This window comes from Saccharothrix ecbatanensis (assembly GCF_014205015.1).
In the GTDB taxonomy this organism is placed as follows: Bacteria; Actinomycetota; Actinomycetes; order Mycobacteriales; family Pseudonocardiaceae; genus Actinosynnema; species Actinosynnema ecbatanense.
Window position 1 is genome coordinate 3,390,106 of record NZ_JACHMO010000001.1, and the last position, 57,671, is coordinate 3,447,776.

Here is a 57,671-nt window from a genome sequence, read left to right on the forward strand (position 1 = left end):
CAGCTCCACCTCGGTGCCGTGACCGGGACTGCTGCGGATGCGGACGCCGCCGGCCATGCGGTGCACCCTGGCCAGTACCGACAGCTTCAGGCCGAGCCCGCCTGTGTCCTGGTCGGGCGGGAACCCGACACCGTCGTCGCGGACGGTCACCGTGATGTCGCCGCCGTCGGGCAGCACGGTGAGCCAGACCTGGTGCGCCTGCGCGTGTTTGACCACGTTGGTGAGCAGCTCGGCGACCGCGGACGCGATCTCGGTGGCCATGCCCGTCGGCAGCGGGAACGGGCCCGCGGTGATGAGGCGGACTGGGACGTCGTCGTAGCGCTCAGCGAGTTCGGCCAGTCGGGCGCGCAGCGACACGACGCCGGGTGGCGGTGGGTCCGGCTCGGCGTCGCCCAGGCCCCGTAGGGCTGACTCCTGCCGGGCGATCCCCTCCGCGACGGCATCCAACGCCGGCCCGGCGGACAGCTCCCTGACGCTCGCTCGCAGCCGGCCGAGCTGCTGCAACACGTCGTCGTGGATCTGGGCGACGATCCGCTGCCGCTCGGCCATCCGCGCGGCCCGCTGCCCGTCGCGGGTGGCCCGCTCGTGCAACGCGTCGAGCTGGCGGGCAGCCGCCCCGATCGTGCCGCCGAGCAGCACGTAGGACAGCCCTCCGCCGATCATGGTCAGCACCTGGAGGAAGGACAGCCCGTCCAGCGCGATCTCGTTGGCCGCGTAGGCGAAGGGCAGGGACGAGCCGAGGATCAGCCCGGCCGCACAGCCGCCGCGCAGCCGGTAGACGACTCCGCAGGCTGCGATCGCCGCAGCCGGGTAGGCGCCCATGAAGGACGGGTGATTGGTCAGCATCGCGTGCGGAGGGTAGATGTGGCCGTACACCACGGTCAGCGCGATGGCCACCGCCACGTCCGTCGTGAGCACCAGCCTCATCCGCCGGACCGCGGTCATCGTGAGCCAGGTCGTCCAGCAGCCGGTTGCGAGCAGCGCGATTCCTGCCTCGACGGGTCGCTGGATCTGCCCGCTGATCAACGCCACGACCAGCATCCAGCCGAACGCCAGCCAGCGCAGGGCGAGCACCAGCAGTATCGGCGCCGGATGTCTTGGGCCCTCCGACATCTACGGCACTCTGACGATCACTGGGGGCGAGAACCTCGTGCAGGTCGAGCGGCGCACGAAATGCTTCTCGCACGCCTGAACCTGCACCATGTAGGTGGTCGCCGGGCTCAGGTCGCGCACGGTGAGCTCGTAGCCGGCGACCTCGCGCTCCACGCGTGACCGTGCCGGGCCGCTCTCCGGCCACCAGGCCACGTTGAACGCGTCCGCGGCCTGGTACCGCCAGCTCAGGCGAATACCTGCCGCGTCGGAGTACGCCGTGGTGATGCAGGGCCAATCGAGGACTTCGCAGGGGCCGCCGGGTTCGCGGGCGACGGAGTGGCGCCGTCCCATGTGGACTTGTGGTGTTCCACCACTGTGCAGCACGATCGCGCCGCCGCGGAAATTCACGTAGCCCACCGTGTGATCCGCCGACTCCTCGATCGGTTCGCCGAGCCGCCCGGACGGTCCGCCCTCGGCGGCCCACGCGGCGAAGATGACCAACGGCATCACCATGAGGCGGTCGGACCGCGAGCCGTACATCACGTAGTCCGGCCCGAATCGGGTGCCTCGGTTCGGTGCGTTCCAAGGCGTGTAGCGCACGCCGCCGGCACCACTGCGGGTGTCACCGGCGGGACAGCCCGCCCCGGTTTGTCCATCGTTGTGCCGCAACCAATCGCGGACGGGCGCATCGACGACGAACGGAGGGCAGAAGCGGCCGGCCGGGTGCTGGTGGGCGAGGGCCACGACGACCACGCCGGCCGCCAGCCCGACCGAAAGCAGCAGGCCCGATGTGCGAATCGCCAGCGCCCGCGCGGATGGCCGGTCGGGCCGCGGGCCAGGGGCCAACGCGACAAGCATCCTGGCGACGCGTGCCTGCCTGGCGGCCCAACCCACGGCCAGCGGCAGGCACACGGTGAGCGCGCCGCTGAACGCGACGAACGGGTCGGCCCCCACCCACTCGCTGGCCAGCGCCAAGAGGTACATGACCGCGAGGACGGTCGCGCCCGAGAGCCGCACCCAGCGCCACCAGAGTGGCGCGGTCAGCCAATGACGCGCCCAACCCAGCGCGACGCCCCAGATCTCCGGATCAGGGAATCGGTTCCCACTTCGCGCCTGCCGGACCACGGCCCGGCGTGTCCGGAAACCGAGCTGCCACCACGCGACCTGCGCCCCCACGATCTCGGCGAGAGCGCGATGCCCTGCGTTGGCCCCGCCGATCGACCCCACAAAGCCAAGTCTGCTGGTTCGCGAGTCCGACCACACTCGTCCGCATGGGTGCAGAGCGGATGGGCATCCTCACCCACGGTCACGTGGGTGACAGTGGAACTTACCCGCCCTGCCGTACCAGGTCAGGATCGGTGCGGGACCGGACTTTCAGGCACACCTGCCCGCGAGTCCAGCCGGCCCGCGTTTCGGCTGAATCCGATTCACGTCACCCAGTTGATTCCCCAGGAGCTACTCGACATGATACGCAAACTCGTTTTTATCGCGGTGGCGGTGGTCACGCTCGGGATGGTGACGGGAGTATCGCCCGCGCATGCCGCGCAGGACTGGCGGTGCACCATGACCGGCAGCTTCAGCGACCTCAATCCGCCGTACTCGACCCATTGGCGGGTCGGTTCCCGCACCGTCGGCTCGTCGAGCAGGGCTGTGTACTGGCTGCACGAGAAAGCCGTGAGCGGCGGGTACGTCTTCGACAAGGCCGATCGTGCCCACTGCGATCCCCCTTCACCGTTGCTCTTCCCGGTGATCGGCATGCAGCCACAATTGTTGGTCGGGCAGCCGGCCTGCACGTCGCCGGGAACGTTCTCGGAGGTCAAAGACGGGAAAATCGTGACGAATCACTTCGTCGGCCAGGTCCGCAGCTACTTCAGCGGCACCTTGTACCCGTTCCCGTACACGTTCCGGGTCTGGCACGTCGAAGTTCAGCACCAGCCGGGCGTGTGGACATGGGAAGGTGGCCTCCTCGCCCGGTGCTGAAACAAGACACACTGGCCGAAGCGGCCGGGTACGAGTTCACCCCGCGCGACCTGCGGCCCGGCACCTCCTACGTGCTCGAGGTCGCGGCGTGCGACAAGCGCTTCCTGCTCCGGTCCGCCTGCGCCCGGCCGTCCTCCCGGGTGCAGGCGGACCGGCTGGATGGCTGTAGTCGGGACGTCCCGAATCAATGCTGCTTGCGCCGGCTCGCGTTCGGGTGGATGTTGGTCGTGGCCGGCCCACCGTCCCGGAACCGAGGTGGAAGCCCGTCCCGGCGGGCGACGCCCCGGATGCGCGACTGCGGAGGGTATGACCTTGGAGGACGTGGTTCGGGTGCTGGTCGTGGACGACCACCCGATCACCCGTGACGGTGTCCGGGCCGGGCTTGAGCGCAGCGGCCGTGCGGTTGTCGTGGCGGAGGCGGCGGACGCGCCGACCGCTTGCCTGCTCGCCGACCAGGTGCCGATCGACGTAGCCCTGGTCGACCTGCGACTGGCACGCGACAGCGGTCTCGACGTGATCCACCACCTGCGCTCGCACTGGCCCGCCGTGCGGATACTCGTGCTGTCCCAAGCACTTCCCCGGGAGGTGCTCACCGCGATCCGGGCCGGTGCGCACGGCTGGATCACCAAGGCTGCCACCTCGATCGAACTGGGCGAAGCGGTCACGGCGGTGCTGACCACGTCGGTGATCCCCGCAGAGCTCGCCGCCCACCTCGTCGGCGAGCTCCACCGGCAGACCCCACCGCTCACCGGCCGCGAGCAGGACGTGCTGCGCTGCCTGGCCAAGGGCTACGACAACCGTGAAATCGCCGAAGACCTCGGGATCGCCCTGCGCACCGTCAACCGGCACCTGGAGAACATCCGCGCCAAGTTCGGCCGCCACCGCCGTTCGGAGCTGATCCGCATCGCCCGCGACCTGAACGGCTGACGGGCCCCTGCGCGCGCCGCGTCCGGACGCCTGGAGCCCTTGTCCACAGCGTGTGTATGGCCCCGCGCGGGTGCGTGAGGCCATACCCCGTGCGAGGAACGTTATCGCGGTGGTTGTTGGCCGCTCAGGCTGCAGCCCGCAGGTGAGCAGGGTGGCCGGACCCGTGGGTTGTTGTCACGGACCGGAGGCTCCCGGCCGACGTACACGGCCGCCGCGGCCGCCGAGCCGAGTACCGCCACGTCCAGAACGCATGAGTCCCGCCAGGCCGGCGGGACCCCGGCGTTCTGGCAGACGCGGTCCGCCGACGCCCACGTCCAGTAGTCGAGGCTGTCGATGTGGAACGGCGCCGACGGAATGCCCGACGCCACCGCGTTGCAGGGCTGGAGCAGTGATGCGATGGGAGCGACCCGCCAGCTCGGGCCGAAGACGTTGTAGAGGTCGTTGAAGGAGACCGGGACGTAGAACACGTGCCCGTCCTTGCCTTGCAGCGCGGCGGGGTTGTTGTCCGGGTGGCCGAGCAGACCGCGCACCGTCGTAGGCCAGGTCGCGAGACCGACGTCCAGGTTGACGTGATGCGGGGTCGCGGTCCGGTTCGGGGTGACCCGGATGCTGTTGCCGGCCTGGTCTTTGACGTGATAGGCGCCTTCGACGTTCCGGATCTGCACCCCGCTCGGCAGCGACAACGTGTCACCGGGGACCAGCGTGGTGGTGCGTCCGTCCACCACCAGGCGCGTCCCTTCGCAGATCGCCACCCGGGTCGAGCCCATCCTCGTCGCGACCGATTGGTTGACGGACGTGTTCGGCCAGCGCTGGCCACCGGACGTCTTGCGGGTCTGCACCTCGAACGCGGTGCCGACCTGCGCCTCGACGAAGTCGCCCGTCGCCTGGAAGTCGTAGAGCAGACCGCCGAACGTGACCTGGTGGGTGTCCCCGATGGTCGTGGCCGCGTTGCAGGCCCCGGTCAGCCGGTTTTCGGGATCGTCCAGATTGATCATCTTCTCGTGGAAGAGGATGGCGGGCCCCGGCTGGATCCTGGGCGGTTTCGGCAGGACGAAGTTGAGGTTGTTGCTCTCGGAGCTGAAGCCCGCGGCCACGCACTTGGGCTCGACTGTCGTGCCGTTGACGATGTCCGTGCGGACACGGAAATCCGCGCCCAGGTTGAACTCGGCAACCGAACCGTCGCCGTAGCCGAACACGTTGTACTCGACCATGGTCCACGCTGGTTTGGGACCGAAGACGTTAGGGCCCGGCGCCAAGTAGAGCCGTGTTCCGTTCATGAAGGTGGCAACGTTCTGCACGATGTCGCCGACCAGCCGGTAGTTCGACATGGCGTCCCTCATGAGCGGCATGTTCGGAACTGGAGCCGCCGCACTCTTCAAATAGCAGGAGAGTTTGCCGCCGATCGTGACGCTCTCCCAGTTCAAACCCATGCCCGGCGAGTCCGGGCAGGTCCCCAGTGGATCATCCTTGTACGACAGCAGCCAGTACTCGATGAAGACCTTGCCGCCGGTGGTGCCGTCATTGGCGAACACGAACTGCTGCCAGCCTCGACACAGTTCCGGTCCAAGCGCGCACAGCGAGGTTTTGAAGAACTCGGTGTTGAGCTGAAGCGTGTACGCGTTGGTCACCACACCATGCCCGGGCACGGGCGACTTCACGCTGATCGGGCCGGTGCTGCCGTTCATGTCGAACGAGCCGGTCGCCTGGGTGATGGGCTGCGCGGCCGGCATTTCCGCGACGACGCCGGCGCCCTCCCCGATGTTCAGCGGAGTCGGGTCAGGCGCTTTCGGCGCCATCGGAACCGATGGCGGGGCCACGCATTCGATCTTCTCCCACGCCATCGAGGGGTAGTCGGCGGTAGCGCACCCCTCGGTCAAGGAGTTCACGTTCTTGGCCATCATCGCCTGCCAGGCTTGCAGGTTCTCCGCGGTCGCCGGCACGTTTGCCGTCGCGCCGACCTGGGTTCCCGCCACCAACATGACCGCCATCATGGCGATACCCACAGACCGGCGTCTTGTTCCACGTTTCCGCGGCAAATGCGTCATCGATTTCCTTTCCTGGGTCGACGGTCGGGCCGTCTTGCCTTAGGACATCGATCCTAAACTCAGGCCGACCACGGAGGCAGCCGTCCGCCTTACCCATGACCAATGGGCAAACTTGCCCATGCGCACCTCGGCATTTCGTCCAGCGGAATTGATGCGACCGACCGAATCGGCGCGGCAAATTCAGGCCGTCGTGGCACTTGATCTCAACCCTGATGTTTCGCCTACGCCCGGGCGCGACCACAAGAAAGGACACCGGTTCCGGTGGGGTGGACCGGCAGGGCGACGTCAGGACGGTTTGCGCGATCCTGGCGGGCGTTGGGTGGTCCAGCGACTGGTCAGGGCGCGACCGGGCCGGGCTTGTGGTGCAGGTAGGGGCCGATCCAGTCGACCGCGTCACGGGTGGGACGAGCCGGTGGGGCGGGCCGGAAGTTCGCCGCGTCGTCGATGCTGCCGGTGCCGTCGTAGCGGGCGGTCAGCGGGTACGGGAACACCGGTCGGGTGCGCACCACCTCGCCCTCTGCGTCACGGCCGGCGGCGATGATCCGGTCGGGGGCGGTCCCGTGCTCGACCCACGCCAGCAGCGCGCGAATCGGGTCGAATTCCGTCAGGCCGGTCCCGCCGAAGCAGTGCTGGAGGCCGGGCACCATGAACACCCGCGCCCAGCGGCGGATGTCCCGGTCGTCGTGCCGCGCCAGCCGTTCGTAGTAGTCGAGCAGGCCGCGTGGCGGGATGCCCTGGTCGCTCCAGCCGTGCCAGAGGATCAACTTGCCGCCCGCACGGCGGAATTCGCCCAGGTCGAGGCTCATCGCGTTGCCGCGGGCGCCTTCCACGCCCAGCCGGGCGAACTCGCGGGTGGTGAACTCGACGTCGGCCAACGACGAGTGCGGCGTGCCGATCGGGTAGCCCATGTACTTGAGGTAGTTGTCCGCGAGCAGTGCGGCCAGCGAGGCGTCGCCGAACTCGGGGACGGGGATGACCCAGCCGGCCCAGGCCAGTTCGGAGCCGCGTTCCTGCCCGGCCGGGTAGAGCCGCCTACCGTGCGCGTCGGTGGGTCCGGCGTACAACCGGCGGACCGCGTCGACCTGGGCCGGGGTGAGGCACGTCGGCCGGTCGGCACCTGGCGGGCAGACCAGCGCGGCCGGGTCGTGGTCGCACCGGCGCGGGTCGTCGATCTGGCCGTCCACCAGGCCGTCGATGTGGTCGCAGTGCCGCATGACGGCGTCGTGCAGGGCGGGCAGCCGGTCGGCGGTGAGCACCGGTCGGCCATCCGCGCCGGTGTTGGCGCGGGCCAGCCAGGCCTGGTAGACGAGCAGCGGGGACAGGTAGTTGGCGGGTGCGCCGGCGATGATGCCGTCGAAGTCGTGCGGGTACCGCTGGGCCAGTAGCAACCCTTCCCGACCGCCGGTGGAGCAGCCGCTGAAGTAGGAGAACGACGGCGGCTCGCCGTAGAAGTCCTCGATGATCCGCTTGGCGGCCATCGACACCACGTGCGGCGCGCGGAACGCGAGGTCGTCGCGGGCAGGCTGGTCGTCGGCGGCCCACGTGCCGTCCGTGGACGGCACCGGGCCGTGGCCCACATGCCCGTCGTCGGTGGTGGCGACCGCGAGGCCGCCGACCTCCGCGCCGCAGTCGGGGAACGACGGCGGCACAAGCGCACCGCAGTACCCGCCGCAGCCGTGCTGGAGGTAGCGGCCCGTGTAGGTGGTGATGGGCAGCTTCAAGTGGAATCGCACCTGCGGCTCGACGTACCCGAGCACCGCGCAGTGCGCGGCCTCGACGCCCGCATGCACCGGCTCCGCCCGCGTCACGTGTGCGCGCGTACCCGGTATCGCGAAGTCGCGGACCAGGTTCGCGCACTCGACCACGGGACGGACCGTGCTGCTCCGAGCCGTGCTGCTCCGAGCGGCCGACGCGACGGAACCGGAGGTCAGCAGAGAAGCCATCAAACCGACGACCACCAGCAAGCGGATCACGCTCACCTCATTCTGGGTCAGGGACGACCACGGACTCCGATCCGACCGTAACCCCACCCGCCGACCACCGGCAGGTCTTCACAGCCGAACGCGCGGATCACCGCACTCCCCCAGCACGACGAACACCCGAACCGCCGGCCGTTCCGGACGAGCCTGCCGTGCCGTCCTCTCAGGCGATGGGCGCCTGCCTTCCGACCTCGCCGCGGCAAGGCCAGACCGACTCGACGTCACCGAAACGCCTGGTCGGGCGGCGACCACCTGGGCCCTCCCTCGCAGTGGGCCTGGTGATCGCCTCCTCGACATCGCTCACAGGAACGGCCGCACCTCGACCTTCCGATCGCAGACCTTCGACGCCTCGGTGGCGAGCTTGAGCGCCACGTCCAAATCAGGTGGTTCGGTGGTCAGGGACTTCAGGCCTTTGCATACTGCGGACGCCCGGCCGGCCGGTAGACCTGGATCGTCACGCCCTTTGAGTCGACGCGCGACTCGACCAGGTCGAGCGCGAGATCCGGGCCGGTCTCCGGGAACAATCGCGCGCCCTGGCCGAGAATCACCGGGACCACGATCAGAGTCATCTCGTCGACCAGATCGTTCTCCAGCAGCCACCGGGTCAGGGCGGCACTGCCGTGCACCTGCAGCTCACCCCCCGACTTGGCCTTCAGGTCCGCGATGGCGGCCGCGACGTCTCCGGACAGGACGGTGGTGCCAGACCATGCCGGATCGGCGAGGGTGGTCGACGCGACGTACTTGGGCCGTGTGTTCAATGCCAGCATGACGGGCTCCCAGCCAGGGACGTCCTGGACCGTCAACGATCCCCAGGAGTCGGCGAACAGCTCGTAGGTCCGCCGGCCGAGCAGGAACGCGTCGGCGCGCTGGTAGGTCTGGTTGATGAACGCGTGGGTCTCGTCGTCACCCTTCCCCCGCGCCCATCCGCCGCGCTCGAACCCGTTCCTGCGGTCCTCGTCCGACGTGTGGCCGTTTCCCTGCATCACTCCATCGAGGGTGATCTGAGTCATGGTCGTCAGCTTCATGATCGCTGTTCCTCACCTGGGCGTCGCCGCCCCTCGTGGGCGGCCTCACCCCTGCTACGAACACCACCACCCCGATCCGACAACGCCCCCCGGATTTCTTTGAAGAACTTTCCGGGACGCCAGGCCGTCAGCGATCCAGCGACGCAACGGGTTCGCGGCGACCGCGCTCCACTTCCTCGAGCGCGCCCAGCGCGAACAAGCGCTGGGACCAGTGGTGGCCGGCGTCGAATACCTCGGGCCCGACGTCAGGGCCGGTGTCGGGCAAGAGCCGCGTCCCTTGGCCGACCACCGGCGAAGATCTCGTAGGTCCGCCGACCGAGCAGGAAAGCGTCTGCGAGACGCGACGAACTCATCGTCAACCCACCGGGGCGTGCGCCGTCATCCCGGACCACCGGGATGGGCGAGGTCGTAGGCGCGGGAGACCTTCTGGGGTACCACCATCCGCCACGCGTCCACGACGAGCTCGCGGGCCTCGGTCGGGTCCAGCGCGGCGAGCTCCGCGTCGACCCAGTTGAACCGCATGTCCGACTCCGACGGCAGCCGAAACTTCTCCGGCTCGCCGGCGACGAGCGGGGCGCGCTCCTCCTTGGGGAACGCGAACCCCATCACCACCTCGTCGAGGGAGAACGCGACGTAGACGATCTGTTTGACCCGGAACTTCAACCGGCCGCGCACGTAGACCGGGTAGGAGCGCTCGAGCTCCGAGCCCAGTGCGCGAACATCCTCGATCACCGCCATGACGCCTCCTCATCCGAGGACGAGGGCCGCCAGGTCGCGCACGGTGCGCGCAGGTTGCCGGTCGTCCGGGGTCGTTACCATCATCAGGGTGCCCTCGATCAGCCGGTGCACCTGGTCGGCCGCGCGCTCCGGGGCTGCGTGGTCCATCTCCTACAGCTCCCGCATCAGGCGCTCACGAAGCCGCCGGCAGAACCCCTCGGTCTGGGCATGGAATCGGACCACCACGGACCACGACGACAGCGTGATGGTGACCGGGGCGGGCCCCATCTCCCAGGTCGTGTCGGTGCGCCCGCGGTCGCGCCTGATGGACGGACGCCCCAGCCGGGCCGCCCCTTCGCGCACCGCCGGCGTGAAGAGGTCGCCGAGGAAGGCCCTCGTCGCCGGTGTCTCCTCCGTGACCACGTCCGCGATCCGGAAGCGCACGAACGACACGGTGTCGATGCCGGACATCGTCACCCCCGGTGGTGTGAAGGCCGGGTTGACCAGGAACCCCAGCCCGTCCTCGACCTCGATCGCCCAGCCGAGGCGGTCGACCGCCATCCGCTGGGCATCGGCGCGGGACACCGGCCAGGGGACACCGGCCCAGAAGTCGACGGCCTCCCAGACGCGCGACCAGGCGTCGATGCCACGCAGGACGTTCCCCTGCAGCTCATAGTGCGCGATCACCGCGGCTCAACGCCTCGATGCAGAGTTCTGGAACCCCACGGGGTGTTCACCTCACCTCACCCCACCGCGAGCCGCCAGAGCGAGGTGACTTCGACGCCTCTCGCCGCGTGCAACGGATCGTCAGGATCGGACGCGCGCGGGTGGCACGGCCGGGTGTCGAGCCGATCGACGATGGACAACCCCGCCGCGTCGAACGCGCCGAGCAGCTCGTCACGCGACCGCAGCCCGAGGTGCTCGGCGAGATCGGACAGCACCAACCATCCTTCCCCGCCGGGCGCGAGGTGCTTGCCGAGCCGGTCGAGGAACGCCTTGAGCATCCGGTTCCCCGGGTCGTACACGGCGTGCTCGATCGGCGAGGTCGGCTTGGCGGGCAGCCACGGCGGGTTGCACACCACCAGCGGCGCGCGCCCGGTCGGGAACACGTCGGTCCGCTCCAGCCGGACGCGGTCGCCGAACCCGAGCCGGTCGAGGTTGTCGCGCGCGCAGTCCAGCGCCCTGGGGTCCAGGTCGGTCGCGACGACCGACTCGACACCGCGAGCGGCCAACACCGCTGCGAGCACGCCGGTGCCGATGTCGAAGGCGAGTTCCCTTGACGGCAGCGGCGCCCGCGCGACCAGCTCGACGTACTCCCCACGCACGGGCGCGAAAACTCCGTAGTGCGGGTGGATGCGGCCGTCGAGGCCCGGCACCTCGACACCGTTGATCCGCCACTCGTGCGCGCCGATCACGCCGAGCATCTCCCGCAGCGACACCACGGTCGGCTCGCTGTCCGGACCGTACGCCGCGAGGCACGCCTCGCGAACGTCGGGCGCTCGGCGCAGCGGGACGACGTAGCCGGTTTCCATGGGCACCAACAGCTTCCCGAGCAACCGTGCGCGCCGGGCTTGGCGCTGCCGGTGCAGGTAGAACGCCTCGACGGGCGACTTCGGAGCGTGCCGGCGGCCGGAGCGGTCCGCCCGCCGGGTAACGGCTTTGATCAGTTGCCGTGCGTTCTGGAAGTCCCCGCGCCACAGCATCGCCTTGTCGGCGTTGGCCAGCCGGTGTGCCTCGTCGGCCGTGAGACCGTCGTCGACCACGACGATCTCGGCCGGCGGCGGCGCGCCGCTCTCCGAACGCCAGCGGGCGCTGAACTTCTCGCCACCCTCTACCCAGCGGACGTGCATGACTTTTCCCGTCCTGTCGTCCACGCCGCTCAGTGCCCGGCGAGCACGGGAGTGGACCCGGGGCGGGACTCGTCTGATGCGACAGCCCTGCGCGGCAACAGGAACGCGGGAACCAGGCACACGACCATCAGCACCAGCGCCCACAGCAACGTCGAGGCAAACGACTCGGCGACGGCCCGGGCGGCGGTATCGTGCGTGCCGGGATCAGCCGGCGCCGTCGTGGCCGCCAACGGGCCCTGGCTCGTCGGCACGCCGAACTGCTTGGCCGGCAACGCAGCCAGCACGATCGACATGACCGCCGCGCCGATCGCGCCGAACAGCTGCTGGATGGTGTTCGTCGCCGTCGAGGCTCGCGCGACCTGGTCGTGCCACAGCTTCTGGAGCGCGGCGACCATGATCGGCATCATGGCCGAGGCCGAACAGACGACCGCTGCAACCTTGAGCACATCGCGATCGAGTTTGTCGGTGGCCGGTACGGCGTCACCGGAGGTGGGAGGTCCAGCGGGGTTCATGAAGTCCGTTCCGTTGAGCACGCGAAAGCCCGTGGACCCAAGCAGGGACGGCACAAACGTCCGGGGGATCGACACAGGGCACGACGAGTCGGCGTTCCGGCGAGGGACCGCGCACGGACCTCGGACCGGAACTCACACGGACTTCGTCAGCGTATGACCGCTGCGTGCACAGGAGTCGTCACGAACAGTGACGTTAGCAGGGCCGACACCGCTATCTCAAGAAAGGGCCAACACCGCAGGTGGCGCGGCGGGAGCAGGCGTTTCCTGACCGGCCCTCCAACATGCCATGACGAACTGATGTCGCGAACCGCTCCGCTCTGACGGTAGACACCCCGGCAGCGGAGGCGTGGCAGCGCAGGGCGCGTGGTGGTCAACCCACCAAGAATCGACGGCGGGCGTAAAGCGGGCAATCCTCCTCGAAGTTTGTACGTATACGTAATTATTCATACCGGCGATCCGGGCCTGTGCAGGACAGACCGAGCGACCAGCGAGGCCAGGGCATCGGAAGCACACTTCGGAGAAGTATGCCAGCGTTTCGCAAACTATTCGAAATAGTTGACCGACTCCGACGCGGCCCCAACAATCCTGGTAGCGAATTGCGTCTCAACAAGCGGCCTGATCCCTACGCCTCGATGCCACGTCTCCTTCCCAGCCGGCCAGGAGGTCCCTGTGACCCACAAATCAGGGCGGGGCTCACTCCTCCGCCTCGTCCTCGCCTCCGCCCTTGTGGCCGCGGTCGCGGTTGCCATGCCGTTGGCCGCGCGGCCTTCCTACGCGGCCACGCTGCTGACCACCGTGCAGGCGGAGTCCATGACCAACGGGGGCGGCTGCACAGCCCTCCAACAGGACCGCGCGGTCTACTACTGCAACAACGACAGCACGTACACCTCGTACGCGTTCAGCCAGGTCGGGCGCTACAGCATCAAGGTCCGAGGTGCGTCCAGCGCTGCCAACGCGGCCGGCATCAGCGTGCTCGTCGGTGGCGCCAAGGTCGCCGGGCTCACGTTCACCGGGACGGCGTTCACCACGCAGTCGGCGATCTTCGACGTCACGTCCGGAGGCTCCAAGGAGATCCGACTCAAGCTGGAGACCGACAACGGCCAGAACGACACCTACGTCGACTACATCGAGGTGCACCACGAAGGTGCGATCCCGCCGCCGCCACCGGCGCCGAACCCGCCGTCGACCGGCGCGTTCGCCAGCGGGGTGTACCGCGACCTGTTCCGGGAGTGGGACCCGTCGCTGACCGACGCGGCCGTCACCGCCAAGCTCAACACCTACTGGGACCACTTCTTCACCAGCACGGACGACGCCAAGCGCCTGTACTACCCGGCCGGCTCCAACGCCAACGGCGCGCTGGCGTACATCAAGGACACCGGCAACAACGACGTGCGCTCCGAAGGCGTCAGCTACGGCATGATGATCGCCGTCCAGATGAACAAGAACGCGGAGTTCAACGCCCTGTGGAACTGGGCGAAGACCTACATGCGGCACAAGACCGGGCCCCGCTCGGGCTACTTCTGCTGGCAGGCCGACTTCAACGGGTCGTGCCGGGACGACAACCCCGCCTCCGACGGCGAGGAGTACTTCGCCACCGCCCTGTTCTTCGCCGGCCACCGCTGGGGCAACGGATCGGGCATCTACGACTACACCACCGAGGCCAACAGCATCCTCAACGACATGCTGCACAAGGAGGACATCAACGGCGGCGTCGTGGACAGCGTCACGAACATGTTCAACCGCAACCAGAAGATGGTCGTGTTCGTGCCGTACGCCACCGCCGCCACGTTCTCCGACCCGTCCTACCACCTGCCCGCGTTCTACGAACTCTGGGCCCGGTGGGCCACCGGATGGAACGGCAACCAGGCCGCGGACCGCCAGTTCTGGCGCGACGCCGCCGCCCGCAGCAGGCAGTTCTTCGCCCAGGCGACGCACTCCACGACCGGTCTCAACCCGGACTACGCCGAGTTCACCGGCGCGCCGAACAACACCGGCAACCACGGCGACTTCCGCTTCGACGCCTGGCGCACCTCGGTCAACTGGGCCGTGGACCACGCCTGGTGGGCCGCCGACGCCAACGCCAAGACCCTCACCGACCGACTGCAGACCTTCTTCGAAGCCCAAGGTGTCAACGCCTACGTCAACCAGTACTCCCTGGCCGGCAAGCCCCTGTCCGCAGAACGCTCCCCCGGCCTCATCGCCTCCAACGGCGCCGCCTCCCTGTCAGCCACCAACGCCCGCGCGTGGAAGTTCGTCGAGGCCCTGTGGAACCTCCAGCCACCCACCGGTCAGTACCGCTACTACGACGGTCTGTTGACCTTCATGGCCATGCTGCACGCCAGTGGCGACTTCCGCATCCACAAGCCGGGCGGTGACGTCGTCGACACCCAGCCGCCGACCGCGCCGGGCAACCTGACGTCCCCGTCCAAGTCGTCCACCAGTGCGACGCTGTCCTGGTTGCCGTCTTCCGACAACGTCGGCGTCACCGGGTACACCGCCTACTCGGGCACCGGCACAACGGGCGCTCCGGGCTGCACCGACGTCACCACCACCACGTGCACAGTCACCGGCCTCTCACCGAACACCACGTATGTCTTCACGATCAAAGCGCGCGACGCCGCCGGCAACACCAGCACGGCCTCCACGAGCCTCTCGGTGACGACCAACCCACCGTCGACCACCGCTCCGGCCGCGCCTTCGAACCTCACCGCCACCGCGTCACCCGGCTCCATCGCCCTGGGCTGGCGCGACAACGCAGGCGACGAGACCGGTTTCCTCGTCGAGCGGAGCGTCGGCAGCGGAACGGGCTGGAGCCGACTCGCGTCAGTGGGCGCCGGCGTCACCGAGTACCACGACAGTTCGGTGACCGCCGGCACGCGGTACACCTACCGCGTGCGAGCCGGCAACCAGGCCGGCGACTCGGGCTGGTCGAACGAGGCGACCGCCACCGCCGTGGGCGCCGGCACCGGCAACCCCTACCAGCAGATCGAAGCCGAGTTGTACGACACCGGCTCCGGAGTCACCGAGGAGTCATCAGACGGCGGAACCGCGGTCACCTTCGCCGGCGCCGGCAGCTACATCGCGTTCAACAACGTGGACTTCGGCACCACAGGGGCGAGCCGCGTGCAGTTCCGCGTGGCCGGCGCTTCCCCCGGGATGAACGTCCAGGTCCGCGTCGGCAGCACCTCCGCCTCACCCGCCTGCACGGTGTACCCGGACGGCAACGGCACCTGGCACGTCAAGTCGAACTCCTGCTACCCGAAGGTGACAGGACTGCGGGACATCTACATCACCGTCACCGCACCCGCCCGGATCAACCACTTCACCTTCGCGTCCTGACCCGGACACACGACGGGCTGCTCGTCCTGCGAGCGGCCCTCCCCATCGGGTGCGCCGGGGTGCGACCACCACAGGTTGCACCCCGGCGCGGCAATCGGTTCCCCGCCTGGAAATCGACCGTTCGTGGGGACTGGTTGACGGTGACCGAAAATTCCGATGTTGCTCGCTGGTGACGAGGTCGCCAGAACGCAGCGCGGCAACAACAACGTCTACTGCCAGGACAACGAGCTGGCGTCGTTCGACTGGTCGCTGACCGAAGCCAACGCCGACCTGCTCGACTTCGTCCGCAACGTGTTCGAGTTCCGGAGGGCCCACCCCGTGCTTCGCGGCGGACACCATCCGGACAGCCTCGACCCGGCCGGCGGCGGCCACCCGGAGATCAGCCGGCACGGGTTGCGGGCATGGCAGCCGGACTGGTCGCCCAGCAGCCGGCTACTCGCCGTGATGTGGTGCGGGCAGCACGCCGAGGGCCGCGGACCGGACTACGTCTACGTCGCGGCGAACGCGCACTGGGATGATCACGAGCTGGAACTGCCCGTTGTGGACGACGGGTGGGCCTGGCACCTGTTCGCGGACACCGCCGGGGAAGAGCCCGGGGCGTTCGTGCCGGGCGCGGAGGTACCGCTGCGTGATCCCCGTTCATATTCGATCAAGCCGCGTTCCGTGGTCGCGTTGGTCGCGCGCCCGGTGAGCGGGACACGGTAGCAAGGCGGTTCCGCCGATGGCAGGACCGCCACAGGTCGCCGACGCGGCCGGGTGCACGAAGATTGTCGGCCGGTCGCAGGAGTGTGGACGCAGGCAGTGGCGCGAGTCCGCCGGAGCAACTCCCGGCCAGTCGGGGTCCGGGTGTGCTCGCCGAAATGTCATCCAAGGTCTGAGCTGCCCTCACGGGCCGCTGTGGACGAGTGACGCCCACAGGTGTGGTCGATCGGGGAGCGCGGCGCGCAGTTCGCACGTGACGGCGTGCAGTGCGTACGGAGCGTGCGCGGCCGAGGACGTGGCCGGCATGAGCGCGTAGAAGCGTTCGGCGGCGGTGGCGGCGGTCCGGTCGTCCAGCGGCCAGAGGCTCGCGATCACGTGCCGGAACCCCGCGAGCTGGAACGCCGACGCCAGGTGGATGGACTCGTTGGCGTGCCTCCAACCGACCTGGCCGGTCGCGCATGCCGAGAGGTACGCCAGTTCCGCGGCGTGCAGTTCGAGGCGGCTGATCCGCGCGATCGGCAGCGGGCCGTCGTGCAGGTGAAGGCACCCTTCGGACGGTGTGCGTGGGTCGGTGCCCGCGTGGCAGGCGAAATGTGCCCAGCTCGCCTCCGGTAGCGCGGCCAGCACCCTGTTCACCGTGACTTGGTCGTCGCTGATCACCGTGCCGGGATGACCGGACTGCGGACTGGTCGCCTCGGCGGCCGTGGCGGGAAGGTCCGGCAGACCCGGGGTGCGCTGCAGCGCCACGGTGAGCTGACGACGCGCCGAGGCCGGTGCTCCTCCGCGTGAGCCGGCGAGCGCGCGCAGTGTGGGCGTGTAGGAGGAGATCACGCGGTCCAGCGCTCCCGGTCCTCCCCGCGGGGCCGCGGCGTGCAGCGGAAGGAGCCCGAGCCGTCCGGTCGGCATCCACCAGACGCGCCGGGTCGGCCGGCCGATCGGAGCGACGACGTCCAGCACCGGTCCCACGGCCGCGTCCCACAGCCACGCGAGCAGGTCCGACACGACCCGTTGGCGACGCAGTTCACCCACGAGTGGGCTCGGATCGTTGATGGCGTCGGACATCTCTGTCGCCCACGACGTGACGTCGGCCGCGGCCAACCGCGGCAGGGGTATGTGGACGGGCTCGGAGGCCGCGATCACGATGGCATCGCCTTGTCCCCACCCGGCGTTGACGAGCACGACGACTTCGCCTGCTGCCGGCCGCAGCTCCTTCCAGGAGGGTGGAAGGAGGAACCGGTCCAGGCCGGGGCGGCTGCGGATGTCGTCCAGCAGGGCGTCGTACTCGGTCCAGAGCCGGGCACGGCGCTCGACGACGTCCGTGCCGAGGTCCAGCGCGTTGAGGTTGTCCCGCACCAGGCGGAACCGCCCAGCCAGCTCGGGGTGCGTCGTGGCGAGGTCGGTCAGGTCCGTCCGGCTGTCCAGCTGCGCGCCGAGCAGGATGCCGCGGCTGTGCTCGGCGACTTCGAGTGCTCCGCCCGGATCACCGAGCGCGCAGTGCGCGCCGATCGCCTCGCCGACGAGTCCGATCCGTCCGCCGAGGCGGTGTTCCTGGTCGGTGTGCGATGTTTCGCGGGAAGCGACCGACGGCAGCAGCCGCACGGCGTTGTCCAGCAGACGGCGCGCGGACTCGGGCTCGCCGAGAGCGCGTGCCAGCCTGCCGACCGCCCATCCCGCCATGATCCGGTCGCCGGGCGGGGCCGCGCGCACCGCGTCGACCTGGCTGATCAACGTGGCGAGCTCGTCGTGGCTCGGCCGGTCAGCACCCGCGTCGAACCGGTTCTGGTACCCGAGCGCGAGACGGTAGAGCCGCGCCGCGCGGTTCGGGTGGTCGTCAGGAGTCGCGGCGAGGGCCAGCCGGGCCGCGGTCACCGCACTGTCCACGTCGAGCAAGGATCTGGTGTGCCGGAACCGGGCCTGGTGAGCGGTACTGAGGGTGGACAGGGATAGGCCACGGCGGGGGTGGCCTTCGGGGGTCGTGCGGACGGCCTGCAGCGCGAGGTCCACGGCCAGGTCCACGTCGTCACCGGCACGCGCCTGTTCGAAGCGTTCCAGGTGAGCCTGGGCGAGGTTGTGCAGGCGCAGGGATCGGTCGGGGTGGTCCTCCGGGGTCGCGTCGACGGCTCGGCGGGTGGTCGCGATCGCACTGTCCACATCGGACAGCGACGAGGCGCGCTTGGCACGCGTCAGGTAGACGTTCCCGAGGTTGGACAGGCAGATGACGAGGCGGGGGTGGTCGTCCGGAGTGGCGGCCACCGCCCGTTCGTAGAACTCGACGGCTCGGTCCAGGTCGGACAGACTGCCGAGGTGGGCGTACCGCTCGTGGTACGCCGACGCGACGTTGTTCAGGCGCAGGGCGCGATCGGGATGGTCGACCGGCGTGAGCGCGACCGCCTCCCGACCGCACTCGACGGCCCGGTCGAGATCCGCTACGCGCCCGGTGCGCCCGTACCGCGCCTCGTGGGCCATCCCGAGGCCGGACAGGCGCTGCGCGCGGTCCGGGTGGTCGGCCGGGGTGAGCGCCACCGCCCGTTGCTTGCGGACGACGGCCAGCTCGAGATCGGCGAGGTCACCGGTGCACTCGTACCGGTAGTGGTGTGCCATACCGAGATTGGCCAGGAAGGCCGGCAGGCCGGGGTGCTCGTCCCGCGTGACGGCGATCGCCCGCCGGCCGGTCTCGATCGCGCGGTCGACGTCGGCGACGTCGCCGGTGTGCTCGTGCCGCTCGGTGTAGGCGCTGGTGAGGTTGGCCAGCCGGATGCCCTGCTCCGGGTGGCCGTCCGGGGTGGCGGCGACCGCGCGCTCGTTCAGCTCGACGGCGAGGTCGAGGTCGGCGAGGTGCCCGGTGCGCTCGAACCTGGTCTGGTAGCTGATCCCGAGGTTGGAGAGCCAAGTCGCGGTACGAGGGGAGTCGCCCGCCAGCGCGACCGCGCGTTGCCCGGCGTCGATCGCCCGATCGAGGTCGGACAGTCGTCCGGTGCGGTCGAACCTCGTCCGATAGGTCGTCCCAAGGTTGGACAGGCGCATGGCGAGACCGGCCTGCCGGTCCGGGGTGGCGACCAGCGCACGCTCGTGGTGCTCTATCGCCTGGTCGAGGTCGGTGAGGTCGCCGGTGCGCTCGTAGCGGGAGTGCAGGGTCGTCCCGAGGGTGCTCAGGAAGTACGACAGGTTGGGATTGCCGGGGTCCGCGGCGATCGCCTGCCGCGCGGCGTCTACGGCCTGATCGAGGTCGGTGAGGTCACCGGTGTGCTCGTAGCGGGAGTGCAGGGCCGCTCCCAGGTTGCCGAGGAACAGTGCCCGGTTCGGGTCGTTGTCACCCGTGGCGATCGCTTGGTGCAGGGCCTTGATGGCCTGGTCGAGGTCGGCGTGGTCGCCGACGATCCCGAACCGGGTCCAGCGCGCCGCGCCGAGGTTGCCGAGGTAGGTGCTGTGGAGCGTGATGGCCACCGCGCGGGTGAAGTGGTCGATCGCCCGGTCGAGGTCCGCCGCCTGCCCGGTCATCTCGAACCTCGACAGGTAGGTCGTGCCCAGGTTGCACCGGAAGAGCGCGTGGTTCGGCCCGACAGGGGCCGCCACGCCGTGTTCGAGGTGCACGATCGCCTGGTCGAGGTCCGCGACCTGGCCGGTGAACCCGAACCTGGTCAGGTGGTACGTGCCCACGTTCGACACGAAGGTCACCCGATCAGGGTGGTCGACGCCCGCTGCGGCTATCGCCCGCAACCCGAGGTCGATCGCCTGGTCCACCTCGTCGAGCCGCCCGGTCTGTTGCGCGCGAGTCCAGATCGCGAGCGCGTTTTCGGACAATGAGGTCGCATGATCGGATCCCGCAGCCACGATGTGACAGTATCTGCCGCCGTGGACGTGGAACGGGCGGCTTTGACAAGCCTATGCAAAGAGTTCGACGCGCTGCGGGACGAGGCGCGGCGGCACTCCGTCGAACGCGAGCGACTGCTCGACCAGATCCTGGTGGAGGCCAGAGCCCGGCGGCCCGTGCTCGGCCTGCTCGGCCGCCTGCTCGGCACCGACGGTGACACCACGTTGCGCGCGTTGGGCGGCGGGTTGCCTGGAGGCGGGCCCGGCCGTGCGAGCGGAGAGCGGTTCAGCTGCCCTGACGGTTCCTGCGACCGGACCGACGTGCCGCCTCCGGCGGGTGCCCTGCCGCGATGCCGGGTGACCGGTCAGCTCATGCGGCAGGCATAGCCGCGATGGGTGGATTCTTCCAGGAGCTGGCCAAGGTGCTTGCCCAGCGGTGGCTCAGCCTGCTCGCCATCCCGGGCGCCTTCTTCATCGCGGTCGCCTGGCTGGCCGTCACCCTCGGGCATGCGAAGGCATGGGACCACACGCTGCTGTCTCAGCGCGCCACGGCCGTGGCCACCACGGTCACGAAACTGCCCGCCGGCGCCCAAGTGCTCCTCGCCGTGGCGTTCCTGGTGGCTCCCGCCGGCGTCGGTTTCGCCGTCCAGGCACTCGCCGGCGTGACGCGGCGGCTGTGGCTCGGGCAGTGGCCGAGACAGCTCGCGGCCCTGCCGGTCCGTCGCCGGCGTGCACGGTGGCATCGGCTGGTGGCGAAGCGCAGGCGCCTCGAAGAGGAGAGCCGTGAGCCGCGCACAGCGCGGGAACAGGACCTGATCGACGCGGCCGCCGACCGGGTGAACCGGATGGCCATGGCCGAGCCGGGCAGACCGACCTGGATGGGCGATCGCATCCACGCCGTCGAGTCGGTCGCGCTGCACCGCAGCGGACTCGACCTCACCTTCGGGTGGCCGCGGTTGTGGCTGCTCCTGCCGGAGACCACCCGGACCGAGCTCGGCAACGCGCACGCGGCTTTCGCGGCCGCGGTCGCCACCGGCACCTGGGCGTTGCCGTACCTGGCGCTCGGCGCGTTCTGGTGGCCTGCCGCGGTGATCGCCGTCCTCGTCGGGCTGACCGGCTGGGCGCGTGCCCGTGCCGCGATCACCGACCTGTCCTCGCTCGCCGAAGCCGCCGTCGACCTGCACGGACGTGAGCTCGCGGCCGCACTCGGCGTGGTCGATCCCGAAGGCACGGGTCCGCTCACGGTCGACGACGGCGAGCGGACGACGGCTCTTATGCGCAAAGGCCGGTAGGACTTCACCCGTGAGCGGATACTGCCGAGTCCTTGACGTCTACGGGCCGACACGACCATGGCCGGCCGGAAGCGCGGCGATAGCGTCACGGACCGGGTGGTGCTGTACCAGGGTCAGGCGAATCGGGGACTTCGTCAACTCGTTGCGGTGCCGGATGACGATCTGAAAGAACGCTGAATCGTCGACGGAGTCGATCTCGTGGTCCACGACCGTGTGCTCGGCGAGGACGGTCTCGATCACGACGCGGTCCTTGTACACCGCGACGTGCAAGTTCGGATACTGGAAACGCACCCAGCCGATCCAGCCGGTGCACTCGTCCTCGGCGACAGGTGCGGCAGCGGGTCGTGGAACCTCCCCCACAGGCCGCCCTCGCCCACGAGCGCCGGAAGAAGCCATCGGCACGTCGCGTACAGCAATGTGCCCAGCACCAAGACGAAGCCTATGTCACCGGGCAGTCCGGTCAGCCCGAAAGCGACGCACGCACCGAGGATCCCGGCGGCGGGCACCAGGAAATCGGCTATTCGCCAAGCAAGTCTGCTCATGCATCCCCCATAGCAGTACGCTCTGACACAGCGAGCGCTTTCCTGGTTGCGACTATTACGCGGTGCCACGGACTGACACCCGACCGGCACGGGCGGCGATGCACCATCTCCGGCACGTCGCTGCCCGGTCGGTGAGAACGCCATCCTCCTGGCTGCACCCGGTACTCCGTGGCACCGAGTACTGCTACGCGGTGCCACGGAGTAGTGAGTGTCAGCGCGGCTACAGTGCGGCCGGCGGTGGTTACTCCCAGCGGTGCCACTGGGCGGTGGCGTCGGACTGGTAGAGCACGACGTTGGAGTCGTTCTGAACGACCAGGCGGTCGCAAGTGGTGTTCCAGGTGTTGGTGTGCCACTTGGCCACGCCGGCCGGGGTGTAGAGGACGAAGTTGCCGTCGTGTTGGAGGACCGCGCGCGTCGCGCCGGAGCCATTGGTGCGGGTGTGCCACAGCGCCTCGCCGGTCGCGGCGTAGAGCACCAGGTTGCCGTCCGACTGCATGATCAGCCGGAACCTGCCGTCCCGCGAGGTCCGGTACTGGCCGACGGCCAGGCTCTCGCCGCGCACCACCCGGTCGCTGCCGCGCGCGGGTGCGCCGGTCGTGTCGTGGACCGTGATGTACTGGCCCGCGTCATGGATCAGGTAGAACTCCGTGCCGTCCGGCGTGAAGGCCACGTGCGACGGGTACCGGTCGACCGGTTCGGTGGAGGCGATCGTGTTGGTGGCCACGTCGATCGCCAGCAGGGTGTGCTCGTGGTGGCTGGTGACGAAGACCTGGCGACCGTTCGGTGCGGCGGCCAGACCCCTGGGCGACCCGGCCACGTCGATGGTGGCTCCGACGTAGTAGCCCTCCGTGGCGATCATGTACACCTTGTTGGCCATGTAGCTGGTGGCGTACACACGTAGGCCGTCCGGCATGACTGCGATCCGACTGGGGGTGGTGGGCAGCGGCACGGTGGCGATCACGCGGTCGGTCGCGGTGCTGAGCACCACGATGCTACTGCTCTGGTAGTCCGTGAGGTACGCGCGGGAGCCGTCGCGCGTGACTTTCACGTCCGTCAAGGTGCCGTAGCCGATATCGACCGCGCGGGGGACATTGGTCGCGGTGTCGATCACCGACAGGTAGTTGGCGCCGGCGACGTAGGCCTTCTTCCCGTCCGGGGTGACGGCGACGGCGTTCGGGCTGATCAGCGGTAGCACCGAGATCCTGGTGACCGCCCTGGTCGCGGTGTCGATCGCCAGCACCGAGCCCTTGTCGGTGTTGAGGTCGCCGTGATCGGTGACGTAGGCGGTACGGCTGTCCGGGGTGAACGCGATGCGGCCGACCCTCGCGCCGACGTCGATGACGCCGCTGACCGTCCTGCTCGCGGTGTCGATGACCGTCACCCTGCGGTCCTCCGCGCTGGTGGCGTACGCGAAGGCCCCGTTCGGGCTGACTTCGACCGCGACCGGGTACCTCCCGGCGCCGATGTACGCCGGTCGGTCGGCGGCCACCGCCACGGCCGGCACCGACGCGACCAGAGCCGCGACCGCGAGCAGGCCGACTGCCGCCGATCTCGACCGGATTCTTCGTGTGTGACCCTGCATGGCGCACTTCCCCTCTTGACCCATTCTTGGCACGCAACCGCAGTCGTCGACGACGCGCGCCGCTGCGCCCTGATTTGCCCGGATCTTGCCAGACGGGCATGCCCGCCCGGGGGGAATCGTGCTACTGGGCAACGGCAGGCCCGGGTGCGATGGTTCGGTCGCCGTAGTGCTTCCATCCACTGTGGACTGTCAAAGCCGGCCGTGTCCGGTTGACTGGTACCCCACAGGCGCCCGTGACCCGGTGCCGGAGCTGCGCTCGGGCCTTCACGTCGAGACGGCGGCTACCGGGCCGGTGTGGCTCGGTAGCCGCCGTGCGAAGCGCTGCTGTTAGCAGCTGCCGTTCGACTCCTTCATGCCGGTGTTGGCGCCTGCGGTCTGGGCGACGATGGCCGGCACGCAGGAGGCCTGGTCGAGCGTGAAGCTGTAGGGGATGTTGACGGTGGTGGTGGACTTGACGTCCGGTCCGGCGGGCTTGTTCTCGCTGCCGGGGGCGGACCAGGTGACGTTGTCGAAGATGTTGCCGCTGACCTGCCAGTAGCCGGCCATGTCGGTGTAGAACGTGCCGAGGACGTCGCGGGAGTTCTTGAAGTAGTTGTTGTCGACCTTGGCCTTGGCGCCGGCCCGGGAGTTGATGCCGGACTCGTTGAGGCTCACGTAGTGGTTGTTGTACATGTGGCCGACGCCGCCGCGCAGCAGGGGCGCCCGGGAGTCGATGTTCTCGTACAGGTTGTGGTGGTAGGTGACGAACCCGTTGGAGAGGTCGCTCTCGCTGGACCCGACCAGCCCGCCGCGGCCGGAGTTGCGCAGGGTGCTGTAGGACAGGGTCACGTACTGGGTGTTGTTCTTCATGTCGAACAGGCCGTCGTAGCCTTCGGACTCGCCGCCCGACGCGAGCAGGGTGGTGTGGTCGACCCAGACGTTGCGGACGTTGCTCTCCATGCCGATGGCGTCACCGCCGTTGGACGTGGGAGAACCGGACTTCTTCACGTTCCGGACCGTCACGTTCCGGATGATGATGTTGCGCGAGTCGCGGATGTGGATGCCCAGTTGGTCGAAGACCGCTCCGCTGCCGACGCCGATGATCGTGACGTTGCTGATCTGCTTGAGTTCGATCACGCCCGAGGCGGTCGAGCAGCTGCCGCCCGACACCTGACTGGTGTTGCCGTGGTTGATCGTGCCCTCGACCTCGATGATGATCGGGGTGGAGCTGCTGGCCCGGCCGCACAGGGCCGCGTGGATCTGCGTTCCCGTGGTGGCCCGGACCTTCGCCCCGCCCTGACCGCCGGTGGTCCCGCCGTTCTGGGTCGCGAAGCCGGTCGCGGCACCCGTGGGCGGCGGGTTCGACGTCGTGGTGGTGGTCGTGGTCGACGTCGTCGTGCTGGTGGACGTCGAGGTGGAAGTGGAGGTCGACGTCGAGGTCGGCCCTCCGCTCGTCGGGGTCAACGTCCACTGCTTGGTGGCCACGCTGTCGCAGGAGTTGGTCTGCACCAACGCGCCGACGGAGGTGGAGCTGTCCTTGATGTTCATGCACTTGGTGCTGTTGGTGTCGACCAGGCGGTAGTTGCTGCCGCTCGCGGTCGCGGTCCAGATCTGGCCGGGGCCGTCGGTGCACGCGACCTGCTGGATCGCCTTGCCCGCCGATGTGGACGCGTCCTGCACGCCGACGCACAGGCCCGTGGCGACCGAGCTGATCCGGTAGCCGCCGCTGACCGCGGTGAGCTTCCACTGCTGGCTGCTGTCGGTGCCGCACGACGCCTGCTGGAGCTGGACGCCGGCGCTCGCGGTCCCGTTGGGCACGTTGAGACAGTGCCCGGTGCCGACATTCTTCACGGTGTACGTGCCCGCGCCGATCGCCGCCGAAGCGGTCGTGATCGGCCAGACGACGAGCGTGGCGGCCAGCGCCGTGGCGCCCGCCGCCGCTGCCAGGCCCACGCGCCATCGCGCACCGCGCCGCTGTGCGGCCCGCGTGGCGGCCCGTGTGGTGGGAGGTTGAACATTCATCGACTTCTCCGCTTCTGACTTACCCGGACGCCGGAACTGGCGGTGGCGTTCACGCTGGGCGGAACCCGCTGTGGAGAAATCCACCGGCACGCGTCGGCCAATGCCACGCGTCCAAGGTGCTTCCTCACGTCGTTGTGGGAAACCGCTTTCCCATCGAATGCTAGATAGTCCGGAAGTGGCTGGTCAATAACGGTTTTCGCAGGCGGCGGTCGGTAAGTGTCGAATACGATCGAACGCCCAGGTCACGGGTGGTTGAACTGATCAGCTGCCAGCTGCGGGATCAATGCGGCCGGTCATACTTGTGAACAGAATCGACGGGTGCCGATCACACTTGTGAACAATGGGGCGACGGTGGTCGCATTCAGCCCGGCGGTGGCCTCCGAGAGCCAGTCCGGACCATGCCCGCGAAACCGGAAGTACACCCGCAGCGGTTGAGCAGAAGCGTGCTGGGCGGGTGGAGTTCGCCGTGTTCGCGCTGTCGTCGGCGGACGGGTTGGACGAGGGGTTCGTTCTGCCGTCTGGAGGCTGCCTTCCGTTGCCGCCTGTGGTGATCGAGGGGCGCGAGGCGCAGTGGCTCGTGTCGCCGACTGAGTGTGACGGGCTGATGACCGGGCCTGAGCCGGCAGGGCTGTTGACCTTGGAGACATCAACCGGCGTTGACGCGCCAGACCGGTCCGCTAGGGCCGGGGCGAAAGACTCGCGGGAAACCATCCGGAGCAACTGCACCCAGACCGTCGACGACTTCAATCGGATGGGCGTCGAGACCGTGGTCAACCGAGTGCCCAGCAGGGAAGCACTGGTGCGCCACTGGGGGGATCCGGGCCTGGCGGTGCCGGCCACCGGTCTCACCAGCATGCTCATGCACATCCTGGCCGACAAGCCGGAAGAGGGCTCCTCTTTCCTCCCCCAGTGGCTCGCGATCACCCTGGTTGCCATTGCCGGGCTCGGCCTGTTCGGCAACGTCGTTGTCGTTACACCTGTTCGGCCTCGGTGTGGCCGGCGAGCTGCTCGACGGCCACACCGCGCGGCAGGAATTGGTGTTCATCGGCGTCGACCTGGACCGCGACGAACCCCGCCGCCGCCTCGACCCCGCCCTGCTCGCCGACGCCGAACTGGCGATCGGTCCGACCGCGTGACGGCGGTTCCACGACCCGCTGCCCGCGTGGGACGACCTCGAAGCGCACCTGAACGAACACCTCTCCCCCGCTCCGCGCAGGCCGGTGGGGCGGCAGTGACGACGGGGCACGCACACGAGCATGACTCACATCACCGTTGATAACGGTTATCAGATGCAGTTACGCTCTCGCCGCCCCTTGCCCCCAGAGTGATCGGCTTCGTCATGGCTGTTCGTCCGCGGTCGTCCGCGTCGGTCGACCGCGACCGGCGGGCGTCCGTTCGCCGGTCGCGGACCGTTCAGCGGGTGGCGGTCGCGGCCCTCGGCCTCGCGATCCTGGTGCTGGTGATCGCCTCCGGCTCGATCGGAACGGTCGAGGTCGGGCTCGTGGACACGGCGCGGATCGTGGTCGGGCACCTGGTGCCGGGTATGCCGTGGATGTCGGACGGCAGCCTGACAGTGCTGCAGGACCAGGCGGTGTGGCAGTTCCGGCTGCCCCGTGCCCTGCTGGCCGGGCTGGCGGGCGCCGGGTTGGCGCTGGCCGGCGCGATCATGCAGGTGATCGTGCGCAACCCGCTGGCCGAGCCGTACCTGCTCGGTGTGTCGTCGGGCGCGGGAGTCGGCGCGGTGCTGGTCATCACCCTCGGCTCGGCGGCCGTCGGTGGCCTCCCGCTCGGCGTGGCGGCGTTCGCCGGGGCGTTGGTGGCCAGTGCGTGCGTCGCGCTCATGGCCCAGCGCGGGGGCGTGCTGTCGCCGACCAGGATGATCCTGTCGGGTGTCGCCCTGGGTTCGCTGTTCAGCGCGGTGACGAGCTACCTGACGTTGACGACCGAGGCGCAGAACGTGTTCAGCGTCCTGTTCTTCCTACTGGGCAGCGTATCCGCCGCGTCCATGGGTTCACTGGTGGTTCCCGCGGTGGCGTTCGTGGTGGCGTGTGTCGTCGTCGGCCTGCGAACGCGGGCGATGAACGCGCTGCTGACCGGTGACGAGTCCGCGACTGCGTTGGGTGTGGACGTGAACCGGCTGCGGGCCGTCCTGCTGGTGACCGCGGCGCTGCTGACCGGGTCGGTGGTGTCGGTGAGCGGGGGGATCGGCTTCGTGGGCCTGGTGATCCCGCACGTGGCGCGCATCCTCGTGGGCGCGGACCACCGGCGGATGCTGCCGGTCGCGGTGCTCGGCGGCGCGGCGTTCCTGATGCTCGCGGACCTGTTGTCGCGCACGGTGGCGACGCCCGCAGAGGTGCCGATCGGCATCCTCACCGCGGTGGTGGGCGCGCCGTTCTTCCTGTGGCTGATGCGCCGTGACACGGGCGCGCGGGCGGGACTGGACCGATGAGGGTGCGCTTCGACCGCGTCAGCGCCACCCTGGGTGGCCGCGACGTGCTGCACGACGTGGACCTGGAGGTCCGCTCGGGCCGGTTCCTCGGGTTGGTCGGCCCCAACGGCAGCGGCAAGTCGACGCTGCTGCGCACGCTCTACCGCGCCGTCGCGCCGTCGTCGGGCCGGGTGCTGCTGGACGAGCAGGACGTGTGGCGCGTCGACCGGCGCACCGTCGCCCGGTCGGTGGCGGTCATGACCCAGGAGACGCCGACCGAGTTCGACCTCACCGTCCTGGACGCGGTGCTGCTCGCCAGGGTGCCGTTCCAGCGCGGCTTCGGCCGTGACACCGACGCCGACCTCGACCTGGCGTGGAGTGCGTTGGAGCGGGTGGGCGCGGCCGACGTCGCGGACCGGCTCGTCGGCCGGCTGTCCGGCGGGCAGCGGCAGCGGGTGATGCTGGCCCGCGCCCTCGCCGCGGACGCGCCGGTCCTCGTGCTCGACGAGCCGACCAACCACCTGGACATCGCCTTCCAGCTGGAACTGATGCGGATCGCGACCGACCTGGACCGCACGATCATCGCGGCGCTGCACGACCTCAACCTCGCCGCCACGCACTGCGACGAGATCGCGGTGCTGCGCGGAGGACGGCTCGTCGCGGCGGGCACACCGGCCGAAGCCCTCGCGCCACACGTGGTCGAAGACGTGTTCCGGGTCGGTGTCGACCAGCTCACGCATCCGCGCACCGGCCGTCCCGTCCTGGTCTTCGACCACCCGCGGCCGACCGGTCCAGGTCCAACCGAACACAGAGATGAGATCCATGCGTAGCACCCTGTCCCTGGTCGCGTCGTTCGTCAGCGTCACGCTGGTGGTCGCCGGCTGCGGTACCCCGGTCACCCCCGCCGGCACCCCGACGAGCGGCGCCGGCGGTGCGGTCACGATCAGCAACTGCGGTCGGGACGTCACCGTCGACGGCGTGCCGAGCGCGGCGGTCGGGTTGAGCCCGTCGCAGACCGAACTGCTGCTGCGACTCGGCCTGGCGGACTCGCTCGTCGGGCAGGCCCAGACCGCCACCGCGCCGCTGTCGGACGACGTGGCCGGTCTGGCCGCCGACGTCCCGGTGTTGAGCGAGTCCGGGCCGCCGAGCCGGGAGCAGCTGCTGAACGCGAAGCCGGGCTTCGTGTTCTCCCCGACGATGTACGAGTTCAACGCCGAGCAGGGCTTCGCGAGCCTGGAGCAGTTGCAGCAGGCAGGGGTGGCCGCCTACGTCGCCACCGGCGGGTGCGCGGAGCGGCGCATGAGCGGCACGGTCGAGGACGTCTTCACCGACCTGGAGAACCTCGGCAAGGTCTTCGCCGCGTCGGACAAGGCCGCGCCGCTGATCGAGAAGGGCAAGGCCGACCTGGCCGCGGTGGACACGGCGCTCGCGGGTCGCGCGAAGCCGACCGTCGCCCAGGTGTACCTGGAAGGCACGACCGTGACGGCGATCGGGGCCGGGATCGAGTACGACATCATCCGCCGGTCGGGTGGCGACAACGTGTTCTCGCCGCAGGACCCGCAGTTCGCGAAGTTCTTCGCCGCGCAGATCACCCCGGAGGCGTTGGCCGCCGCCGACCCCGACGCGCTGGTGTTCGCGGTCAACTCCCCCGAGCACGAGCGGACGACCGCCGACTTCCTGAAGCGCACGTTCCCCGACATGACGGCGGTGCGCGAGCAGCGGCTGATCGCGATCGACGCCGCCGACACCTACCCCGGCACCCTGGGGAACGTGGCCGTGGTGCGGGAGATCGCGGAGCGGCTGCACCCGGACGCCTTCACGTCGTGATCCACCGCAGGCTCTTGCGGCTGGCGGGTGTCGTCGCCGGACCGGTCGTGCTCCTGGCGTTGTTGTCGACGCTGGTGTCCGCCTCCCACGTCACCGCCGCCGTGCTGACGGCCGCCGTGCTCGCCGACCTCGTCAGCGGGGACGGGGCCGCCGCGGTGCCGTCGATCGCGGCGCTGGTCGGCGTCGTCGCGGTGCGCGCGGCGCTGCTGTGGCTGCGGGAAGTCGCGGCGGCCAGGTTCGGCATCGCCATCCGGACCCGGTTGCGCGGTGAGCTGTTGCGACGCATCACCGCGCTGGGGCCGGCGTGGGCGCAAGGAGAGCGGTCCGGCGCGATCACCCACACAGTCGTGGACGGTGTGGAGGCCCTGGACGCCTACTACAGCCGCTACCTGCCCCAACTGCTGGTGACCTGTCTGGTGCCCGCCGCCGTGACGGGGTGGCTGTTCACCGTCTCCGCCCCGGCCACGGCGGTTCTCGCCGCGGCGGTCCTGTGCGCCGTGGTGGTACCCCGGTTCTGGGACGCCCGGCTGCTCAGGACGGGCCGGACCCGGTGGCGTGCCTACGAGAAGCTCGCGGCGGACTACCTGGAGGCGACCCAGGCGATCGGCGTCCTTCGGGTGTTCGGCGCGGGCCGGCGGACCGGGGACGCGCTCGCCGAACGCGGCGAGCACCTGCACCTCACCACGATGACCCAGCTGCGCGTCTCGCTCGTGGAGTCCGCCGTCAGCTCGCTCGCCCTGCACCTGGGCACCGCCGCCACCATCGTCGTCGCCTGCGCCGGGGTCCTGGGCGGCACGGCGCCCGCCGGATCGACGCTGGTGTTCCTGCTGTGCGCCAGGGAGTGCTTCCGACCCGTGCTCGACCTGTCCGCCCACTGGCACCTCGGCTACCAAGGGCTCGGCGCGGTGGAGGGCATCGACGAGATCCTGACGGCCCGCCCGGTCGTCGCGGACACCGGAACGCGCACCGAACCCGCGCGTCCGGGGGCGGGCCTGCGGCTGCGACAGGTCTGCTACCGCTACCCGAACGGGGCAGGTGTCACCGAAATCGGGTTCGACTGCACGCCCGGCGCCACCACCGGGATCGTGGGCCCGTCGGGTGCGGGCAAGAGCACGCTCGCCCGGCTCATCGTCCGGCACGCCGACCCGCAGGAGGGAACGATCGAACTCGACGGGACGCCGATCACCGACTACACCCTCGCCGCCCTGCGCGCGAGCATCGGCGTCGTCGGCCAGCACACCTACCTCTTCCACGGCACCGTCGAGGAGAACCTGCGCCTCGCCCGCCCCGACGCCACACCGGAGGAAGTCCGCGCCGCCGCCCACGTCGCCGACGCGCTCGACTTCGTCCAGGCGCTGCCCGAGGGCTTCGACACCGTGCTCACCGAGAACGGCATCCGGCTCTCCGGCGGACAGCGGCAACGGCTCGCCATCGCCAGGGCCGTGCTCGCCGCGACACCCGTGCTGCTGCTGGACGAGGCGACCTCCGCCTTGGACGTCGACACGGAGCGCCGCGTCCTGACCCGGCTCGCCGAACACTGCCCGGGCACCACCCGCATCGTCATCGCGCACCGCGAGAGCGCCCTGCGCGACGCCGACACGATCGTCACGATCGACTCCGGCCGCGTCGCCGCCGTCGTCTCCGCGGCGGCGCACCGGTGAAGGGCCCGCTGCGACGCCTGCTGCCCGTCATCGCCGAGCAGCGGTCCACGTTCGGCTGGACCATCGCGGCCAACGCCGTGGCCCAGGTCGGCGCGCTGACGGCGGCGGTGGTCGGCACGTGGCTCGCGGGCCGGACCGCCGCGACCGGCGACGCGCCACTGGTGCCCGCGGCCATCGTCCTGTGCGGCGTCGCGGTGCTCACCGCCGCGATGACCTGGCGCGAGTCGTGGGTCTCGCACGACCTGGCCTACCGGTTGATCACCACCCTGCGCGCCCGCGTGTTCGACCGCCTCCGGGTGAGCCTGCCCGACCGCCGCACGCCCCGCCGCAGCGGCGACCTGGCCTCCGTGGCGTTCGCCGACGTCGACCGGCTCGAATGGCTGTACGCCCACACCGCGGCCCAGGCGCTCACGTCCCTCGTGCTGGTAGCCGCGACCACGACGCTGTCGCTGCTCGTCACGCCGTGGCTGTTGCTGGTGTGGGCGCCGTTCGTCGTGGTGGTCGCGGCGTTGCCCTGGCTGTTCGGCCGGGTCGCCGCCCGGCAGGGTGCCGAGCTGACCGAGGCCGCCGCCACGCTCAACGCCGAGCTCGTCGACACCGTCCGCGGCCTCGACGAGCTCAGCGCCGCCGGCGCCCTGGACCGCCGCACCGCCGCGCTCGACCGGCACACCGGCGTGCTGACCGCCGTACAGGCGCGGATCGGCTCCCGGACCGGAGTCGAACGCGCGATCACCGACGCGGCACTGTCGCTCAGCGCGATCGGCGCCCTCGCGGTCTGCGCGGTCAACCTCGACGCGGTCGGCCGCGCGCTCGCGCCGGTCGCCCTGGTCCTGGCCACGGCGGCGCTCGGCCCCATCTCGCAGATCTCCGACCTGCTGCGCAACCTCGGCACCCTGCGCGCCGCCGGCACCCGCATCGTCGACGTCCTCGACCGCACACCCGCGGTCCGCGAAACCGCCGCACCCCGACGGCTACCGCCGCGCGACCTGGCAACCGGCCTGGTGTTCGACCGCGTGACGTTCCGCTACGGCGACGGCCCGCCCGTGCTGCGCGAGGTGTCCTTCACCGTCCGCCCCGGCGAACGGGTCGCCCTCACCGGCCCGTCCGGCGTCGGCAAGACGACCTGCGCGCTGCTGGCCACCCGGATGTGGGACCCCGACGACGGCCGCATCACCCTCGACGGCGTCGACCTCACCGACCTGGCGGACGACGACCTGCGCGGTGCGATCAGCGCCGTTCCGCAGGACCCGGGGCTGCTCGCCGGCACGATCGCCACCAACATCAGGCTCGGCCGCCCCGACGCGGACGACCACGACGTCGAGCACGCGGCACGCAGGGCCGGGATCCTCGACCCGCGCGCCGGGCTCCCCGGCGGACTCGACACCCTCGTCGGCGAGGCAGGCGCGGGCCTGTCGGGTGGTCAGCGGGCGCGGGTGGCCGTCGCCCGAGCGCTGCTGGTCGACCCCCGCGTCCTCATCCTGGACGAGGCGACCGCCAACCTCGACCCCGACGCCGACGCGGCCATCACGGCCGCGCTCACCTCGGCGGGCGACAACGTCGGTGTCCTGGTCATCGCCCACCGTCCCGCCACCCTCGCCCGCTGCGATCGGATCGTCGACCTGCGGGAGGCACAGCGAACGAGGTGACCCGCCGCGGCCGCGGTCAACCGGCCACGCGCGGCGAACACCGGGGCCGGTCCGGGTTCCCGCCGGGCGCGTCGATGGCCGTCAAGACCTTGATCCTTCTTCGCCGTCGGGCCGACCCGCTTGCGACGCGTCAGGACCACCGTGACGATGCCGGCCGTGGTGAGCAGCACGGCGAGCGCCCTTGGGACCGCTCGACGTCCGGGTCACGACCGAGCCCGTCACCTCTACCCGCGGTCCCCGCCGGAGCCGTCGCTCCCGAGAGTCCGCTTTGGCGCGTCCGCGGGAGGGTCCGGGCACCGCGAAGCGGTCCGAAGTGGATCAGTGCTCGTCGTAGTGCTCGCCGTGGACGGCATGGCGGTGACCGTCGTGCACGTAGTCGACGTGGTCGCCGTGCGGGACGGCCACGTGGCCGCAGCCCTCGCCGTGCGCGTGGGCGTGGTCGTCGTGGGCGCCGTGGTCGGCCGGTTCGCACTCGTCGAAGTGCCCCTCGTGAGCCCGGTGCAGGTGACCGTCGTGCGCGTAGTCGACGTGGTCCTCGTGCGGGACGGCCACGTGGCCGCAGCCCTCGCCGTGCGCGTGGCCGTGATCGGTGTGCTCGAGGTGTGCCGTGGTCACAGGCAACCGCCTTTCGATGTCCCGGGCCTCGCATCACCCGGATGTCCCAACGCCCGTAACCGAGCGCAACAACACATTAGGACGTGCGCATGTATGCCGCACCTCGACCGATCGCCCGACCGGCCCAGCGGCGCCCGAGAACCCTTCAATTGAGAACGCTTGTCATTTACGGGGTGGCGCATGGACACCTCATGCTGACCGAACTGCGCTTGGAGCACGGTTGCCTGTTGTGCACGATGCGGCTGGACCTGCTGCCGCTGCTGCGAAGTCTGGACGGGCCGGTGGTGGTGGTGCACCTGGACCCGTGCCCGCCCTGGAGGAGGGGCCGGACTCAGGTGGCCACTGGCAGGTCGGCGATGCGCCATTCGAGCATGCCGTCCGCGAGACGGCGTGCTTCACGACCATGTGCGGTGAGCAAGCGGACGGCCTCGTGGGCGAGTACGCAGTAGGCGCCACGGCAGTAGGCGACGATCTCCTGTGCCATCGGGATCTCTGCGAGCCGGTCTGCCAACTCCTCGACCGGGATGGAGATCGCACCCGGGATGTGGCCGGCGTCGTACTCCTCACGAGGCCGCACATCCAGGACCACCACATCGCCGGACCGGGCGCGCCGTACCAGTTCATCCCGAGTGACCTGCTCGGTGTCCTGGCCGAGATAGGCGATACGGGCGGCTTCGACATCCGGCAGGTGCTCACTGGCTACCGTCCGCACGAGCGCGTACAGCCCGGCGACATCGGTGCCGGTGAGCCGGTAGTACACCTTCGTGCCCTCCCGACGGGTCGTCACGAGGTTGGCTTGCTTGAGCGTCTGGAGGTGCGCCGACGCTGTGGTCAGCCCCAGTTCGGCCACGCGCGCGAGCGCCTCCACCGTACGTTCGCCCTGTGCCAGCAAGTCCAGCAGTTCCAAGCGTTTCCCACTGGCCAAAGCCTTGCCCACGCGGGCGAATTGCTCGAACAGCGCCGTCTTCGCGTCTCTGTCGCCCATCGTTCTCCAATCATCCATGGAGCATCGTATTCCACGTGGTGATGGCGCGTGAAGGCCCGGACCGACCTTGTCGGGGCCGCGTCAGGATAGCTTTCGCTGATCTTGTTCCGCTCGTCGTCGAGGGCCTTGGGGTGTCAACGGGCGCTACAACGGAACACGGACGGGTCCTTCTCGACGGACGAATGGGGTCGCACTCGTCACCTCGTCGCCGAAGGACCCGTCCGCGGCATCAAGCTCCGTCCGCTGTCACCCGACGTCGTGACAGCATGAGCTGTGCCGCGACCAGCACCACCGGCACGGCGGCCAGCCTGGCGAGCCATGGGTAGCCCCAGGCATCGAGGACCGCACCCGCGGGGAAGGCGGCCATGGCGGCGGCCAGTTGCATCAGGAGGTCGGACACGCCCTGTGCTCGCGGGCGTGCGGACTCCTGCACCGACCCGGTGAGCAGTGCCGACCCGGCCACGAATCCAGCGGACCAGCCCAGGCCCAGTACCACCAGGCCGACCATGATGCCGGTCACGGCGTTGCCGTGGGTCGTCTGGAGAATTCCGCACGCGAGCAGGAGAAGTCCAAGTCCGAGACCGAGGACCTTCCGTGCGCCGAAGCGGTCGACCAGCCAGCCGAAGAGCGGCGACAGCAGGAACATGCCGGCGAGGTGCACACTGATGGCGGCGCCGACGACCCGTAGTGATTCGCCACCGTGATGAAGGTGCAGCGAGGCCATGTTCATACCTGACACCATCACCGCGTGGACGACCGCGACGGCGATGACGGCGCGGCGGGCTTCCGGGGTTCGTGCGAGGAGCCGCAAGGTGGGGCGAAGCTTGCCTGCCTTGACGGGTTGAGCGTCGCCACCGCTCAGCGATCGGGCCAGTAGCAGGGGATCGGGTCGGAGCCACAGGTACGCCGCTCCGGCGGAGAGCACCAGTCCGAGGCCGATCACGAAGAACGGGCCGGTGAACGCCGGGAGGCCGATCCCCCGTGCGATCTCATCCGAGGGTCCGGCGAGCAGCGGCCCGGCGACACCACCGAACGTGGAGGCCCAGACGACGATGCCGATCGCACGACCGCGTTGGTGTGATTCGGCCAGGTCGGTGGCGGCGAAGCGGGCTTGAAGTCCGGCCGCGACAGCGGCCCCGACCAGGGTCGTTCCAAAGAGGACCAACAAGAAGACCTCGACCACACCACCGACGACGACGATCACGGCGCCCATGCCGGCGACGAGGTATCCCGAGGTGACGCCGATGCGGCGACCGCGGCGAACGGTCAACTCGGCCAGTGGCACGGCGGCGAGGACGCCACCCGCGATGGTCGCCGCCTGGGCCAAGCCGGCGAGCGTGGAGGAATGCGTGAAGTCCTGGACGAGCAGGGCGGTGACCGGCGATGCCATGGCCATCACGACTGCGAAGATGATCTGAGTGCCGAGCAGCACTCTGATTGTGCGCCGCTGCACGGCAGGGACGTCGATGGTAGCCGCACTATCGAACACGTGACTTCTCCCTGTGTGATAGTCGCACCAGAACTCGCCTGCCGAACGGCAGCAGACGACTGGGATTCAAGCGCGACAGGAGGAACGGGCCGACAATCGGACCGCGCTATCCACAGGTGTCACAGCCCTGCGCGGGCGACGTGCCCCGACCGGGCACTCGACGGGCACGGCATCGACGGGACGCCCCGGCGGTGTTTCCCGGGGCGAGGTCCCTGACGACCCACGCCATGCGCATGACATGCAGGGTATCGGTGACGGTGTGCTCACGCCAGACCTCTGTGGGTGAGTGGCGCTTGCTCATCCACGGGAAAGAAGTCTGCCTGTCCCCCATTGGCGACGTGTCCGCCGTTGGCCGGCCAACGGCGGACACGCGACCTGTACTCACTGATCTTCGAACAAGGGAGTGCTGAGATACCGCTCGCCTGTGTCGGGGAGGATCACGACGATGAGAGCGTCCTTGTGCTCCGGTCGCCTTGCCATCGTGGTGGCGGCGTGAAGCGCGGCACCCGCGGACACACCCACGAGGATTCCCTCGGTGCGCGCCAAGTGACGTGCCGCAGCGCGGGCGTCCTCGATGGAGATCTGGAGAACGTGGTCATACACCCCGGTGTCGAGGACCTCGGGCACGAAGCCCGCTCCGATGCCTTGGATGCCGTGTGGGCCCGGAGCCCCTCCGGACAACACGGGAGAGCCGGTCGGCTCAACGGCGACCACCACGACGTCGGGGTTCTTCTCCTTGAGGATCTGACCGATCCCCGTCACCGTTCCGCCGGTGCCGACGCCGGACACCAGGACGTCGACCTGTCCGCCGGTGTCCTGGAGGATTTCCTGTGCTGTGGTCCGGCGGTGGATCTCGGGGTTCGCGGGGTTCTCGAACTGGCGCAACCGGAACCAACCGTTGCGTTCCTCCAGTTCGATCGCTCGCTCGATCGCGCCCCTCATGCCGTCGGCGGCAGGCGTCAACTCGACGTTGGCGCCGTAAGCGCGGAACAGGGCTCGGCGTTCCACGCTCATGCTCTCGGGCATCGTGAAGGTCGCCGGGTATCCCTTGGCGGCGGCCACCATCGCCACACCGACGCCGGTGTTGCCGCTGGTCGGCTCGACGATGTGCTGGCCGGGCCGGAGCGAACCGGTCGCCTCGGCGTCCTCGATCATCGCCAGGGCGATGCGATCCTTGACGCTGCCGCCAGGGTTGAACGACTCGAGTTTGGCGATCAGCCTGGCCGGGACGTCCTTGCCGAATCGGCTGAGTTCCACCATGGGGGTGCGGCCGATCAGATCGGTCACGGACGCGTGGATGACACTCACTGTGCTCCTCTCGGGGTTACATCAAAAGTGGCGTGCCAACCTAGATGCAGTATTCCATGATCTGTTCGTCCGTCAGCTTGCCGATCTGCGCCGAGATGTCGCTCTTGGCGGCCCGGACGACGGAGTGAGCGGGAATGTCCTGCAAAACCAGCGCATGTGCGCCGACGACCGAATCGTGTCCGACGACAACAGGGCCGAGGATGCTCGCGCCGGTGCCGACCACGACACGGTCACCGATAGTGGGGTGCCGCTTGTCGAGCCGATCGCCGTCGGTCCACCAACCCTTACTTCCCAACGTGGTGCCGTGGTACAACATCACGTCGTCTCCGACCACTGCCGTCTCGCCGATCACGACTCCCATGCCGTGGTCGATGAAGCACCTGCGCCCGATGACCGCACCGGGGTGGATCTCGATTCCGGTCAGCATCCGGACGACCTGGGAGATCGCACGAGGCAGCAACGGGATCCGTCGACGGTGCAGGCGGTGCGCGAGTCGGTACGACCAAATTGCCCAGATGCCGGGATAGAAAAGGACTTCCAGTCCGCTCACGCCACGTAAGGCCGGGTCCTTTTCGCGCGCAACCCTCACTTCTTCGAGCACGGTGCGTTCCCCCCAGCGTGTGGCGCAACGACTTCATCGTGTCCGACGTCGGCTTCACGGACGAACCACATGCGACACTCTCGGCGTAACCTTCGGCTGGAGAGCCTCCGGTCGCCGCAGTGGTCGGACACGTCGTGGTCAGACTCTACATGGCCTGCTACGGTATTCCAAGGAACATTTGAGGAGAGTTCGCGTGGGGGACGACGGACGCCTGTCGATGCTCGACCAGTTCGCGCTGGTCGGTAAGGCGTTGGGCAGCGGGAAGCGGTTGGAGCTCCTGGACCTCATCGCTCAGCGCGAGCGGACGGTCAGTTCGCTGGCGGAGCTGACCGGCCTCGGCCTGTCGACGACTTCGGCGCACCTTCAGGTCCTGAAGCGCGCCAGGCTCGTCACGACACGACGTGAGGAAACGTCCGTGTACTACGCCCTGGCCGGCGATGATGTCGCCTCGCTGTACGTACTGGTGCAGAAGGTCGCCCGAAGCCACATCGCGGACGCGGAACGGGCGCGGCTGAAGTACCTGGGCGTCTCGGACGACAGCGACATAGAGAAGGTCGACCGCCACGAGTTGCTGGCCCGGGTCAAATCCGGAGCGGCCGTCGTGGTGGATGTGCGCCCGTGGGACGAGTACGCCGCCGGCCACATTCCCGGAGCGGTGTCCATCCCCCTCGAACAGCTCGAGAGGCGCATGTCCGAACTGCCGCCCGACGTCAATGTGGTGGCGTACTGCCGAGGTGAGCACTGCGTCCTCGCGATCGACGCCGTGCGATTGCTCCGGGAGAACGGGCGCCAGGCCGCTCGGCTCGACTACGGCATGATCGAGTGGCGGGTTTCGGGCGAACCGATCCACACCGCTTCGTAAGCGGCCGAGTAAATCGCGTCGTCGGCAGTTGACCTGCCGCCCGGTCCCAGTCGAGTCACGCTGCGATCGGGCGGCTTCAACCAATGCCGCAACACGCGACGCATCGGCGCATCCGTTACCCGTGGGGCATGGCGAACCGGCGGCGATTCCCGTCGACGCGGCCACTGACGACCACGCGGGTTCTGCACGCAACTCCGACACTTGGGACGCCTTGGCGATTCCTGGTGTGCTTCTCGGCCGATGCGCCGCGACGGAGGATGCCCATCGGTCGATCATCCGATGACCAGACCGGCTTTGGCGCGGTCCGATTTCGATCCGCCATCCGAAGTAGAGCGATCCTCAATATTGCCCGATAGGGACCTTCAGGCCGTTCCACCTGCCTGAATGGCGGTCGGACGGCGCCCGGGATGATCTTCGCGCAGGTCTTGCGCACCACCAGTGTTCAATGTAATTTTGGAGCAATGCGGCTACCTGGGGGGATGCCATGGGGGAAGGGCGGACCGGCTTGCGCGAGCGCCGGTCGGACATGCCTGAATCGTTGACCTGCCACCGGCGCCGCGCGTATGCGCATCCCGTGCTGCGTTCGCGAGCCGGCCCACGAGTCACATTTCACTCAGCGCGATAGTCCAGCCGGCACGCCTTCACCCCCAGCCGGCTTGGTCCGCGAGGGTGAATGTCCTCGCAATTGAACTCCGTCGACGGACTTCGCATGTCCGGCGTGCTGCCGAACTTGACCCTGTCTGCTATTTCGTGATGCGTGAAGGTTGCCTAACACGTGAAAATACTAAATCGTTCCTTAGTCTTCGTGACGTTGGCCGCATTGACCGCGTGCGGCACAACCGACACCTCGACCGAGGTGAACAGTCAAGGCATGCCCGGCGTTTTACGGGTGGGCATCATCCCGAACATGGCGCCCGACAAGCAGAGTGCCAGGTACGCGCCGTTGAAGGACTACCTGGCGACGAAACTCAACACGAAGATCGAACTGTTCGTCGCCACCGACTACGCGGGCGTCGTCGCCGCACTCGCGGCCGAGAAGGTCGATCTCGCATACCTGGGCGGTCTGACATACGTGCAGGCCAAGGCGCAGGTGGACGTCCGACCGCTGGTGACGGAAACAGACCGGGAAACCGGTACCAAAGAATACTTATCGGGCATCGTCGTGCGCAGTGACTCCTCGTACCAGAGCGTCGACGACGTCGTCGACGGTAAAGGCACGTTCGCGTTCGGCGATGTCAGTTCGACGTCCGGCAGCCTCTATCCGCGGGTGATGCTGAACGCCGCGGGCGCCAGCTGCTCGGCTTCGGCGATCGACAAGTGCCCGCCACTGGGCAAGGTCGCCTTCACCGGCGGGCACGACGCCGCCGCGCAAGCCGTGCTCAACGGGTCCGCCGACGCGGGCGGTATCGAGATGCGCATCCTCCACCGCCTGGAGAACGAGGGAAAAGTTCCGAAGGACCGGTTGCGGGTTGTCGGTAGCGAGAAGGTCATGGGCTACCCGTGGGTGATGCGCGAAGCACTGCGGGAGAAGGCGGCCTCGGCCATCACCGAGGCGTTCCTCGAGATCAAGCAGCCGGAGTTGCTCGACCTGATGCAAACCACCGGGTATCAGCAGGTGACGGATGCCGACTACACGTCGGTGGAGCAGCGCGCCCTCGAACTCGGCCTGCTGACGCGTGGCTGACGAGCCCTCGCCGGCCGCCTGTCCAACGTTCCCCACCGGAAAGGTCGCGAAGGCCCATGCAGATTCGACTCGCCGGCTTGTCCGTCACATTTCCCGACCGTGAGTCCCCCGCGCTCGACGACGTCTCCCTGGTGATCGAGAACGCGGAGCACGTCGTCCTCCTCGGGCCGTCCGGCTCGGGGAAGACGACCCTCATGCGATGTGTCTTAGGCGCCGTCAAGCCGGACTCGGGAACACTGGTTGTCGACGGAATGGACCCGGCGAAGCCTTCGGAGTTACGCGCGATTCGCCGGAACACCGGCGTTGTGCGGCAAGGCAACGACCTGGTGCACGGCCTGAGGGCGCAGACGAACGCCGTGTTGGGCACCTCGCCCTCGTGGGGATTGCGCGAGTGGGCCGCTGTGCTGCGGGGTCGGGTGCCCGCACGCTACGTGGAGCGGGTCGACGCGCTCGCCGACGCCCAGGGCATCCGTCCCTTTCTCAAGTCGCAGGTCGAGCACCTTTCCGGCGGCCAGCGTCAACGTGTCGCGCTTGTCCGCGCGGTGCTCCCCGAGCCCAAGCTCCTGCTCGCCGACGAGCCCACGTCCGGCTTGGACCCGACCACCGCACAGGCAGCGGTACGCACTCTGAGGGAAGCCGACGGCGTCACGGTGGTCGTCACGACCCATGACTTGTCCATAGCGCGGCAGTTCCCGCGCATCGTCGCACTTCGCGACGGACGGGTCTGCTTCGACGGCCACGAGCTGTCCGATGAAGACGCCCAGGACATCTATGAGGGCACGGTGGTGCGGCCGTGAACTCGAACGCGGGCTCCCGGGTGGAGCCTCGGGTGGCCGCCGCAGACGAGCGTGCGGCGAACCCCGAAGCCCCAGGCGCCGATCCGGATCGTGAGCCCCCGCGAAACGGCGGTGAGCCGGCGGTCCGACACCGGCGCTCCAGGACACTGTGGATGGTTCTCGTCATCGCCGCCGCCGCGGTCGTGTGGTCGCTGAACGGCACGGGTGTCAGCGTTTCCTCGCTGGTGAGTGGTTGGGACAACGCCCAGAAGATCCTGGCCGGGCTCTTCCCACCGAAGACCGACCAGGAGCTGCTGCAGTCGGTCGGCAGCGCCGTGGTCGAGACGCTGCAGATCTCGATCGCGGCGCTGTTCTTCGGCACCGCCGTGGGTTTGGTCCTGGCGTTGCTCATGGCCGGCAACATCGGCGCTCCCAGGTGGCTTGCGATTCCCGCGCGCTGGGTGGCGACCGTTTTCCGCTCCGTGCCCGAACTCTTGTGGGCGCTCGTGTTCGTCGCTGCCGTGGGTCTCGGACCGGCTGCCGGGGTGTACGCCATCTCCCTGCACGCCGCCGGTCTGCTCGCCAAGCTCGTCTCCGAGCAGTTGGAGGCGGTGAACGTGGCACCCGTGGAGGCCGTCCGGCTCACCGGCGCCACGAGGCTGGCGACCGCCGTGCTCGCCATCGTCCCGCAGGCTCGCAACAACATCGCTTCCCTGGTGCTCTACCAGTGGGAGTGCAACATCCGCAGCTCCGCCATCATCGGTTTCGTCGGTGCCGGCGGCATCGGTCAGGCGTTGGGCATTTCGATGCGACTGTTCCGGTACGAGGAGCTGGCCACGCTGATGATCGCGCTGCTCCTGCTCGTCCTCGTCGTCGACCAGATCTCCCGGTTCCTCCGACGCCGCATGGGTGCGGCAACCCGCTAGGCCCGGCCGCTCCGCATGGCCTTGATGCGGGGTAGCCGCTGCATGTCCGTCCCGAAGCACCTGTAGACAGGATGAAGACGATGAAGGTTCTCTTCGTGCTCCATGACCCTCCGTACGGCACCGAGCGTGTGTACAACGGACTGAGGTGGGCCACCGAGGTGGCGCGTCAGGACGGCACCGAGGTCAAGATCTTCCTGTTCGGTGACTCGGTCGTCACCGCCGTCGATGGCCAGAAAACGCCGAACGGCTACTACAACACCGGCAGCATGGCGACCGCATTCATCAGGCAGGGCGGAGAGATCGGGTGCTGCGGTAGCTGCATGGACGCCCGGGGCATGAGTGAGGACAAGATCGTTCAGGGCACCCACCGCTCGTCGATGAAGGAGTTGACCGAGTGGACGATGTGGGCCGACAAGGTCATCAACGTCTGACGCCGGCCAACTCCGCACCCTCCTGATCGACGACGTTCCGGGTGATGCGGTGGCGCAAGCCCCGCATCCTCCGGCATGTCCTCAGTGGTGGACCCGCACAGCGACCAAAAGGAGCGTCATGCCCCGCTTCGGGATGCTGATCGACCTCAACACCTGTATCGGATGCCACGCGTGTTCGGTCGCGTGCAAGAACGAGTTCGACGTGCCGCTCGGGGTGTTCCGCGACACCGTCAAGTACGTGGAAGAAGGCGCGTACCCCAACGCGACCCGTCACTTCATCCCCGTGCTCTGCAACCAATGCGAAGACGCGCCCTGTCTGAACGCCTGCCCGACCGACGCGATCACCCGCAAGCCGAACGGCGAAGTGATCATCGAGGAGGGCGACTGCAACCTCAACCGCTTCTGCATGGCCGCATGTCCTTACGGCGCCATCTATGAGGACCCGCAAACGAAGACCGCGGCCAAGTGCACGTTGTGCGAGCACCGCACGTCGCAGGGCACGGAACCTGCGTGTGTGGAGGCGTGCCCGACGAACTGCCGGATCTTCGGCGACCTCGACGACGACGACAGCGAGATCGCCACCAGGATGCGCGAGAACGACATCACCGTGTGGAAGCCCGACGCGCACACAAGCCCCAAGGTCTTCTACGTCGACCCCAAGCACGCGTTGCCGCTCATCGTCAACGACAGCGTCCAGGTCGACAAGAACGCCGACCTCAAGGGCACGTGACGGATGCTCACGATCCATATCGCCGCCGCACCGTTGCCGGAGTCGCCGTGGGGAGGCCTGTTGGCCGCGTACTTCACCGTGGTCGGAATCCCCAGCGGCCTGACCCTCGCGGCCCTCTGGCACCGCGGCCGATTCCCGGGCACGAGCAGGACGCTGGAGTGGCGCGCCACCTGGATCTCCCTGGTCGTGCTCGGTCTGGCCGGGCTGTTGCTGACGATCGACCTCGGTCGCCCGGAGCGCTTCTTCTTGATGCTGTCGCGCTTCGGCAACTGGGACTCGCCGATCTCCCTCGGCGCGAAGGTCATCGCGATCAAGATGTTCCTGCTGGTGCTGGCGCTGTACCTGTTGTGGCGCCGCCGTGTCCTGTCCTCCGGCACGGCCGTGCCGCTGCCCGCCCGGGGCTCGGCTCTGGTGTTCGACCGCGGCACGGCGTGGCTCCTCGGTGCGGCGAGCGTCGCCTTGGCCGTCTACCCGATCGCGGTTCTGGCCCACACCTGGATGTCCCCGTTGGCCGGCACGAGTGGCGCGGCGCTGATCTACCTGATCACGTCGTTGACCATGGGCGCCGCGGTCGTCCAGTTCCTCCAGGTCTGGGATCACGAGGCGACCGAGCGGCAGCTCTCGACGCATCGCCAGGCCACGCTCGCCCTGCTGATGACCTACGCGGTCGTCTTGGTCTTCGCCGCCATCTCGGTGCCGAACGGCCCTGCCGAACAGGCGTTGGACTCGCTGCTCACCGGTGAGCGGGCCCCGCTCCTCTACGGCGGTGTCATCGGCCTCGGCGTCCTGGCCCCGGTGGTCGTCCTCCTCGGCGCCCGCCACGCGCGGGCGGGCCGGATCGTGTCCGCGGTCGCGATCCTCATCGGCGCCGGATCGCTCCGATACCTCGTTTTCGCCGCCTGACGACCGTTGCCCGAAGACTGATACCTGAAGATCAGGAGACCCACACGTTGACCAGGGACGCTGATACTCCGGGCACGGACACGCCGGATGCCGTGCGGGCGCCAAGCGACGGATGGCGGCTCAGCCGCCGCGACCTGTTCAAGATCGGCGCTTTGGCCGCGGCGGCGGTCGGGGGCGTCGGCGCGATCGAGATCACCACCCGGTTGGCGGCCGACGCCGGCACCGCCGAGGGCCTACCCCGGGCCACCTCCGCGATCCCGTCGCTGTGCCAGATGTGCACGACGGCGTGCGGGATCATCGGCCACATCGCCGACGGCCGGCTGCTGAAGATCACCGGCAATCCCGTGGACCCGAACAGCCAGGGCGCGGTGTGCGCGAAGGGTGTGGCGGGCCCATCCGTGCTCTACGACCCGTTCCGGATGCTCTACCCGCTCAAACGGGTCGGCGAACGCGGTTCCGGTCGCTGGAGGCGCATCACGTGGGACGAAGCGTACGACGAGATGGCGACGAAGCTCCGAGAGATCCGTGAACGGGGCAAGCCCGAGGAGTTCGCGTTCCAGCAGGGCCGGAACCGCTCGTCCGACATCGTCGCCCGGTTCCTCAACGCGTACGGCACGCCCTCGCACTTCAACCACCGCGCACTGTGCTCGGCCAACCGGCGGGCCGCGATCGCGACCACGATCGGCGAGTCCGACTGGGACCTGGGCGACTACGAGAACTCCGCGTACGTCCTCAACTTCGGGTGCAACTGGGCGGAGGCGCACCAGGGCCACATCCCGGTGGCCATCCGGATGATGCGGGCACGTGAGAAGGGCGCGAAGCTCGTCACGTTCGAAACCCGGATGTCGAACACCGCCGCGCTGTCCGACGAGTGGTTCTGCGTCAAACCCGGCACCGACGGCCTGATCGCCCTGGCCATGGCGAACGTCATCTGCCGCGAGGGCCTGTGGGACCGGGAGTGGCTGGAGAGCTGGTCCAACTACGCGCCCGACAAGATCGCCGAACACGTCGCGCAGTACACCCCCGCCCGTGCGGAACAGGAGAGCGGGGTGCCGGCGGCCACCATCGAGCGCATCGCCCGCGAGTTCGCCGCAGCGGCGCCGCGGGCCACGACGATCTGCAACCGCGGCTCGCAGGGGCACCGCAACGGTTACTACAACGACCGCGCCATCACGATGCTCAACGCGCTCGTGGGCAGCATGGGCAAGCCCGGCGGCTGGTGCTGGCACCCACTGTCCGCCTGGGACAAGAAGGCCATCCCCGAGCCCAAGCCGGTGCCGGCCGGTCCGACCGCCCGCAGCGTCATCGCCGAGGCCAAGGACTGGCCGCTGGCAAACGCCTTCGCGGGGAAGATGAAGGTCGCGGAGATCGTCTACCTGTGGATCAAGGAGGGGCGTCAGAAAATCTCCGCGCTGATGACCTACAACGCCGACACGGCCTGGTCCTGGCCGGAGGCGCAACTGGTGCGGGGCGTGCTGCGGGACGAGAAGCTCATCCCGTTCCACGTCTGCATCGACGTCATGTACTCGGAGACCGCACACCTGGCAGACATGATCCTGCCCTGGGCGACATACCTCGAACGCTGGGACATCGACTCCCGACCGGCCCAAGGCCTGGTCGACTACGTCGGTCTCCGCCAGCCGGTCGTCCCACCCCGGGGAGAGTCCAAGGACATCCGGGAGATCTTCCCCGAGATCGCCCGCCGGGTGGGCGGCGGAATGGCGGAGTACTTCCCCTGGAAGACGACCGAGGAGTACTTGGAGGAGTACTTCCGGCCGGTCCCCGGTGGCTTCGCCCACATGAAGGCCAACGGGATCTGGATGGATCAGACCAAGAAGCCGCACTACGAGCCGTACAACAAGCCGCTCACCGCGGAGGACCTCGACGGCTCGACGGAGGACGCCGCGACCGGGATCATCCACAAGGGCGTCGACAGCAAGACCGGGGCGCCCACGGCGATCGGCATCCGCATCGACGGCGTCGCCCTGCGAGGCTTCCTGACACCGTCGCGCAAGGTCGAGATCTACAGCGACTTCGTCGTGCAGAAGGGCAAGGCGGTCGACCGGGAAGTCCACCCGCTGCCGGTGTACGAACCGATCCCGAGCCACCAGCGCGAGTTCCCCGATGATCACCTGATCATGACCAGCTACAAGATCAACGTCCACAACGCGCACCGCACCATGCAGTCCAAGTGGCTGCAGGAGATCTCCCACACCAACCCGGCCTTGCTCAACCGCGCGACCGCGGTCAAGCTCGGCATCCACGATGGCGATTGGATCGAGGTGACCAGCTTCCGACCGCTGGACGCGGCGGTCCCGATGGGTGACGGATCCAAGATGGGCACTCTGCGCACCCGCGTACGGCTCACCGAAGGCGTGCACCCCATGGTCATCGCCATAGCTCACAACGCCGGACGCAGTGTCGGAGGCGCGTACGCGACCAACGGCACGGACACCTCGGACAATCCCGGTTACGGAGCGATCAGCGACCCCGACCTCGATCGCCTGTGGTGGCGCGGAGCCATCAGCGTCCCGCAGAACGACATCCTGCCGATCTACCCGGACCCGGTGACTGGCGGCCAGTCGTACCACGACACCGTCGTGCAGATCCGGAAGGTGTGATGAGGGTGCACGCCAAGCCGGAAGCGATTGATCAACTCACTGCGACCGTGGGCGTGCTGCGGTTGGGGGCCCGCCTGTTCGCCCACGAAGTCGACGCCCACCTGTACCGGCAACTGCTCGGGGCCGACAAGACGACGGAGGGCGGCCACTCGTTCTTCGAAGCGGGTGCCGCCGACCAGAGTGAGGCGGAAGCGCTGGAGGACCTGGCGGTGGAGTTCTGTCGCCTGTTCATCGGACCTCAGCCCGAGTGCCCACCATATGCGTCGGCGCACCAGGGAGAAGTCAAGCTCGGCGGCCGCACCGCACCCGCCGTCGACGACTTCATGGCCCGGCACGGCGTGCGACCGGTCATCGGCGAACACGACGCGGTCCTCGAACATGACCACCTGTCCGTGGAACTCGCCCTGCTCGCCCACTTCTACCAGGCTGCGTTCGAAGATGGCCCGGAAGGGCGAGAAGAAGCCTGGGCCGCAGCACAGGAACTGCTCCACCACCACATCTGGCCCTGGGCCGACAGCTACCTCAAGCACGTCTCCGATGCGGCGCGATCGGGCCCCTACAGCGCTATCTCGAGCCTGCTCTGGGATGTCCTCGACAACTCCCGGACCTGGCCCGAACACCTCGACGAGGAACACACCGTCGACCTCGACGCTGGGCGCTGATCAGCCATCCGGGGCTCCAGCCTTGGGCTGTCGGAGCAGGCGCGCGGGGTGGCGGAACCGCTCATCGCTCGTCTCCACTGAACTCGGCGTCGATGAAATCGAGGACCTGGCTCAACGACGCTTCAGACAGGTCGAGCCCGGAGCGTTCCGCCTCGCCCGGTGCGCCCTTGGCAGTCCACAGCTTGAGGAGCGTGCCGAGGCGATCCCCGACCTCGGCGTTGTCGTCGGGGTCGGCGGTGGCGAGGGCGGCCTCCAGTTCGTCCAGAGCCTCCGTCAGCGGCGATCGCGGAGCGAGGAGTTCGGCCAGGTGGGCAGCGAGACCGCGGGGTGTCGGGTGGTCGAAGACGACGGTCGCCGGCAACGCGAGGCCGGTGTCACGGTCGAGGCGGTTGCGCAGCTCCACGGCGGTCAGCGAGTCGAGACCGAGGTCCAGCAACCCGCGGTCGGGGTCCACGGCCGAAGGGTCGGTGTAACCGAGAACGGCAGCGGTGTGGAACCGCACCAAGTCCTCGGGTGACGACGGCTTGGCCTGCGTCCCGGTCTTCCGGGTGCGTCCGACGAGATCGCGCAGGAGGAAGGGGACGGTCCCGGAGGCGCGCAAGCCCGCGATGTCCAGGCGTGCCGGCACGTACGCCTCAGCACCGCCCGCGGCGCGGTCGAACAACGCGAGGCCGTCGGCGGCGTCGAGGGGCAGCATCCCGGCGGTCGCCATGCGCGCCAGGTCGGCCTCGGAGAGCCTGCCGCCGAGTCCCTCCGGCTCCGACCACAGGCCCCATGCGAGGGACACGGCGTGCCCGCCCTCGCGGCGGACTCGGTGGGCGAGCGCGTCGAGGTAGGCGTTCGCCGCGGCGTAGTTGCCTTGACCCGGACCGCCCAGGACGCCGGAGGCGGAGGAGAACAGCACGAGGGTGCGCAGGTCCGGCAGCTCGGCGAGGTGGCGAGCGGCGTCGGCCTTCACCCGCAGCACGGGGTCCACTCTTCCGCGGTCGAGGGACAGCACCGCAGCGTCGTCGGTGATGCCCGCGGCGTGCACGACCGCCGTCACCGGAACGTCGACGGCGTGCTGGAGCGCGGTGACGGCCGCGGGGTCGCCGACGTCACAGGCGCGGACCTCCACCTGTGCGCCGAGCGCGGTCAGCTCGTCGCGCAGCCGCCGCGCGCCGGGAGCATCCGGACCGCGCCTGCTCACCAACAGCAGTCGACGGGCTCCGAGTTCGGCCACGAGGTGGCGGGCCAGCAGTGCGCCCAGGCCGCCGGTGCCGCCGGTGACGAGGACGGTGCCGTGGTCGGCGAAGTCGGGAGCGGGGGCTGCGTCGGCTCTGACGAGCCGGGGCGCGAACAGGTCGGCGCCACGCAGGGCGAGCTGGGACGCTCCGGTCGCGGCGGCGCGGGCCACCATGACGTCGTCGTGCGTCCCGTCGGTGTCGATCAGGACGAGTCGGCCGGGGTGTTCGGACTGGGCGGAGCGCACCAGACCCCACAGGGCGGCCTGGTCGGGGTCGATCGCGTCCTGCGGGTGAACGGTGGTGGCGTCACGGGTGAGCAGAACCAGCCGCGCGTCCGGAGTGCCTGCGGTGAGCCAGTCCCGGAGGAGTTCCAGCGTATCGGCCACGGCATCGGAAACCACACCGGTGGGCGCGATACGCACCACGACGTCGGACGCCGGCGTGGGGGCCGGGATGATCGGGGCCCAGTCCAGGCGGAACAGCGCGTCACGGGCGATGTCGTAGTCGGTGGAGAGCAGCTCGCGGGTCACGGGGCCGAACTCGATCTCCCCTATTGACGCGACCGGGGTGCCGTCGGCGTCGGCGGCGACGAGCGACAAGCGGTCGTCGGTGCGGGTCATCCTGATCCACGACGCTCGTCCGCCGTGGACGGACAGCTCCCGGAAGCGGGTGACCAGCGGACCGGGGAGGCCGGGGACGGTGTGCCAGGCGGCGTCCCAGCGGGCGGGTTCGACGGAGTCCAGTTCGACGATGTGCTCCCCGTTCCGCTGCCAGGCGCCGAGCACGGCGTAGGACTCGCCCAGGCGCAGGGACTCGTGCGGTCGCGGGATGACCGCTTCGGCACCGGCGGGGCGGCGGACGGGCCGTGAGGGCGTGACGGGATCAGCGCCGAGCACGCCTGTGGCGAAGCGGGTCCAGCCGTCGGCGGCGCGGCGGTGGAAGGTGAACCCGGCGGAGGTCGGGTCGACGCGGACCTGGATGTCGACCGGCTCGGACTCCGGCAGCACGAGCGGGGTTTCGACGCGCAGTTCCGCCACGGTGGGGTACCCCATGACGGCCGCCACGTGGACGGCCAGGTCGGCCAGCACGCCGCCACCGACGACGACCGCGCCGAGCACGACGTGGTCGACGAGCGAGGGCAGGACCGCGGTGGACAAGCTTCCGCTCAGCACGATCTCGCCGGACCCGGCCAGGTCGACCACCGAGGTCAGGACCGGGTGGCCGGTGGTGGCCGGGCGGGGCGCGGCCTCGGTGAGCCAGAAGTGCCGGTGTTGGAACGGGTATGTCGGCAGGTCCACCGGGTCGGCCGGCGGGACCGCCGCGCTCCAGTCCACCTCCACCGGCAACGAGGCCAGCGCGGTGAGGAACGTCGCGTCCTCGGGTCGGTCCGCGCGCAACGCCGGGACGCCGAGGCCCTCGGTGACCAGCGGGGTCACGGCGCTGCTCGGCCCGACTTCCAGGTAGGTGCGAGTGCCGAGGGTGGCCAGGGCGGCGCCGAAGCGCACGGGTTCGCGGGCTTGGCGCAGCCAGTAGTCGACGCCGAAGTCCGCCTCCGCGCGGCCGGTGAGCGAAGAGATGACCGGGATGCGCGGCGACGCGAACTCGATACCGCGCAGGACGTCGGCGAATTCCGGGAGGATCGCGTCGACGTGCCCGGAGTGGAAGGCGCGGTCCACGGCGAGCCGCCGGGTGCGAACGCCCCGTGCCGCCAACTCCTCCGCCACGGCGAGGACGGCGGGTTCGTCACCTGACACCACCACGGAGTCGGGGCCGTTGATCCCGGCGATCCACGTTCCGGGCCGCAGGAGTGGCAGGACATCGGCCTCTGCCGCGCGCACGGACACCATCGCGCCGTGCGGCATCGTCTGCATCAGGCGTCCGCGCGCGGTGACCAAGGTCAGCGCGTCCTCCTGGGACAGCACGCCCGCGAGGTGGACGGCGGCGATCTCGCCGACGGAGTGGCCAGCGACCACCTCCGGCCGCACGCCCAGCGACTCCAGGAGCCTGGACAACGCCACTTCCACGGCGAACAACGCGGGCTGCGCGTGCTCGGTGCGGTGGACGTCGTCGCTCCAAACGTGCTCGACGCCGATCTCGTGCAGCGCCTCGCGGAACACCGGGAACGCCTCGGCCAGTTCACGGCCCATGCCCACTCGCTGGGAGCCCTGGCCGGAGAACAGGAACGCCAGCCCGCTCGGCCCCACCGGGGTCCCGTCGAACGCGAGCAGGCCGCGGCGCATCTCCTCGATCGACCGCGCGACGACCACGCCCCGGTGCGGATGGGTGGCGCGGGTGGTGAGCAGGGAGTGGGCGACGGCGCCCAGCGTCCCGGGACCGTCCGGTGTGTCGGCGAGCCGGCGGGCCAGGTCGCCCAGTGCTTCCCCTGTGCGGGCGGAGAACACCCAGGGCACCGCACGTCCGGGGTCGGCGCCGGGATCCGGCTCCGGCTCGGGCACCTGTTCGAGGATCACGTGGGCGTTGGTGCCGCTGATCCCGAACGACGACACCCCGGCCCGACGCGGACGGTCCACCGACGGCCATGGCCGCGCCTCGGTCACCAGCTCCACCGCACCCGACGACCAGTCGACGTGCGGGCTCGGCTCGGCGGCGTTCAGGGTGGCGGGCACGACGCCCTGTCGCAGCGCCATCACCGCCTTGATCACGCCCGCCACCCCGGCAGCGGCTTGGGTGTGACCGATGTTGGACTTCACCGAACCCAGCAACAGCGGGGTGGCGCGGTCGCGGCCATAGGCCGCCAGCAGTGCCTCGGCCTCGATCGGGTCGCCCAGGCGGGTGCCGGTGCCGTGGGCCTCCACGACGTCGACCTCCGCCGGTGTCAGGCTCGCGTCGGCGAGCGCCGCGCGGATCACCCGCTGCTGGGCCGACCCGTTGGGCGCGGTGAGGCCGTTGGACGCGCCGTCCTGGTTGACCGCGCTCCCCCGCATCACCGCGAGCACCCGGTGGCCGTGGCGGCGGGCGTCGGACAGGCGTTCCACCAGGAGCACGCCGACGCCTTCGCTCCAAGCGGTGCCGTCGGCGCCCGCGCCGAAGGACTTGCAGCGGCCGTCCGGCGCGAGACCGCGCTGCCTGCTGAAGTCCACGAACGGTTCCGGTGTGGCCATGATGCTCACGCCGCCCACAAGTGCGAGTGAGCACTCGTCGCGCCGCAGTGACCGCGCGGCGAGGTCGAGCGCCACCAGCGACGACGAGCAGGCTGTGTCGACGGTCAGCGCTGGGCCTTCCAGTCCGAACGCGTAGGACACGCGGCCGGACACGACGCTGCCTGAGTTGCCGGTGCCGAGGTAGCCCTCGACGTCCTCGGGGACGCTGTGCAAGCGGGACGCGTAATGGCCGCCGTTGGTGCCCGCGAACACTCCGGTGCGGGAACCGCGCAGCGACGCGGGGTCGATCCCGGCGCGTTCGAACACCTCCCAGGCGGTCTCCAGCAGCAGGCGCTGCTGCGGATCCATCGCCAGCGCCTCGCGGGGCGAGATTCCGAAGAAGTCCGCATCGAACCCGGCGGCGTCGTCCAGGAACCCGCCCACGCGCACGTAGCTGGTGCCGGGGCGCTCGCCGGTCGGGTCGTAGGGCACGTTCCAGCCCCGGTCGGCGGGGAACGGGACGGCACCGTCCCGTTCGGCCAGCACCAGGTCCCACAAGCCCTCGGGGGACGTGACGCCGCCCGGCAGGCGGCAGGCCATGCCGATGACCGCGATCGGGTCGTCGTCGTGGGCGTCGGTCCGATCGTCCACTTCGGATCGACGCGGGGCGAGGCGGTCGGTGATCATCCGCGTGAGCGCGTCCGCGGTCGGATGGTCGAACACGATGGTGGTAGGCATCGCGAGACCTGTGGCCGCAGTGAGTCTGTTGCGCAGCTCCACGGAGGTCAGGGAGTCGAACCCGAGTTCCCGCAGTGGCCGGTGCGGCTCCACCGCCGCAGGGTCGGGCAGCCCGAGGACACGGGCTATCTCGCCGCGCACCAGCTCATCCGGCGGCGGCAGCTCCGTGGTGCGGGGTGCGATCTCGGCGAGTTCGCTGAACAGCGGCTCCGGTCGGGAGCCGGCGAACACCTGCCAGTCGGCGTCCACCACGACCGTTGCGGCGTGAGGCGCGGCGAGACAGCGATCCAGGGCGTCCAGGGCCGCACCGGGGTCGAGCGGGACGATCCCGGTGCGACTCATGCGCGCTGTGATCTCGTCGTCGTCAGCCATCCCGCCGCCCGACCAGGGGCCCCACGCCACCGCGGTGGCCGGAAGTCCCAAAGCACGGCGATGCTCGGCGAGAGCGTCGAGGTAGGCGTTGGCGGCGGCGTAGTTGGCCTGGCCCGCGCCGCCAACGGCCCCCGCGAAGGAGGAGAACAGGACGAACGCGGTCAGGTCCAGGTGGCGGGTCGCCTCGTGGAGGTGCCTGGCCGCCGACGCTTTCGGGCCGATGACGGCCGCGAACCGCTCGGTGGTGAGGGTGGAAAGCACGCCGTCGTCGAGGACACCCGCCGCGTGCACCACCGCCGTGACCGGGTAGCGGGCGAGCAGGTCGTCCAACTGCGCGCGGTCGGTGATGTCGCAGGCGACGACGGTCGCGCCGAGTTCCTCGACGAGATCGGCGGCGCCCGGCGCGTCCGGGCCTCGGCGACTGACCAGCAGCAGGCGGTCGACGCCTCGCTCGGCGAGCCGACGGGCTACGCGGCGGCCCAACGCCCCGGTACCCCCGGTGACGAGGACGGTGCCGGTGAACCGCGTGGGAACGTCGACGGGGTCGACGGCATCGGCGGGGACGAGTCTGCGGGCCAGTGCCGCGTCGTCCCGGACGACCACCTGATCCTCATGACCCGCCAAGACGGCGGCGAGAAGGGCGAACGCGCCGTCGTCCGGGTCGGCGGGGAGGTCGACCAGGCCGCCCCAGTTGTCCGGGCGCTCCAGCGCGGCGACGCGTCCCAGGCCCCACAGCATGGCCTGCACGGGGTTCTCCACAGAATGGACCGCGGAGGACGTCGCGCACCACAGGCGGGTGGCGGTGCCGGACAGGGCGTCGAGCAGGGCCGTGGTGCCGGTCAGAGCGACGGACACGCCGCCTGTGCCGAGGCCCGTGTCTGCCAGTGCCAGCAAGGACAGGACCCCGCGCGCCGGGAGCACCGACGGGACGTCCGCGGGATCGGCGACCGTGGTGACGGTCGCGCCGCGGTCGGTGAGGGCGCGGGTGACGCCGTCGTGCTCGCCTTGCCCGCCTACGACGACCCAGTGGCCGTCGAGCCTGCCGGCGGTCCGCACCGGCCGCCACGCCTCTCGGTACCGGAGGTCGTCGGTGTGCTCCACCGGCCACCAGTACCGCTCGGGTTGGAACGGGTAGGTGGGCAGGTCCACCAGGGAAGCGTCGTGCGTGGGGTTCCACCGCACGCCGCGCACGTGCAGCCCGGCGGCGGCGGTGAGCACGGTCTTCGGCTCCGCGCCCGCGGCGACGGCGTGCCCCTCCACCAGCGGGCTCAGCGTGGCGCTGGGGCCGACCTCCAGGTGGTGGCGGGCGTCCAGCGCGGCGAGGGCGTCGGCGAAGCGAACGGGTTCACGGGCTTGGCGCAGCCAGTAGGCGGCGTCGAAGCGCTCGTCGAACCGACCGGTCACGGAGGAGACGACCGGGATGGTCGGCGGTGTGAACACCAGACCGTCGAGGACTTCGGCGAACGCGGGGAGGATCGCGTCCACGTGCCCGGAGTGGAAGGCGCGGGTGACGCGCAGCCTGCGGGTGCGGACGCCGAGGGACCCGGCGACTCGGAGGGTGGATTCCTCGGCGCCTGCCAGGACCACGGCGCGGGGACCGTTGACCGCGGCGATCCACACACCCGGCTCCAGGACGACGTCGGCCTCGGCGGCCTCCACGGCGACCATCACGCCGTCGGGCATCTCGGCCATCAGCCGGCCGCGGGCTACGACCAGGGCCGCGGCGTCTTCCAGGGACAGGATTCCGGCGGCGTGGGCGGCGGCGACCTCACCGATCGAGTGGCCGGCCAGTCGGTCGGGGACCACCTCCCAGGACAGCAGGAGGCGGTGCAGGGCGGTCTGGAACGCGAACAGGCCGGGCTGGGTGATGTCGGTGCGGTTCACCAGGTCCGGGTCGTCCAGCGCGTCGCGGAGCGACCGGCCCAGGTGGTGCTCCACCGCGTCGCACGCCTCGGCGAACGCGTTCCTGAACACCGGGAACTCCTCGGCTAGCGCACGACCCATGCCGGGTCGCTGCGCGCCTTGACCGGAGAACAGGAATGCGGTGCGACCGGGCGGGGCGACGTCGCCGACGACGAGGTTCGGGGTCGTCGCGCCGGTTTCCAGTGCCCTCAGGGCGGTGTCGATCTCCTCGCGGGTACGGCCGAAGGCGACCGCGCGACAGGGCATCGGCGACCGCGTGGTGGCCAGCGAGCGGGCGATCGAGGCGAGTGGTCCGGTGACGGTGGCGAGCTGCGCCGCATGCGCCCGGAGTGCCTGTGGGGAGCGGGCGGACAGCAGCCACGACGTGATCCCGTCGTCACGGTGGTCGGGCGCGGGGTTGCCGGGCTCCGGCTGGTGGGGTGGCTGTTCCAGGATCAGGTGGGCGTTGGTGCCGCTGATGCCGAACGACGACACACCTGCCCGGCGGGGGCGTCGTGCACGCGGCCAGGGCCGGGACCGCGTGGTGAGGTTGATGCTGCCCGCGGTCCAGTCGACGTTCGGGGTCGGCTCGTCCACGTGCAGGGTCGGCGGGAGCGTCTCGTGCTGGAGGGCGAGGACCATCTTGATGACACCCGCGACTCCGGCGGCGGCCTGGGTGTGGCCGATGTTGGACTTCACCGAGCCCAGTTCGAGCGGGGTGGCGCGGTCGCGTCCGTAGGTCGCCAGCAGCGCCTGGGCCTCGATGGGGTCGCCGAGGCGGGTGCCGGTGCCGTGGGCCTCGACGACGTCGACGTCGGCCCCCGTGAGCCCCGCGTTGGCCAAGGCGGTGCGGATGACCCGTTGCTGCGCGGGGCCGTTCGGGGCGGTGAGGCCGTTGGACGCTCCGTCCTGGTTGATCGCGGAACCCTTGATGACGGCGAGGACGCGGTGGCCGTTGCGCTGCGCGTCGGAGAGCTTCTCCAACAGCAGCACGCCCACGCCCTCGCCCCAGGCCGTGCCATCGGCCCCGGCGGCGAAGGGCTTGCACCGCGCGTCCGCGGCCAGACCGCCCTGCCTTGCGAACTCCTGGAACGCGCCGGGCGTGGACATGACGGTGACGCCGCCCGCGAACGCCAGATCGCATTCACCGCGCCGCAGTGACTCCGCGGCCAGGTGCATCGCGACGAGCGACGACGAGCAGGCCGTGTCGACCGTCAGCGCCGGGCCCTCCAGTCCGAAGGTGTAGGCGACGCGACCGGACAGGACGCTGCCCGAGCTGCCGGTGATGAGGTAGCCGCTTCCCGCCTTCTCCCGCTCGCCGGTGAGAGCGACGTAGTCCTGGCCGTTGTTGCCCGCGAACACGCCGGTGGCGGTGCCGCGCAGCGAGTCCGGCGCGATGCGCGCGTGTTCGGCGGCCTCCCACGCGGCGTGCAGGAACAGCCGCTGCTGCGGGTCCATCGCCAGCGCCTCTCGCGGCGAGATGCCGAAGAACGCGGCGTCGAAGTCGGCGGCATCCCGCAACATGCCGCCTTCCCGGCGCAGCGCCATTCCCGGCCGGTCGGGATCGGTGAGCGCGCCGAGCCGCCAGCCCCGGTCGGTGGGGAACCCGGTCATCGCGTCCTGCCCGGAGGCCAGCAGCGACCAGAACGCCTCCGGCGAGTCGGCTCCGCCGGGGAACCGGCACGCCATGCCGATCACCGCGACGGGTTCGTCGGTCGAGAGGGCCCTGGTCGTCGTCTCCTTTTCGGTCGGGCCGTCGAGGAGTCCGCCGATGAACCGCGTGAGCGCGGCAGGCGTCGGGTGGTCGAAGACGACCGTGACGGGCAGCGCGACCCCGATGGCCTCGGCGATCGCGTTGCGCAGCTGCACGGCGGTCAGGGAGTCGACGCCGAGTTCTTTGAAAGCCCGGTCCGGCCGCACAGCGTCGGCGGAGGCGTGGCCCAGCACAGCGGCGGCGTGGGCACGGACCAGCTCCCCCAGGTCCTCCGCGCGCCGGACGTGGTTGACCGCCGTACGCCGGGCGGTCTTCCGGACCCGCTTCTTCATCGGCACGACCACGGGTGAGTCGACGGTGAGAGCGGCGTCGAACAGCGCCAGCGCCTCGTCTGTGCGCAGCGCGTCGCCCGTGGCCGTGAGGCGGCGGAGCTCGTCGTCGGTGAGGTGGCCGGTGAGGCCGCTGCGCGCCTCCCACAACCCCCACGGCAGCGACAGGGCGGGCAGCCCCGCGGCGCGGCGTTGGTGTGCGAAGCCGTCGAGGAACGCGTTGGCGGCGGCGTAGTTCGCCTGCCCGGCGGTGCCGAGAACCCCTGCGACGGAGGAGAACATGACGAACGCCCGCACGTCCCCCACGAGTTCGTGCAGGTGCAAGACCCCGTCGACCTTGGACTTCAGCACGGAGTCGAGACGGTCGGGGGTCAGTGCGGTGAGGACACCGTCGTCCAGCGCGCCCGCCGCGTGGACGACGGCGGTCAGCGGCTGCTCGTAGGTGTCGAGGACGGCGGCGAGGGCGTCCCGGTCGGCGATGTCGCACGCGGCAACGGTGGCGGTGGCGCGGTCGCCGATGTCGACGAGGAGCTCGGCCATGCCGGGCGCGTCGGCCCCGCGTCGGCCGACGAGCAGGAGGTGTCGGACGCCGTGCGCGTGCACGAGGTGGCGTGCGATCAAACCGCCGAGGACCCCGGTGGCGCCGGTGACCAGCACCGCTCCCCCCGCCCAGTCTGCGGTGACCTGCCCGGTGCGGGCCGGGACCAGTTCCGGGGAGAGGACGCGTTCTCCCCTGACC

Annotated in this window: 41 protein-coding genes (2 of these 41 only partly in view); 21 read left to right on the forward strand and 20 right to left on the reverse strand. The window is 69.8% G+C overall.

Translation table 11 applies throughout. The features are described 5' to 3' along the window. On the reverse strand, window positions 1-1,113 hold the 5' portion of the coding sequence (locus F4560_RS14435; RefSeq protein WP_184920351.1) for a sensor histidine kinase. 30 nt of this gene lie to the left of the window's left edge; only the first 1,113 of its 1,143 coding nucleotides appear in the window; the start codon lies at window positions 1,111-1,113; its stop codon lies beyond the left edge, outside the window. Continuing rightward, a complete protein-coding gene (locus F4560_RS14440) occupies window positions 1,114-2,319 on the reverse strand; it encodes a fibronectin type III domain-containing protein (protein WP_184920353.1) in 1,206 nt (401 codons plus the stop codon). Between the two features lie 237 nt (window positions 2,320-2,556). On the opposite strand from F4560_RS14440, the gene F4560_RS14445 reads away from it, so the two are divergent. Then, on the forward strand, window positions 2,557-3,072 hold the full coding sequence (locus F4560_RS14445) for a hypothetical protein (protein ID WP_184920355.1): 516 nt from the start codon (window positions 2,557-2,559) through the stop codon (window positions 3,070-3,072). A 306-nt stretch (window positions 3,073-3,378) separates the two neighbouring features. Then, window positions 3,379-3,999: a response regulator gene (locus F4560_RS14450; RefSeq protein ID WP_184920357.1), complete on the forward strand. Its 621-nt coding sequence runs from the start codon at window positions 3,379-3,381 to the stop codon at window positions 3,997-3,999. A gap of 101 nt (window positions 4,000-4,100) precedes the next feature. Here the strand turns inward: F4560_RS14450 and F4560_RS14455 are convergent, their stop codons facing one another. The 8 genes from F4560_RS14455 to F4560_RS14490 form a co-directional block, all read right to left on the reverse strand. Then, complete coding sequence (locus F4560_RS14455; protein ID WP_184920359.1) at window positions 4,101-5,978, reverse strand: VWD domain-containing protein; 1,878 nt, start codon at window positions 5,976-5,978, stop codon at window positions 4,101-4,103. 401 nt (window positions 5,979-6,379) lie between these two features. Then, window positions 6,380-7,987 carry a tannase/feruloyl esterase family alpha/beta hydrolase gene (locus tag F4560_RS14460; protein ID WP_184929144.1) on the reverse strand — a complete coding sequence of 536 codons (1,608 nt, stop codon included), beginning with the start codon at window positions 7,985-7,987 and terminating at the stop codon, window positions 6,380-6,382. A gap of 440 nt (window positions 7,988-8,427) precedes the next feature. Further along, complete coding sequence (locus tag F4560_RS14465; RefSeq protein WP_184920361.1) at window positions 8,428-9,048, reverse strand: dihydrofolate reductase family protein; 621 nt, start codon at window positions 9,046-9,048, stop codon at window positions 8,428-8,430. 378 nt (window positions 9,049-9,426) lie between these two features. Beyond that, window positions 9,427-9,786 (reverse strand): MmcQ/YjbR family DNA-binding protein, encoded by a 360-nt coding sequence (locus F4560_RS14470; protein WP_184920363.1) that lies wholly within the window; start codon window positions 9,784-9,786, stop codon window positions 9,427-9,429. A gap of 9 nt (window positions 9,787-9,795) precedes the next feature. After that, window positions 9,796-9,933: a hypothetical protein gene (locus tag F4560_RS14475; RefSeq protein WP_184920365.1), complete on the reverse strand. Its 138-nt coding sequence runs from the start codon at window positions 9,931-9,933 to the stop codon at window positions 9,796-9,798. Between the two features lie 3 nt (window positions 9,934-9,936). Next, on the reverse strand, window positions 9,937-10,452 hold the full coding sequence (locus F4560_RS14480) for a DUF6301 family protein (RefSeq protein WP_184920367.1): 516 nt from the start codon (window positions 10,450-10,452) through the stop codon (window positions 9,937-9,939). A gap of 56 nt (window positions 10,453-10,508) precedes the next feature. Then, window positions 10,509-11,615, reverse strand: a complete 1,107-nt coding sequence (locus tag F4560_RS14485) for a methyltransferase (RefSeq protein ID WP_184920369.1) — start codon at window positions 11,613-11,615, stop codon at window positions 10,509-10,511. A gap of 29 nt (window positions 11,616-11,644) precedes the next feature. After that, window positions 11,645-12,010: an MFS transporter gene (locus F4560_RS14490; protein WP_184920371.1), complete on the reverse strand. Its 366-nt coding sequence runs from the start codon at window positions 12,008-12,010 to the stop codon at window positions 11,645-11,647. Window positions 12,011-12,796: 786 nt separating this feature from the next. Here F4560_RS14490 and F4560_RS14495 point away from each other — a divergent pair. Both F4560_RS14495 and F4560_RS14500 read left to right on the forward strand, forming a co-directional pair. After that, on the forward strand, window positions 12,797-15,466 hold the full coding sequence (locus tag F4560_RS14495) for a glycosyl hydrolase family 8 (protein ID WP_184920373.1): 2,670 nt from the start codon (window positions 12,797-12,799) through the stop codon (window positions 15,464-15,466). Between the two features lie 156 nt (window positions 15,467-15,622). Beyond that, window positions 15,623-16,171: a hypothetical protein gene (locus F4560_RS14500; RefSeq protein ID WP_184920375.1), complete on the forward strand. Its 549-nt coding sequence runs from the start codon at window positions 15,623-15,625 to the stop codon at window positions 16,169-16,171. Between the two features lie 180 nt (window positions 16,172-16,351). Here F4560_RS14500 and F4560_RS14505 read toward each other — a convergent pair whose 3' ends face one another. Continuing rightward, a complete protein-coding gene (locus tag F4560_RS14505; protein ID WP_184920376.1) occupies window positions 16,352-19,969 on the reverse strand; it encodes a CHAT domain-containing protein in 3,618 nt (1,205 codons plus the stop codon). A gap of 9 nt (window positions 19,970-19,978) precedes the next feature. Here F4560_RS14505 and F4560_RS14510 point away from each other — a divergent pair, with 9 nt between their 5' ends. After that, window positions 19,979-20,365, forward strand: coding sequence for a hypothetical protein (locus F4560_RS14510; protein ID WP_184920377.1), 387 nt, complete (start codon window positions 19,979-19,981; stop codon window positions 20,363-20,365). Between the two features lie 5 nt (window positions 20,366-20,370). Next, complete coding sequence (locus F4560_RS14515; RefSeq protein WP_184920378.1) at window positions 20,371-21,270, forward strand: hypothetical protein; 900 nt, start codon at window positions 20,371-20,373, stop codon at window positions 21,268-21,270. Between the two features lie 39 nt (window positions 21,271-21,309). Here F4560_RS14515 and F4560_RS14520 read toward each other — a convergent pair whose 3' ends face one another. The 3 genes from F4560_RS14520 to F4560_RS14530 form a co-directional block, all read right to left on the reverse strand. After that, window positions 21,310-21,510, reverse strand: coding sequence for a hypothetical protein (locus F4560_RS14520; RefSeq protein WP_184920379.1), 201 nt, complete (start codon window positions 21,508-21,510; stop codon window positions 21,310-21,312). A gap of 543 nt (window positions 21,511-22,053) precedes the next feature. Further along, window positions 22,054-23,394, reverse strand: a complete 1,341-nt coding sequence (locus F4560_RS14525; RefSeq protein WP_184920380.1) for a hypothetical protein — start codon at window positions 23,392-23,394, stop codon at window positions 22,054-22,056. Between the two features lie 327 nt (window positions 23,395-23,721). Continuing rightward, a complete protein-coding gene (locus F4560_RS14530; protein WP_184920381.1) occupies window positions 23,722-25,326 on the reverse strand; it encodes a pectate lyase family protein in 1,605 nt (534 codons plus the stop codon). A 1,034-nt stretch (window positions 25,327-26,360) separates the two neighbouring features. On the opposite strand from F4560_RS14530, the gene F4560_RS14535 reads away from it, so the two are divergent. The 6 genes from F4560_RS14535 to F4560_RS14560 all read left to right on the forward strand — a co-directional run bounded on the left by F4560_RS14535 (window position 26,361) and on the right by F4560_RS14560 (window position 32,957). Further along, window positions 26,361-26,531 carry a GTP-binding protein gene (locus F4560_RS14535; protein WP_184929746.1) on the forward strand — a complete coding sequence of 57 codons (171 nt, stop codon included), beginning with the start codon at window positions 26,361-26,363 and terminating at the stop codon, window positions 26,529-26,531. A 203-nt stretch (window positions 26,532-26,734) separates the two neighbouring features. Beyond that, window positions 26,735-27,844 carry a FecCD family ABC transporter permease gene (locus F4560_RS14540; protein ID WP_184920383.1) on the forward strand — a complete coding sequence of 370 codons (1,110 nt, stop codon included), beginning with the start codon at window positions 26,735-26,737 and terminating at the stop codon, window positions 27,842-27,844. Continuing rightward, entirely contained in the window at window positions 27,841-28,653 is an 813-nt protein-coding gene (locus F4560_RS14545; protein WP_184920385.1) for an ABC transporter ATP-binding protein, read from the forward strand. Before F4560_RS14540 ends, F4560_RS14545 begins: the two co-directional genes overlap by 4 nt. Further along, window positions 28,646-29,650 (forward strand): ABC transporter substrate-binding protein, encoded by a 1,005-nt coding sequence (locus tag F4560_RS14550; RefSeq protein ID WP_184920387.1) that lies wholly within the window; start codon window positions 28,646-28,648, stop codon window positions 29,648-29,650. Before F4560_RS14545 ends, F4560_RS14550 begins: the two co-directional genes overlap by 8 nt. Beyond that, window positions 29,647-31,311, forward strand: a complete 1,665-nt coding sequence (locus F4560_RS14555; protein WP_184920389.1) for an ABC transporter ATP-binding protein/permease — start codon at window positions 29,647-29,649, stop codon at window positions 31,309-31,311. The genes F4560_RS14550 and F4560_RS14555 overlap by 4 nt, the downstream gene beginning before the upstream one ends. Beyond that, complete coding sequence (locus F4560_RS14560) at window positions 31,308-32,957, forward strand: ABC transporter ATP-binding protein (RefSeq protein WP_184920391.1); 1,650 nt, start codon at window positions 31,308-31,310, stop codon at window positions 32,955-32,957. The genes F4560_RS14555 and F4560_RS14560 overlap by 4 nt, the downstream gene beginning before the upstream one ends. 318 nt (window positions 32,958-33,275) lie before the next feature. On the opposite strand, the gene F4560_RS14565 is transcribed toward F4560_RS14560, so the two are convergent. The 5 genes from F4560_RS14565 to epsC form a co-directional block, all read right to left on the reverse strand. Then, window positions 33,276-33,572 carry a hypothetical protein gene (locus F4560_RS14565; RefSeq protein WP_184920393.1) on the reverse strand — a complete coding sequence of 99 codons (297 nt, stop codon included), beginning with the start codon at window positions 33,570-33,572 and terminating at the stop codon, window positions 33,276-33,278. Between the two features lie 331 nt (window positions 33,573-33,903). Beyond that, window positions 33,904-34,557 carry an ArsR/SmtB family transcription factor gene (locus tag F4560_RS14570; protein ID WP_184920395.1) on the reverse strand — a complete coding sequence of 218 codons (654 nt, stop codon included), beginning with the start codon at window positions 34,555-34,557 and terminating at the stop codon, window positions 33,904-33,906. A gap of 229 nt (window positions 34,558-34,786) precedes the next feature. Further along, window positions 34,787-36,010 carry an MFS transporter gene (locus F4560_RS14575; protein ID WP_184920397.1) on the reverse strand — a complete coding sequence of 408 codons (1,224 nt, stop codon included), beginning with the start codon at window positions 36,008-36,010 and terminating at the stop codon, window positions 34,787-34,789. A 417-nt stretch (window positions 36,011-36,427) separates the two neighbouring features. Next, entirely contained in the window at window positions 36,428-37,354 is a 927-nt protein-coding gene (gene cysK, locus F4560_RS14580; protein WP_184920399.1) for a cysteine synthase A, read from the reverse strand. A 40-nt stretch (window positions 37,355-37,394) separates the two neighbouring features. Beyond that, window positions 37,395-37,955, reverse strand: a complete 561-nt coding sequence (gene epsC, locus F4560_RS44480; RefSeq protein ID WP_184920401.1) for a serine O-acetyltransferase EpsC — start codon at window positions 37,953-37,955, stop codon at window positions 37,395-37,397. Window positions 37,956-38,148: 193 nt separating this feature from the next. On the opposite strand from epsC, the gene F4560_RS14590 reads away from it, so the two are divergent. The 9 genes from F4560_RS14590 (at window position 38,149) to F4560_RS14630 (ending at window position 47,550) form a co-directional block, all read left to right on the forward strand. Further along, the gene (locus F4560_RS14590; protein ID WP_312869306.1) at window positions 38,149-38,817 is read left to right on the forward strand and encodes an ArsR/SmtB family transcription factor; all 669 of its coding nucleotides are present in this window, start codon (window positions 38,149-38,151) and stop codon (window positions 38,815-38,817) included. 805 nt (window positions 38,818-39,622) lie between these two features. Then, window positions 39,623-40,501, forward strand: a complete 879-nt coding sequence (phnD, locus tag F4560_RS14595) for a phosphate/phosphite/phosphonate ABC transporter substrate-binding protein (protein WP_184920403.1) — start codon at window positions 39,623-39,625, stop codon at window positions 40,499-40,501. 56 nt (window positions 40,502-40,557) lie between these two features. Further along, window positions 40,558-41,298 carry a phosphonate ABC transporter ATP-binding protein gene (locus tag F4560_RS14600; protein ID WP_184920404.1) on the forward strand — a complete coding sequence of 247 codons (741 nt, stop codon included), beginning with the start codon at window positions 40,558-40,560 and terminating at the stop codon, window positions 41,296-41,298. 32 nt (window positions 41,299-41,330) lie between these two features. Beyond that, a complete protein-coding gene (gene phnE / locus F4560_RS14605; RefSeq protein WP_312869849.1) occupies window positions 41,331-42,203 on the forward strand; it encodes a phosphonate ABC transporter, permease protein PhnE in 873 nt (290 codons plus the stop codon). A 71-nt stretch (window positions 42,204-42,274) separates the two neighbouring features. Further along, window positions 42,275-42,634: a DsrE/DsrF/TusD sulfur relay family protein gene (locus F4560_RS14610; RefSeq protein WP_221483497.1), complete on the forward strand. Its 360-nt coding sequence runs from the start codon at window positions 42,275-42,277 to the stop codon at window positions 42,632-42,634. Window positions 42,635-42,752: 118 nt separating this feature from the next. After that, a complete protein-coding gene (locus tag F4560_RS14615) occupies window positions 42,753-43,364 on the forward strand; it encodes a 4Fe-4S dicluster domain-containing protein (RefSeq protein ID WP_184920408.1) in 612 nt (203 codons plus the stop codon). Between the two features lie 3 nt (window positions 43,365-43,367). Next, complete coding sequence (gene nrfD, locus F4560_RS14620) at window positions 43,368-44,267, forward strand: NrfD/PsrC family molybdoenzyme membrane anchor subunit (RefSeq protein WP_184920410.1); 900 nt, start codon at window positions 43,368-43,370, stop codon at window positions 44,265-44,267. A gap of 92 nt (window positions 44,268-44,359) precedes the next feature. After that, complete coding sequence (locus F4560_RS14625) at window positions 44,360-46,888, forward strand: molybdopterin-containing oxidoreductase family protein (protein WP_184920412.1); 2,529 nt, start codon at window positions 44,360-44,362, stop codon at window positions 46,886-46,888. 5 nt (window positions 46,889-46,893) lie between these two features. Beyond that, on the forward strand, window positions 46,894-47,550 hold the full coding sequence (locus tag F4560_RS14630) for a TorD/DmsD family molecular chaperone (RefSeq protein ID WP_184920431.1): 657 nt from the start codon (window positions 46,894-46,896) through the stop codon (window positions 47,548-47,550). 61 nt (window positions 47,551-47,611) lie between these two features. Here F4560_RS14630 and F4560_RS44485 read toward each other — a convergent pair whose 3' ends face one another. After that, on the reverse strand, window positions 47,612-57,671 hold the 3' portion of the coding sequence (locus tag F4560_RS44485; RefSeq protein WP_184920433.1) for a type I polyketide synthase. The gene runs 6,143 nt beyond the window's last position; the window shows 10,060 of its 16,203 coding nt (coding positions 6,144-16,203); the start codon falls outside the window, past its right edge — the gene reads right to left on this strand; it ends in the stop codon at window positions 47,612-47,614.

Bases quoted from the DNA above. Each gene is read 5' to 3' on its own strand.
- nrfD (WP_184920410.1), top strand. From the start codon at position 43,368: ATGCTCACGATCCATATCGCCGCCGCACCGTTGCCGGAGTCGCCGTGG.
- F4560_RS14510 (WP_184920377.1), top strand. From the start codon at position 19,979: ATGATCGGATCCCGCAGCCACGATGTGACAGTATCTGCCGCCGTGGAC.
- F4560_RS14550 (WP_184920387.1), top strand. From the start codon at position 28,646: ATGCGTAGCACCCTGTCCCTGGTCGCGTCGTTCGTCAGCGTCACGCTG.
- F4560_RS14615 (WP_184920408.1), top strand. From the start codon at position 42,753: ATGCCCCGCTTCGGGATGCTGATCGACCTCAACACCTGTATCGGATGC.
- F4560_RS14545 (WP_184920385.1), top strand. From the start codon at position 27,841: ATGAGGGTGCGCTTCGACCGCGTCAGCGCCACCCTGGGTGGCCGCGAC.
- F4560_RS14445 (WP_184920355.1), top strand. From the start codon at position 2,557: ATGATACGCAAACTCGTTTTTATCGCGGTGGCGGTGGTCACGCTCGGG.
- F4560_RS14460 (WP_184929144.1), bottom strand. From the start codon at position 7,987: ATGGCTTCTCTGCTGACCTCCGGTTCCGTCGCGTCGGCCGCTCGGAGC.
- F4560_RS14470 (WP_184920363.1), bottom strand. From the start codon at position 9,786: ATGGCGGTGATCGAGGATGTTCGCGCACTGGGCTCGGAGCTCGAGCGC.
- F4560_RS14475 (WP_184920365.1), bottom strand. From the start codon at position 9,933: ATGGACCACGCAGCCCCGGAGCGCGCGGCCGACCAGGTGCACCGGCTG.
- F4560_RS14485 (WP_184920369.1), bottom strand. From the start codon at position 11,615: ATGCACGTCCGCTGGGTAGAGGGTGGCGAGAAGTTCAGCGCCCGCTGG.
- F4560_RS14540 (WP_184920383.1), top strand. From the start codon at position 26,735: ATGGCTGTTCGTCCGCGGTCGTCCGCGTCGGTCGACCGCGACCGGCGG.
- F4560_RS14490 (WP_184920371.1), bottom strand. From the start codon at position 12,010: ATGGTCGCCGCGCTCCAGAAGCTGTGGCACGACCAGGTCGCGCGAGCC.
- F4560_RS14600 (WP_184920404.1), top strand. From the start codon at position 40,558: ATGCAGATTCGACTCGCCGGCTTGTCCGTCACATTTCCCGACCGTGAG.
- F4560_RS14515 (WP_184920378.1), top strand. From the start codon at position 20,371: ATGGGTGGATTCTTCCAGGAGCTGGCCAAGGTGCTTGCCCAGCGGTGG.
- F4560_RS14465 (WP_184920361.1), bottom strand. From the start codon at position 9,048: ATGAAGCTGACGACCATGACTCAGATCACCCTCGATGGAGTGATGCAG.
- F4560_RS14525 (WP_184920380.1), bottom strand. From the start codon at position 23,394: ATGCAGGGTCACACACGAAGAATCCGGTCGAGATCGGCGGCAGTCGGC.
- F4560_RS14455 (WP_184920359.1), bottom strand. From the start codon at position 5,978: ATGTTGGTGGCGGGAACCCAGGTCGGCGCGACGGCAAACGTGCCGGCG.
- F4560_RS14610 (WP_221483497.1), top strand. From the start codon at position 42,275: ATGAAGACGATGAAGGTTCTCTTCGTGCTCCATGACCCTCCGTACGGC.
- F4560_RS14570 (WP_184920395.1), bottom strand. From the start codon at position 34,557: ATGGGCGACAGAGACGCGAAGACGGCGCTGTTCGAGCAATTCGCCCGC.
- F4560_RS14450 (WP_184920357.1), top strand. From the start codon at position 3,379: ATGACCTTGGAGGACGTGGTTCGGGTGCTGGTCGTGGACGACCACCCG.
- F4560_RS14500 (WP_184920375.1), top strand. From the start codon at position 15,623: ATGTTGCTCGCTGGTGACGAGGTCGCCAGAACGCAGCGCGGCAACAAC.